Raw genomic sequence first — 55,006 nt, forward strand, 5'->3', positions numbered from 1 at the left:
TCTTGCCGTGCGCTACGTCGCCGATGGTGTCGAGAACGCCGCAGACGGCGGCGCGCAGGCGGCGATCGGCCGCATCCGGCTCACTTCCGACCTCGCGGAGGCTGCAGCCTCGGCCGACCTCATCATCGAAGCCGTGCCGGAGAACCTCGAGCTCAAGCAGGGCATCTACCGGACTCTCGCCGACGCCGCACCGGCCACGACGATCTTCGCGACGAACTCCTCGACTCTGCTCCCCAGCGCGCTCGCAGAGTCGACGGGGCGCCCCGACCGCTTCCTCGCCCTGCACTTCGCGAACGAGATCTGGTCGCACAACACCGCGGAGATCATGGCGACGCCCGCCACCGACCCCGCCGTCTACGAGAAGATCGTCGAGTTCGCGACCCGCATCGGCATGGTCCCGATCCAGATCAAGAAGGAGAAGGCCGGGTACCTGCTGAACTCGCTGCTCGTGCCTTTCCTGCAGGCCGGAGCCGAGCTGGTCGTCGACGGCATCGCGGAACCGGAGGCCATCGATGCGACGTGGCGGATCGGCACGGGCTCCCCGGCCGGCCCGTTCGAGATCTACGACATCGTCGGGCTGACGACGGCATACAACATCTCCCGCATGGGAGGCGAGAAGCAGCAGCGCTTCGCCGAGCTGCTCAAGGAGCAGTACATCGACAAGGGCAAGCTGGGCGTGGCGACGGGCGAGGGCTTCTACACCTACCCCCGAGAAAGCTGAATCCCCTCAGCGCCCGAGGAGCTTGCGGATCGCCGTCTCGGGCGACACCGTGAGATCGAGGGTGCGACCGCGCGCGTAGAGGCGGAACACACGCGGATCGATGTAACTCCCTCTGGCCACCGCGAGGGTGTTGCCGAGCGCTGACGCCGTGGCCTGCACGGCGAGGCGCTCGGCACGCCGCCGCTCGTTCTTCGTCTCGAGTCGACCGATCCTTGCGAGGGCGTCAGCCGCGAGGATCGTGCCGTGCAGCGTGCGGAAGTCCTTGGCGGTGAATGACGCCCCGGCGACCTGCCGAAGGTAGTCGTTGACCTCGCTCGATGTCAGGCGCACGCGGCGGCGGCCCTTGCGGTACGCCAGCAGCGGTGCCTTGGGCGAGCCGACGGCGAACTCAGACAGCGCCTCGGCGAGGGCGGCGTCGGTGATCTCGATCGCGGCGAGCTGCTTGCTCTTCGCCGGAAAGCTCAGGGCCACATCGATGCCGTCGATGCGCACGTCCCGTCGCCGGAGAGTGCTCAGCCCTCGACTGCCGTGCTTCACGAGGTAGCGCTCGGAGCCGATGCGCAGGGCCGCGTCGTCGAGCAGTCGGAAGGAGACAGCGAGTGCCCGCTCTCGGGTCAGTCCCGGTTCGCCGATGGCGCGCGTGACCTTGGCCCTGGCCGCAGGCAGCGCCGCTGCGAGCTTGAGCGCTCGGGCGAACTTGCGCTGGTCCCTCCCCGTGCGCCAGAGCGGGTGGTAGAGATACTGGCGTCGTCCGGCATCGTCGGTGCCGACCGCCTGGATGTGCGCGAGCGGATCCGCGGCGATCCACACGTCCTTCCACGCCGGGGGTATCGCGAGGTCGCGGATGCGCTCCCTGTCGGGCTCGGCGACCGGGGTGTTGCCGGCGTCGACGTATCGGAACCCCGACCCGGATCGTATGCGGCGGATTCCTGGCGTCTCGCCCGGAACGACTCTCGTGAGCGCCATTTCTCGTCCTCTCCGTCACGCCGCGTCCGGCACGGGGTGCTTTTCGATCACGATGGCCGACGAGAAGCGAGGCGTGAAGGGCATGGCGCGACGCCGGGGCGAGGTGCTAGGCGACGCCGACTGCCTCCTCGACGCCAACCCCTCGGACCCCTGCCCAAGAATCGGATTGTCGGGGCGCACCGCGGTCTGTCATCCTCTTCACTATGGCCATGTCATTCGAGGAGTTCCGCACGTCCCTCACCAGTGCAGATCAGCGGGCCGCTTTGGGGGTGCAGCTCACCGACCTCGAAGCGCAGCAGGTGGCCGACGATCCGGCCTCCGCTCAGAGCTGGTACGCGTACTGGCTTTCGACGCAGCCGACGACTCCCCCACCGCCCGCAGGCCCGGCCTACGATGCACCGCCGCCGGCCTACGCCGCGCCGCCGCCCGCCTACGACGCACCGCCGCCCGCCTACGCCGCGGCTCCGGCCGCCTACGACGCACCGCCGCCGGCATACGCCGCGGCTCCGGCCTACGCCGCGGCTCCCGGCTATCCCGCGCAGGACGGCGCCCCTGTCGGTTCTCCCGCCTATCCGGGGTACGAGCCCGCGCCCGACGGCCGACCCGGCAAGAAGAAGCGGGTCGGACTGTGGGTGACTCTGTCGATCCTCGGGGCCCTGCTGCTGATCGCGGCCATCGTCGTGATCTTCGCCTTCGCCACAGCACGCCATTGGACCAAGACCGATGTGCCTGAGCAGCCCGAGACCTTCCGCAGCGAAGAGTACGAGACCGGTCGCGTCGACGTCACGATGGATGACGTGAATCCGTGCACGGTGAACCAGGACTGGACCGACTGCACGAACCTCATGGTCGCGACCTATACGGCCGCGTGCGTCGATGTCGAGCTCACCGAGACCGCGACCCTCCTGTGCACGGAGTACAGCTCGGCGATAGACGAGATGAAGGCGCAGGACGGCGACGGCTATTACGTCGCAACGCTCGGCAGCTATGGGAGCCTGCATCAGACGCCCGAAATCGACACCCGCCAGGTCTCGAACGACGACTACGAGCCCGCTGTCACCCACGAAGCGGTGTGCTACCTCGGCTTCATCGGAGAGTGCGAGTAGACACTCGACCGGAAACGACAAAACCCCCGCCTGAGCGGGGTTTTTTGTCTTGCTGGGGTACCTGGACTCGAACCAAGAACAACGGAACCAGAAACCGCCGTGTTGCCAATTACACCATACCCCAAGGGCGAAACCGGAGTCTCGCACCGAGAGTCAAGCTTACCCGAGCCGCGGCCCTAATGCCAAAACGCCACGGTCCGTCCGGGCGAGTCGCCCGCTGACCGCTGCGGGCGCGTGACCACGGCGACGGGCAGGAGAGCACCGAAGCGGTGCTCCCCCGCCCGACTGTCTCGTCAGTTCGCGAGGAAAGCCGACAGCGACCGCAGCCGCCGCAGCGACTCGTCCTTGCCCAGGAGTTCCATGGACTCGAACAGCGGCGGCGAGATCCGACGGCCGGTGATCGCGACGCGCGGAGGGCCGTAGGCGATGCGGGGCTTGAGCTCGAGCTTCTCGACGAGCGCCTCTGCCAGAGCCTCCTGGATCTTCTCGGGCGTGAAGTCGGTCACCGGCTCGAGCGCGACGACGCAGGCGTCGAGGACCTCAGCGGCGTTCGCGGGAAGACCCTTGAGCGCGTCGGCGTCGTACGAGACATCGTCGGTGAAGAGGAACCCGACCATGCCAGGCACGTCACCGAGCAGCTGCACGCGCTCCTGCACGAGAGGCGCGACGCGGAAAGCGAGCACGAGCTGGTCGTGCGTCGGCTCATCGAAGAGCCCGGCAGCAGCGAGGTACGGGATCGTCCTCTCGGCGAAGTCCTTCTCGTCGAGCTTGCGGATGTGGTCGCCGTTGATCGACTCGGCCTTCTTCTGGTCGAAGCGTGCCGGGTTCGGATTCACGTCGACGATGTCGAATGCCTCGGTGAACTCGTCGAGTGTGAACACGTCACGGTCATGGCCGATCGACCAGCCGAGGAGGGCGAGATAGTTCAGCAGCCCCTCGTGGATGAAGCCGCGATCCCGGTGCAGGAACAGATCGGCCTGCGGGTCGCGCTTGGAGAGCTTCTTGTTCCCGGTCTCGCCGAGCACCAGGGGCATGTGGGCGAAGCGGGGCACGAACGTGGTGACCTCCGCCTCGATCAGAGCAGCGTAGAGCGCGAGCTGGCGAGCCGTGGACGGCATCAGGTCTTCGCCGCGCAGGACGTGCGTGATGCCCATCAGTGCGTCGTCGACCGGGTTCACGAAGGTGTACAGCGGGATGCCGTTCGGACGCACCACCACGAAGTCCGGGAAGGACCCTGCGGGGAAGGTCACCTCGCCCCGGATCAGGTCTACATAGGTGAGGTCCTCGTCCGGCACGCGCAGACGGAGTGCGGGCTGACGCCCTTCGGCACGGAAGGCATCCTTCTGCTCCGCCGTGAGGTCGCGGTCATGGTTGTCGTACCCGAGCTGCTTCGCTCGCCCGGCGGCCTCGTTGCGAGCGTCGATCTCCTCCGCCGTGGAGAAGCTCTCGTACAGAGCTCCGGAGGCGAGGAGCTTCTCGATCACGCCGCGATAGATGTCGTGGCGCTCGGACTGACGGTAGGGGGCGTGCGGGCCACCGACCTCGACACCCTCATCCCAGTCGATCTTGAGCCAGGTCAGGGCATCGACGAGCTGGCGGAAGCTCTCCTCGCTGTCTCGGGCAGCGTCGGTGTCCTCGATTCGGAACACCATCTTCCCGCCGTTGTGCCGGGCGTACGCCCAGTTGAAGAGAGCTGTGCGGACCATGCCGACGTGCGGCAGTCCGGTGGGCGAGGGGCAGAAGCGGACGCGGACGTCGGCGCCACTGGCGGTCGTGGTGAGGGGGTGCGGGGTAGCCATATCCCCTCGATTCTAGTTGCCGGGTGGCGTCTCGACCTCCCCGATCCGCCAGCGATCGCGGGCTGGTGAGAAGGGGTCACCGTGGGTAACAGTCCCTCACCCTGGGTAACAACCCGCATACGACGCCGACGCGCTCCTATCGTTGCCGCATCGACCAACCGGAAGGGTGACAACATGACAATCACGGATGCAGTGACGACAGGCCTGAGCGATCGCTGGCGAGGCGCACCAAGACCTCAGACGAGCCACGAATGGATCGACCGCGCCGAGGAGGTGGCCGACATCCTCGCGGCGGATGCCGTCGAGAGGGACCGCGCGAATGCGACCCCTCGGGCCGAGGTGCAGCTGCTCAAGGACTCGGGCCTGGTCACCCTGCTCGGCCCTCGCGCCCACGGCGGCGGCGGTGAGAGCTGGGACACCGCCTACCGGGTGATCAGGGCGGTGGCCCGCGGCGACGGATCGATCGGACAGGTCCTCGGGTATCACTACCTCTGGGCGTGGGCGGCCCGTCTCGTCGGAACCGAGGAGCAGATCGCCGCGGTCGAGGAGCTGTACACCGCGAACGACTTCGTCTTCGGCGGCGCGGTCAACCCCCGCGACTCCGACCTGGTGATCCGCGAGGACGGCGATGATCTCGTGTTCTCCGGGCACAAGTCCTTCTCGACAGGTGGCCGGATCTCGGACCTGACCGTCCTCGAGGGCGTCCTCGAAGGCACCGAGACGCACATCTTCGCGATCGTCCCCACGGCGCAGGAGGGAATCGTCTTCGGAAACGACTGGGACAACCTGGGGCAGCGACTCACCGAATCGGGCTCGGTAGAGATCCGCGATGTACGCGTCCCCTGGGCAGCGGCAGCCGGCTTCGTCGACCGGGTGTTCCGGCCCCTCACGTACAACACCCTGAACGTGCCGACCATCCAGCTCGTGTTCGCGAACTTCTACCTCGGCATCGCACAGGGCGCCCTCGAGACGGCATCCGCTTACACCCGATCTAAGACCCGCCCGTGGCCGTACGGCGGCGACGACAAGCAGCACGCGACAGACGAGTGGTATCTGCTCGAGGGCTATGGCGAACTGGCGTCGAAGCTGTGGGCCGACGAAGCGCTGCTGAATGCCGTGGGATCAGAGATCAGTGCGGTGCTGCATGCCCCACGCGAAGACCTCACGGCACGTCGACGCGGCGAGATCGCCGTGCGGATCGCGGCGGGGAAGCTGCGCATCGTCGACGACGGCCTGGAGGTCGCCACGAAGATCTACGAGCTCACCGGCGCCCGAGCCTCGGCCAACTCGGTCGGTCTCGACATCTTCTGGCGCAACCTGCGCACGCACAGCCTGCACGACCCGATCGCGTACAAGAAGCGGGAGGTCGGCGACTACGTGCTGCGCAACGAGGTGCCTGAGCCGACCTGGTACACCTGATCGACGCGATGCCGATGTTCCTCGGTGCCGCGCCGACGCAGGCGGTCGCGGCACCGAGGAACCACGGAGCGCTCGGGCCCAGGCAGGTATCAGCCGCGCGACGCGACGGCGACCGCGGCAGAATGCACCAGCGGCAGGCGTCCGGCGATCGACCGCTCGGCGCACACGAGTTCGAAAGCCGCGCGGAATGACCGCTGACCGGTGTCGTCGAGCGCACGATAGAACTGACCGGGTCCCCCGACGCCGCCTTCAGCAGACGCCCACAGCGCAGTCGCATCCGCCGGCCACGTCCAGGTGATCTCCGAGATCTGCGGGCGCGTCCAGCCCGCGTCGTCGAGCATCCGCGCAAAGCCGTCGACGGTGCGCTCGAAGTCCTTCTCCGGCGCAAGCCGCTCGCCCTCCGTCGGGGTGAGCGCCGCACGATCGCACACCTCCCGCCAGAGCCAGGTCGGCGAGTTCGTCCAGATCGTCGCCGCCACGAGGTCGGCAGAGACGCGGAGGAGCTCGCCTGCCGACGCAAGGGGATCGGCGACGTGGTTCAGCACGAAGTTCGCCACGACCGAATCGAACTCCGCATCCGCGAACGGCAACGACGGCAGGGCCCCGTCACGCACCCGGATCGCCGGATGCTCCCGCAGGGCGACCTCCCGCATCGTCGGCTCGGGCTCGCACCCTGTCGCACCCCAACCGGCATCGCTGAACGACGCTGTGAGGAGACCTGTTCCGGAACCCACGTCGAGCAGCGAGCGACCCGCCGGGGCTCCGAGCATCCCGAGCAGTGTGCCTGCTGTCCCGACGCACAGCGAGGCATAGGAGTCGGCGTAGGCGCGACCCGTGCCCGCCCAGTCCTTCATCGCCTCGGACGCCCGAGAGGAGAGAGCGCGACGATGGCGACGACGATGACGGACGCGGCCACGCCCAGTCCGGCGTAGTCGAAGTTCGAGAGCACCAGGCCCGCGAGCACCGCGCCCGCGGCCGCAGAGAGACTCATCAGCGAGTCGCTGCGGCCCTGCCTGCGCGTGCGGATCTCGGGGGCGCTCGACTCGGTCAGCAGCGCGGCCCCCGCGACGGTCGCCGCGCTCCATCCGAGCCCCAGCAGGATCAGGGCGACGATCACGCCCCACTCCTGATCGTTCGCGAACACGGCGAACGCGAGCGCCGCCCCGAGGAGCACCTGCCCCAGCAGGACCACACGCAGCCGTCCCCACCGGTCGGCGAGGATGCCAAAGAGCGGCGACAGCGCATACATGCCGCCGACATGCAGGGCGATCGTGATGCCGACGAGGGCCGAGACGTCGGCCGCAGTCGGCTCCATCCCGTGGGCGCCGTGCGCCATGTGCGCGAGATGCACCGGAGTCATCGCCATGACAGACGCCATCACCACGTGCGAACCGGCGACCGCGAACATCGCGTATCGAGCCACGACGGGTCTGTCTGCGAACGCCGCGCCCGTGGCCCCCGCGGCAGCCGCTGAGGCGAGCTTCTGCGCGGCCAGAAGAGGATCGGGTCTCAGCGCCACGAGATAGAGGATGAGAGCGAGGCACTGGGCGACGAACGAGAACGCGTACGAGCCGGTCTGCGGCGGCATGCCGATCGCCGCGCCGACGATCTCGCCCGGCCCCAGCAGCAGGGGGCCCGCGACTCCGCCGATGGTCGTCGCCCAGACGACGATCGAGAGGTCCCGCCCTCGATGCTCGGCGGCGGCGAGGTCGGTCGCAGCGAATCGCGACTGCAGATTGCCGGCGTTGCCGGCGCCGATCATGAGGATCCCCACCAGCAGCAGCGGGAACACCCGCAGCGACGCCGCCAGGATCACGACCGCGATCCCCACGAGCGCGAACAGATTGCCCAATGTCAGAGCACGGCGACGCCCCACCCTGGCGGCGAGGCGAGCGAGAGGGATCGCGCACAGCGCGGCACCCAGCGTGACGGATGCCGTCGCGAGCCCCGACAACGCGTCGCTGCCCGAGATGTCGGCGGCGAGCAGCGCGCCGAGAGACACTGTCGCCCCGAACGCGATGCCGCCGAGCACCTGGCCCGACGAGAGAACCAGCACGGTTCTCCGTTGCACCGCTGCCTGCTGAGCCGCCGTGAGGGCGACGACGGTCATGATGCGCGCACGGCGTCACGCACGGTGTTGCGCAGAATACCCAGACCGGTGATCTCGACCTCGACGGTGTCGCCGGCGACGAACTCCCCCACACCCGCCGGCGTGCCGGTCAGGATGACGTCACCCGGCAGCAGTGTGAAGGCCGCGGATGCGTGCTCGATGATCGCCTCGACGGAGTGGATCATGTCGGTCAGCGGCGCCTTCTGACGGACTTCGCCATTGACGCGGGTCTCGATCGTCGCGACCGACGGATCGAACTCGGTGCTGATGGTCGGGCCGAGAGGGCAGAAGGTGTCGAAGCCCTTCGCGCGAGCCCACTGGCCGTCCTTGCGCTGCAGGTCGCGCGCGGTGACGTCGTTGGCGATCGTGTAGCCGAGCACGTGGTCGAGAGCATCCGCAGCCTTCACGTTCTTCGCGACCCGACCGATCACGACCGCCAGCTCGCCCTCGTATTCGGTCTGCTCAGAGATCGAAGGGCGCACGATCGCGTCACCGGGGCCGATGACGGCGGTGTTGGGCTTGAGGAACAGCAACGGCTCCTCCGGGGCAACTCCCCCCATCTCGGCGGCATGGTCGTGGTAGTTCTTGCCGACGCACACGATCTTGGATCGAGGGATGACCGGCGCGAGGATCACCGCGTCGGCGATCGGGACCCGGTCTCCGGTGGGCTCGTATCCGGCGAAGAGCGGATCGCCCGCGAGGACGACCAGGTCGGTGTCGTCGACGATCCCGAAGAGGATGGCGTCGTCATGGCTGAATCGGGCGATCTTCATGCCACCAGCCTAGCCAGAGTGCCGGACGACGAGACCCCGCTGTGCAGGTCGCGCAGCGGGGTCTCGGGGAGTTCTTGCGACGATCAGGCGTCGAGGCGCAGGAGCCAGCCGTGCTTGTCTTCACGTCGGCCGTACTGGATGTCGGTGAGCTCTTCGCGCAGAGACAGGGCGAGCTCGCCGAGCGGCTGCGGCTCGTCGAAGCCTTCTCCGACGAGAGCGCCGATCGGCGTCACGACCGCCGCCGTACCGCACGCGAAGACCTCGACGATGTCACCGGACGCCACGCCCTCACGCCACTCGTCGATCGAGATCGGTCGCTTCTCGACCGTGTAGCCGCGGTCCTCGGCGAGCTGGAGCAGGGAGTCGCGGGTGATGCCCTCGAGGATGCTGTCGGACTCGGGAGTGACGACGCGGCCGTCCTTGAAGACGAAGACGATGTTCATTCCGCCGAGCTCTTCGACGTTGCGCTGCTCGTTGAGGAACACGACCTGGTCGCAGCCCTTCGACGATGCCTCGCTCTGCGCGAGCAGGCTCGACGCGTAGTTGCCGCCCGTCTTGGCCTTGCCCGTGCCGCCCTTGCCGGCTCGTGCGTAGTCCTCGGAGAGCCAGATGCGCACGGGCTTCACGCCGCCGCTGAAGTAGGCGCCGGCGGGGCTCGCGATCACGTAGTAGGCGACCTTCTGCGCTGCGCGGACACCGAGGAACGCCTCCTTGGCGAACATGAACGGGCGCAGGTAGAGGCTCTGGTCGGCGCCGGACGGCACCCAGCGGCCGTCGACCGCGATGATCTCACGCAGCGACTGGATGAAGTACTCGGTCGGAAGCTCGGGCAGCGCGAGTCGACGCGCGCTGGCCTGCAGACGGGCGGCGTTGCGATCGGGGCGGAAGGTGTGGATCGAGCCGTCGGCGTGACGGTAGGCCTTGATGCCCTCGAAGATCTCCTGCGCGTAGTGCAGCACGGACGCCGCTGGGTCGAGCGGGATCGGTCCGTACGGCTGCACCCGCGGACGGTGCCATCCGCCCTTGACCGACCAGCAGATGTCGACCATGTGGTCGGTGAAGACCACGCCGAAGCCGGGGTTCTCGTGAACCTCGGCGACACGACCGGGCGTCGCAGCGGCCAGGTTCTTGGTCACAGCGAACTCCAGTGGAGCCACGGTGGTCTCGGCATCGATGGTCGTCATCTCGTCATCCATTCCTCGTGCGGCGCGCATCCTCGCGCCGTCTCAGCCTACGCCTGTCGTTCAGAGCAGAGCAGTGATTGCGGAGCCGATCTCCGCCGTGGTGCGCGCACCCGTGCGGGTGGCGATGTCGGACTCGACGGCGGCACTCACGCGAGCGGCCTCCTCGGCGAGCCCGAGGTGGTCGAGCAGCAGCGCCACCGACAGGATCGCCGCGGTCGGGTCGGCCTTCTGCTGGCCCGCGATGTCAGGAGCGGATCCGTGCACCGGCTCGAACATCGACGGAAACACACCATCGGGGTTGATGTTCCCCGAGGCGGCCAGCCCGATGCCTCCGGTGACCGCGCCGGCGAGGTCGGTGAGGATGTCGCCGAACAGGTTGTCGGTGACGATCACGTCGAAGCGCGAGGGGTCGGTCACTAGGAAGATCGTCGCCGCGTCGACGTGCAGGTAGTCGACCGCCACTTCGGGATGCTCGGCGGCGACCTCGTTCACGATGCGCTGCCAGATGGCGCCGGCGTGCACGAGCACGTTGGTCTTGTGAACGAGCGTGACCTTCTTGCTGCGCCTCTCGGCGAGGTCGAAGGCATACCTGACGACGCGCTCCACGCCGAACGCCGTGTTCACCGAGGTCTCGTTGGCGACCTCGTGAGGCGTGCCCTTGCGGATCGCGCCGCCGTTGCCGACGTACGGCCCCTCGGTGCCCTCACGGACGACGACGAAGTCGATCGTGCCCGGGTTCGCGAGCGGACCCGGAGCACCCGCGAACAGCTTCGACGGACGCAGGTTGACGTAGTGGTCGAGCGTGAACCGCAGCTTCAGCAGCAGGCCGCGCTCGATGTTCGCATCCTTGAGCCGGGGGTCGCCCGGCGTGCCGCCGACGGCACCCAGCAGGATCGCGTCGTGACCCGCGATGGCCTGCAGGTCGTCGTCCGTGAGCGTGTCACCGGTCTCGAGGAATCGGGCTGCGCCGAGAGAGAAGCGGGTCTTGTCGAACGTCACATCGCTGGAGGCGGTGACCACATCGAGGACCTTCTCAGCCTCGGCGACGACCTCTGGGCCGATTCCGTCACCGGGGATGACGGCCAGCTTCACGACACGCGACATGACACTCCTTGCATCGGGATGAACCGGCCAGCACTCGCGCGGATGCCGAGCGGGCCGGTTCTCCCAGCGTACTGGTCAGTGCGTGGGGGCCTTGCGCAGTGTGACGGCCGCGATCACTCCGGCCAGGACCACCAACCCTGCTCCGATCAGCGAGGTCACCATGACGCCAGAGCCGAACGCCGCGGATGCTGCGTCCCACAGCGCATCTCCGAGCTGTGCCGGAAGTTCCTGCGCGGCTGTGTAGGCACCGGCAAGCGTCTCCGTCGCCGCATGTGCGGCCTCGGCGGGAATGCCCTCCGGGACCACGAGCGCTCCGCGGTAGAACGCGGTGATGAGGCCACCGAGCACTGCCGTGCCGAGAACCGCACCGAGTTCGTAAGCCGTCTCGGACACGGCGCTCGCGGCACCGGCCTTCTCGGCAGGCGCGCTCGAGAGGATGAGCTCGTTGGAGATCGTCTCGGCACCGCCGATACCGATCCCGAGCACCACGAAAGCGACGACGAGGGGGGCGACGCCATGGCCGGCCGTCGTGAACGCCACGAGCAGATACCCGGCGACCGAGAAGACGAGTCCCGCCGGCACCAGGATGTGGGGCGGCACGCGCCGAGAGATCGGCACCACCGAGAGTCCGGCCACAATCATCGCGAGCATGCCAGGCACGAGCGCCGCACCCGCTGCCATCGGGGATAGACCGAGGACGAGCTGCAGGTGCTGCGACACGAAGTAGAGGAAGCCCACGAGCGCGACGACGCTGAGGAGATTGACCAGGATCGCCCCCGAGAAGGAGCCCCGGCGGAAGAGCGCCATGTCGAGCATCGGCACATCGGCGGAGAGCTGGCGACGAACGAAGAGGTAGCCCATGGCGACGCCGAGCAGTGCCCAGGCTCCGGCGGTGAGACTCGGGCCGTCGACGGCGAGCGACTTGATCGCGTAGACGACGGGGATCATCGCGGCCATCGAGAGCGCGATGCTGACCAGGTCGATGCGCCCTGGATTCGGGTCGCGGCTCTCGGGCACCAGCATCGGCGCGGCGATGAGCAGCGGGATGAGCACCGGCACGGCGATCAGGAAGACAGAGCCCCAGTCGAAATGCTCGAGCAGGAATCCACCCACGATCGGACCGAGCGCTGAACCGGCGGAGAACGCCGACGCCCACACCGCGATGGCGAGGCGACGTTGGTCGCGGTTCTGGAAGATCGACCGCAGGAGCGACAGCGTCGACGGCATCAGCATGGCTCCGAAGAAGCCGAGCAGCGCTCGTGCGGCGATGAGAAGGCCCGCCGTCGGCGCGAAGGCTGCGAGCACCGACACTGCGGCGAAGCCGGTCGCACCGATCAGCAGCATCCGGCGGCGTCCGAAGCGGTCGCCGAGGGTTCCCATGGTCACCAGGAGTCCGGCGAGCACGAGCGGATACACGTCGATGATCCACAGCTGCTCGGCCCCCGTGGGTGCGAGCGCGATGGAGATCTCGGGGAGCGCGAAGCTCAGCACCGTGTTGTCCACCGACACCAGGAGCACCGGCAGCATGAGGACGACGAGTGCCGCCCAGCCACGGGCTCCGACGCGGGGAGCATCCGTCTCTGTCGTCGGGATCGACGCAGTACGGGTCATGGAACACCTCTCAGGATCACGACGGAATCGTAACTAAACCGTCCAGCTGGTATAGTAACAGAATCGTCATCTATCAGCGTTACGGTGATGAGAGACGAACAGAGGAATCCCGATGCCCCGACCTCCCCTGGCCCGCGAACGAGTGCTCGACGCGTTCGAGTCGATCGTCATCAACGACGGCGAGCGGGCGGCGACGCTCGACGCGACGGCGAAGGCCGCCGGCGTCTCGAAGGGCGGACTGCTCTACCACTTCGGCTCGAAGGAAGATCTCGCGACAGGACTCCTCGATCGTCTCGACGCACTCACCACGGCAGACCTCGAGCGCATGGCCGCGGCAGACGAGGGTCCGGTGGCGTACTACGTGCGCACGTCCGTCATGGAGGACGATGCGCTGGACCGCGCGCTCATCGCCGCGTCACGTCTGGCACAGGGTGGCTCTCTGCCCGCCGGCGAGGCGCTGCGCACCGTGCGGCGCCGTTGGGAGGACATGATCCGTCCGCACGTGCGCGATCGGGCGAGCCTCAACCTCGTGATGCTGCTCAGCGACGGGCTCTATTTCAACAATTCCCTCGATGTGAACGGCGAAGAGCATCTCGTCCCCCACCGCGCCGAGCTCGACGACCTGATCGCCCTCGTGCTCCGGACCACGGCACCCTGAGACCGAGGAAAGACAGAGCGGGAGGGGCGACCGCTCGGCCGCCCCTCCCGCTCTCTTCGTGCGTCTGGATCAGATGTCGGTGATCTCGATCTGACGGAACAGGTCGGCATCGATCTCGGTGCGCAGGGCGTCGAGCAGGTCGTCCGACACCGGCGAGTCCAGCGTGAGCACGCTGAGCGCCTGGTCCCCCGCGCCGAGACGCGAGATCTGCATGCCGGCGATGTTGATGCCTGCCTCGCCGAACTTCTGACCGTAGACCGCGACGATGCCGGGGCGGTCGGTGTAGAGCATCACGACGTGGTGCTTCTCGATCGGCAGCTCGAGCGCGTGGTCGTTGATGGCGACCAGCTTCTCGGACTGCTTCGGACCGGTGAGGGTGCCAGACACCGAGAGCTGCGAGCCGTCGGAGAGTGCGCCGCTCAGGGTGATCACGTTGCGGTATTCGTCGCTCACGTCATCCTTGAGCAGGCGGACCGCGATGCCGCGCTGATCGGCCAGCAGCGGTGCGTTGACGTAAGAGACCGTCTCGCTGACGATGTTCGTGAAGACGCCCTTGAGCGCCGCGAGCTTCAGCACGCTGACGTCGTAATCGTTCAGCTCGCCGTGCACCTCGACGTCGAGGCTCGTGAGCGGCGACGTGGCGAGGGCAGCGAAGATCTGACCGAGCTTCTCGACGAGCGAGATGCCTGGGCGCACATACGGGTCGATGACTCCCCCGGCGACGTTGACCGCGTCTGGAACGAGGTCGCCGCCGAGCGCGAGGCGCACGGAACGCGCGACCGACACGCCAGCCTTCTCCTGCGCCTCCTCGGTGCTGGCACCGAGGTGCGGCGTCACGACGACGTTGGGGAGGTCGAGCAGCGGACGAGCGGTTCCGCCCTCGGCGGGCGGCTCGGAGGTGAAGACATCGAGACCCGCACCGGCGATCTCGCCCGCGACGAGGGCCGTGTGAAGTGCCTCCTCGTCGATGAGGCCACCGCGAGCGACGTTCACGACGAACGCGGTCGGCTTCATGGCCTTGAACTGCTCGGCGCCGATCATGCCGGTCGTCTCGGGAGTCTTGGGCATGTGGATCGTGAGGAAGTCGGCTTCGGCGACGAGATCGTCGAGCGAGAGGAGCTGCACGCCGAGCTGCTGCGCGCGTGCCGAGGTGACGTAGGGGTCGTACGCGACCACGCGCATGTCGAACGCCGCGAGGCGGGCAGCGACGAGAGCGCCGATGCGGCCGAGGCCGACGATGCCCACGGTCTTCTCGAAGAGCTCCGCACCCGTGAACGAGCTGCGCTTCCACTGGCCGGCAGCGAGTGAGGCGTGTGCCGCGGGGATGCGACGGGCGAGGCTGAGGATGTGTCCGACCGTGAGTTCGGCGGCCGAGACGATGTTCGACGTCGGTGCGTTGACGACCATGACGCCGGCCGCGGTGGCCGCCTTGATGTCGACGTTGTCGAGTCCGACGCCGGCGCGGGCGACGACCTTCAGCTTCGGCGCGTGCGTCAGCGCCTCTTCGTCGATGTGCGTCGCCGAGCGGATCAGCACCGCGTCGGCATCCGCCAGCGAGGCGAAGAGCGCCTCGCGATCGGTGCCGTCGACGTTGCGGACGTCGAAGTCGGGGCCGAGGGCCTCGATCGTGGCGGGAGAGAGAACTTCGGCGATGAGCACGACGGGCTTCGGCACAGGGATCCTTCGGGGCAGCGCGACAGGGGGCCGATGCGCCGCACACCATGGGGGCGCGATCACCTCAACTGTACCCGAGCGCTCCTGCTGCTCCGTGCCGTATGACGCCGTGGATCAGACCACGGCCGTCACGAGATCCGACATGTTGAGGATGCTGTAGCCGATCAAGCTCAGCCAGAAGACCGCCACGACACCGAGACCTGCCAGCAGCACCAGCGCGAGTTCTCCGGCACGACGCCGTCGACCGATCGCATACGCGAAGACGAACACGATCGCAGGGAAGACCACTCCGAAGAGGAGGGTCACCCAGCCGATGCCGGTGAGGCCGTCCTGCGCCATCGCGATCAGGTGGGCGACGGCGTTCCAGATGGCGTACGCGTAGAAGAGCCCTGCGAGGCCGAGCACGACCGCGCTGAGCCACCGCGGAGATGCAGTGGTCGCGGACTGCGCTGACTGCTGCTCGGTCATGATCCGATCACCCCCACCGTCACGAAGGGCCACGGCACGAGCAGCACCACTCCGAGCAGGAGCAGCCCGATGCGGATCCAGGCCGCCTTGGCTCGGGTGAGGACCCACACCGCGAGGAACCACAGCGCGGGCGCCACCACCGCGAGCACGAACCACGGCACGTACATGGCATCCGCGACGATCAGATTGGCGAGAGGCTTGAGCCGCAGGCCCCCGACGACCCAGCCGATGCTGTACAGAAGGTAGATGCCCCCGACGATCCCGAGGGTCAGCAGCATCGCCGTGCTCAGATGGGGCGCTTCGTGCTCATCGGGCATCGTGACCGTGCCGTCGCTGTCGACGTGCCCGACGGCATCGCTCCCCCGGCCGACGGCGTTCCATCCGTCCGGCAGGGCTGCATCATCCGAGGCGCCGCCGCGGGGCACGGACGCCCCTCTGGCAGAGCCCTTCGGTGCGGGTGCCTTCGGCGCCGCGCCGTCGTCACCGTCCCAGCTCAGGGCGTCGTCGGAGTCGGAAGTCATGTCCCCAGCGTAGGACACGGCGTCCACTATGCTCGGGGCATTCGGGCCGCAGGGGCCCGCGCCGGGAAGGATCACCGTGGCAGAGCAGAACAAGAAGGTCGAGCCGAGCGCGACCAACGGCACCATCGGCGAGCCGCCGGCAGGATGGAAGCCGACGGCCGCCGCGAAGTCGAAGGCGACCACCTTCCGCTGGATCGCCGCCGTGCTCTGGGCCATCGCGATCGCTGCGGAGGCCGTGGGCATCTTCTGGCTGCTCCGCCAGCGCGAGTACGTGGGTGAGGACGGCACCCTGGTGCGCGATCCGGATACGGGCCTCCTCGAAGAACAAGGCGTCACCGCCCAGTTCCCGCAGTGGGCCTTCATTACGCTCCTCGTGCTGCTCGTCGTCATCGCCGCACTCGCGATCACCGGCTCCATCCTCTGGAAGAAGGCCAATCGGCTGGATCCAGCACGCAAGTCGGAGACGCTGCGGTTCTTCGTGCAGAACCAGCTCGGAGCGATCATCGCGATCGTGGCCTTCCTGCCGCTGATCATCCTCATCTTCCTGAACAAGGACATGGACAAGGGGCAGAAGGCGACGGCAGGCATCGTCGGGATCGTGCTCGCCGTGATCGCGACGGTGGTCGGCGTCGACTTCAACCCGCCGTCCGTGGAGCAGTACACAGCCGATCAGTCGGCAGTGATCCAGCTGCTGGGCAAAGATGAGGTCGTGTGGGTCGACGGCGGCGCGGTCTATCACGTGTGCGATGAGGTCTCGGACATCCAGACCGGCAGCGAGAAGCGCACCGGGACCACCGCGGAGGCCGTCGAAGCCGGCAAGTCGCGTCTGACGCTCAAGTTCGCATCCGAGCTGAACACCTGCGGTCTGGCGGTTCCCGAGAACGCCGACGAGATCGAGGCCGCGCTGCGTGAGATCCAGGGCGGAGCAGTCGACACGCTCCTGCCCGCTCCGGTGTGGGCCGACCCCGCGGACGCGCCGATCGAGGTCGAGGACGCGCCGACTGAGTGATCGGCAAGTGAACGAGAAGGGGCCCGGTGCTGTTCGCACCGGGCCCCTTCTCGTCTGCTGGATGTCAGCGAGCAGCGCTGCCGTCGACGTAGTCCTCGTCCTGCTGCTTCCACGCGAAGAGCGAGCGCAGCTCCTTGCCGGTGGCCTCGATGGGGTGCGTCTCCTCCTTGGCCCGCAGCGCGAGGAACTCCTCGCCGCCGTTGTCCTGGTCGTCGATGAAGCGCTTCGCGAACGCGCCGCTCTGGATGTCGGCGAGGATCGCCTTCATCGACTCCTTGACCTCGGGGGTCACGACGCGGGGGCCCGAGACGTAGTCGCCGTACTCTGCAGTGTCGGAGACCGACCAGCGCTGCTTGGCGATGCCACCCTCCCACATGAGGTCGACGATGAGCTTCAGCTCGTGAAGCACCTCGAAGTACGCGATCTGCGGCTGGTAGCCCGCCTCGGTGAGCGTCTCGAAGCCGGCCTGCACGAGGTGGCTGACGCCACCGCAGAGCACGGCCTGCTCACCGAACAGGTCGGTCTCGGTCTCTTCGGTGAAGGTCGTCTTGATGACGCCGGCACGGGTGCCGCCGATGGCCTTCGCGTAAGACAGCGCGGTCGCCCAGGCGTTGCCCGATGCGTCGCGCTCGACGGCGATGATGTCGGGGATGCCCCGACCGGCGACGAACTCGCGACGGACGGTGTGACCCGGCGCCTTCGGGGCGACGAGGATCACGTCGACGCCCTCAGGAGCGTCGATGTAGCCGAAGCGGATGTTGAAGCCGTGCGCGAAGGCGAGCGTCTTGCCCTCGGTGAGGTTCGGGGCGATCGACTCGCTGTAGATCGTGCGCTGGTGCTGGTCCGGAGCCAGGATCATGATGAGGTCGGCCCACTGAGTGGCTTCGGCGACGGTCTTGACCGCGAATCCGGCCTCCTCCGCCTTCGGCGCCGACTTCGAGCCCTCCTTGAGAGCGATCGCGACCTCGACACCCGAGTCGCGAAGGTTCTGCGCGTGCGCGTGACCCTGCGAGCCGTAGCCGACGATGGCGACCTTCTTGCCCTGGATGATCGACAGATCGGCGTCTGCGTCGTAGAAGATCTCGGTGCTCACTGGTTTTCTCCTTGATTGGTGTTCGTGTACGTGTGTGGAAGTCTGGTCAGCCGCGCAGGACGCGCTCGGTGATGCTCTTGCCGCCGCGGCCGATGGCGAGGAGACCCGACTGCGCGATCTCCTTGATGCCGAACGGCTCGAGGGCGCGGAGCATGGCGTCGACCTTGCCCCTATCGCCGGTGACCTCGATCACCAGCGCGTCTGACGCGTAGTCCACGACCGAGGCGCGGAACAGGTTGGCGACCTCGATGACGTTCGACCTGTTCGCATTGTCGGTGCGCACCTTGACGAGCATGTGCTCGCGCTGCACCGAGGTCGGGAAGTCGAGCTCCACGATCTTGATGACGTTGATCAGCTTGTTGAGCTGCTTGGTCACCTGTTCGAGAGGCAGGTCCTCGAGGTCGACGACCACGGTGATGCGCGAGATGCCAGGCACCTCGGTCACGCCCACCGCGAGCGAGTCGATGTTGAAGCCACGGCGTGCGAACAGACCTGCGACACGGGTCAGCAGACCGGGGGTGTTCTCCACGAGGAGGCTCAGCACGTGAGTCGACATGGTCAGTCCTCCTCGTCGAATGCGGGCGCGTGCTCGCGGGCGTACTGGACGTAGCTGTTGCTCACGCCCTGGGGAACCATCGGCCACACCATCGAGTCGGCGCTGACGACGAAGTCGATGACGACGGGGCGGTCGTTCGTCTCGAGAGCGAGCTTGATCGCCGCATCCACCTCCTCCTCCTTCTCGACGCGGATCGCGAGGCAGCCGTAGGCCTCGGCGAGCTTCACGAAGTCAGGGATGCGCACCGTGCCGTGGCCGGTGTTCAGGTCGGTGTTCGAGTGGCGGCCGTCGTAGAACAGCGTCTGCCACTGGCGCACCATGCCCAGTGAGGAGTTGTTGATGATCGCGACCTTGATCGGGATGTTGTTGATGGTGCAGGTCGCGAGCTCCTGATTGGTCATCTGGAAGCAGCCGTCACCGTCGATCGCCCACACCACGCGGTCGGGCTCGGCGACCTTGGCGCCCATGGCGGCGGGGACGGAGTAGCCCATCGTTCCCGCTCCCCCGGAGTTCAGCCAGGCGTTGGGCCGCTCGTACTTGATGAACTGCGCAGCCCACATCTGGTGCTGTCCCACGCCTGCGGCATAGATGCCCTCGGGGCCGGTCAGCTCACCGATCCGCTGGATCACATACTGCGGCGCGAGCAGCCCGTCGGTCGTCGGCGCGTATCCGAGGGGGAACTCGGTACGCAGCCCGTCGAGGTACGACCACCACTCCTCGATGTCGGGAGTCGTCGTGCTGATGGCCGTGCGGAACGCGGACTCGAGATCGACCAGCACGTCGCGGACGTCACCGACGATCGGCACATCGGCGATGCGGATCTTCGAGATCTCGGCTGGATCGATGTCGACGTGCACGACCTTGGCGTTCGGTGCGAAGAGTGCGGCCTTGCCGGTCACACGGTCGTCGAACCTCGCGCCGAGCGACACGATCAGGTCGGCCTCCTGCAGCGCCAGCACCGCCGGGACGGTGCCGTGCATGCCCGGCATGCCCAGGTGCTGCTGGTGCGAGTCGGGGAACGCGCCGCGAGCCATGAGCGTCGTCACGACCGGTGTGTTCGTCGTCTCGGCCAGAGCGAGCAGCTCTGCCGACGCACGACCGCGGATCACACCGCCGCCGACGTAGAGCACGGGCTTCTTGGCCTCGGCCAGGAGCGCAGCGGCCGCCTGGATCTGCTTGCCGTGGGCCTTCGTCACGGGGCGGTACCCCGGCAGGTCGTACTTGGGCGGCCAGACGAACGGCGCCATCGCCTGCTGGGCGTCCTTGGTGATGTCGACGAGCACCGGGCCAGGTCGGCCGGTGGAAGCGATCTCGTACGCCGCCGCGAGGGCACCGGGGATCTCGGATGCGTCCTTCACGAGGAACGAGTGCTTCGTCACCGGCATCGTGATGCCGACGATGTCGGCCTCCTGGAACGCGTCAGTGCCCATCAGCGTCGAGAACACCTGCCCGGTGATCGCGAGCAGCGGCACGGAGTCCATGTAGGCGTCAGCGATGGCGGTCACGAGGTTGGTCGCACCGGGGCCGGAGGTCGCGATGCAGACGCCGACCTTTCCCGACGACGACGCATACCCCTCGGCGGCGTGGCCTGCTCCCTGCTCGTGACGCACCAGGATGTGCCGAAGGTCGGCCGCATCCATGAGCGGGTCGTAGACGGGCAGAATGGCGCCACCGGGGAGACCGAAGACGTCCCTGACGCCGAGAAGCTCGAGCGTGCGGACGACGGCCTCTGCTCCGGAGATCTCCGGTGCGGCGGATTTGGGTGCGGGCGGCCTCGGCACAGCCGAGACGGTGTCAGCAGTCATGACACTCCTTCTGATGGTCTGTAGGCGACGTCGGAGGCTGGATGCCGGATTCGACGCGGATCAGCCGGTCGTCGCGCCCTCGGCGGCGGACCGCACGAGACGCGAGTACTTGGCCAGAACGCCACGGGTATAGCGCGGGGGTAGCGGCTCCCAGCCAGAACGGCGGGAGGCGAGCTCCGCCTCGTCGACGAGTAGGTCGAGAGAGCGAGCTGCGATATCGACCCGTATCAGATCACCATCGCGCACGAAGGCGATAGGACCTGCGTCCACCGCTTCGGGTGCTATGTGGCCGATGCACAGGCCGGTTGTGCCGCCTGAGAATCGTCCGTCAGTCAAGAGTAGTACATCTTTTCCGAGCCCAGCGCCCTTGATGGCCGCGGTGATCGCGAGCATCTCGCGCATGCCCGGTCCACCCTTGGGGCCCTCGTAACGGATCACGATGACGGTGCCCGCCTCGATCTCGCCGTTCGCCACGGCATCCATCGCCGCACGCTCACGCTCGAACACGCGGGCAGAGCCCTCGAACACCGCGGCGTCGAAGCCGGCCGTCTTCACGACAGCACCCTCGGGAGCCAGCGACCCGTGCAGGATCGTCAGGCCGCCGGTCGCGTGGATCGGGTTGTCGAACGTGTGGATGACCTCGCCGTCGATCGGCTGCGGGTCGAGATCCGCGAGGTTCTCGGCGAGCGTCTTGCCCGTCACGGTGAGTGCGTCTCCGTGCAGCAGCCCCTCGTCGAGCATCGCCTTCATGATCACCGGGATGCCGCCGTGGCGGTCGACGTCGTTCATGACGTACTTGCCGAACGGCTTCATGTCTGCGACGTGCGGGACCTTGTCGCCGATGCGGTTGAAGTCGTGCAGGCTCAGTTCGACCTCGGCCTCTCGCGCGATGGCGAGCAGGTGCAGCACGACGTTCGTCGAGCCGCCGAGAGCCATCGCGAGCGCGATCGCGTTCTCGAACGCCTCCTTGGTGAGGATGTCACGGGTGGTGATGCCCTGACGGAGCAGGTTCACGACGGCCTCGCCCGAGCGGTGCGCGAAGTAGTCGCGGCGGCGATCCGCGGCGGGCGGGGCGGCCGAGCCGGGAAGGCTCAGGCCGAGGGCCTCGGCCACCGACGCCATGGTGTTCGCCGTGTACATGCCGCCGCAGGCGCCTTCACCGGGGGCGATCGCGCATTCGATGCGCTTGAGGTCCTCTTCGCTCATGAGACCCGCACGGCATGCGCCGACGGCCTCGAAGGAGTCGATGATCGTGACGTCCTTCTCGGTGCCGTCGGAGAGCTTGACCCACCCGGGTGCGATCGAGCCGGCGTAGAGGAAGACGCTGGAGAGGTCGAGACGAGCGCTGGCCATGAGCATGCCGGGGATCGACTTGTCGCAGCCGGCGAGCAGCACCGATCCGTCGAGTCGCTCGGCCATCATCACGGTCTCGACCGAGTCGGCGATGACCTCGCGTGACACGAGAGAGAAGTGCATGCCCTCGTGGCCCATCGAGATTCCGTCGGACACCGAGATCGTGCCGAACTGCAGCGGGTAGCCGCCGCCCGAGTGCACGCCCTCTTTCGCGCCCTGCGCGAGACGGTCGAGGCTCAGGTTGCAGGGCGTGATCTCGTTCCAGCTGGACGCGATGCCGATCTGGGGTTTGTCCCAGTCGGCGTCGCCCATTCCGACGGCACGGAGCATGCCGCGGGAGGTCGTCGCCTCGATGCCGTCGGTGACGACGCGGCTGCGGGGCTTGATGTCGATGGGCGCGCTGCTGGAAGGATCATGCGAGGACATGACGGAAGTCTATTCCCGCCGAGAGGTTCGCTCGTCCGCGAGCGTCTTCAGAAGCAGAGCGATCTCTTGTGGGTTCTCCACACGAAGCTCTGCGGCGCTCTCCCCCGGGCCCACGCGCACGCCCAGATCGTCGCCGGTGAGCACGCGCATCGCGTCCTCGTCCGTGACGTCGTCGCCGGCGAAGAGGATCGCGGTCGCATCGAAATGCTGGCGGAGCGCGCCCATCGCGGCGTCCTTCCCCTCGTTCCGAGACGAGAACTCCAGGACTCGATGACCTGCTCGCCGACGCCAATGCGGGAACCGCTCGGCGACGAGGCCATCGATCTCGGCGAACACCGCCTTCTCGACCTCGGGCGTGGCGGTGCGCGTGTGCACGCCCATCCCGAAGGTCTTCGGTTCGAGCTCGGCGCCCTCGTAGCGAGCGATGATCGGTCGCGCAGCCTCCCACAGCTCCTCACGGGAGCCCTCAGCGGTCTCGGCGCCGTCGGTTGCGGCCTCGCCGACACCCGGGTACCAGTACTGGGCTCCGTGCGAACCGGCCAGAGCGATCAGCGAATCATCCGTGTGCTCGGTGATGACCCTCAGGTCGTGCATGCTGCGCCCCGATACGTAGGCGACCACCGTGTCGGGAAGCGCAGCGAGTCGAGCGACCTGCGTAGCGACCTCGGGCAGCGCCCGGGCGGCCATCGGGTCGGGCACGAGCGGAGACGCCGTGCCGTCGAAGTCCAGGGCCACGACCAGCCGGGGCGTGGCGGCGATGGCGCTCAGCGCCGGGTCTGCGTCTCCGGGGGTCCAGCTACGGGTCACAGGGTCTCCAATCGAGGCGGTGTCCTCCCAGTATGACCCGGCGGATCAGCGCCGGCGGACCTCCGCGAGCGCGCGGAGGAACGACGACGACCAGGCGTTCACGTCGTTCTCCAGCACACGGCGCCGCAGCGACCGCATCCGCTTGCCCTGCTCGGCGGGGCTCATGGCGACCGCCGTCATGATCGCGTCCTTCAACCCGGCGATGTCGTGCGGGTTCACCCGCACCGCCTGTCGCAGCTCGTCGGCGGCACCCGTGAACTCGCTCAGCACGAGCACGCCGCGGTTGTCGGCGCGGGTCGCCACGTACTCCTTGGCCACGAGGTTCATGCCGTCGCGCAGGGCGGTCACGAGCATGACGTCGGCAGCGAGGTACAGCGCGACCATCTCCTCACGCGGGTAGCCCTGGTGCAGATACCGGATCGCCGTGTGGCCCATCGTGTCGTGATCGCCGTTGATGCGCCCCACCGCGAGCTCGATCTCGTCTCGAAGGTGCACGTAGGCATCGACGCGCTCACGGCTCGGACTCGCCACCTGCACGAAGGTGACGTCGTCGACACTCAGCTGGCCGTCTTCGAGAAGCTCGCCGTACGCCTTGATGCGGTGCCGGATGCCCTTGGTGTAGTCGAGCCGGTCGACGCCGAGCAGGATCTTCTTGGGGTTGCCGAGGCTCGCTCTGATCTCGGCCGCCCGTGCGCGCACCTCGGGGCGGGCCGCGAGCTCGAGATACGGAGCCGTGTCGATGGAGATCGGGAAGGCCCTGGCGACCGCGGTGCGGGTGCGGCCGTCGTCCGTCGGGATCGCCACTGCCGACCCCTTGACCTCGTAGCGCAGACGACGGCGCACCGCGGTCAGGAAGTACGTGGCGTCCTGCGCGCGCTGGAATCCGATGACATCGGCGCCGAGCAGGCCCTTGAGCACCTGATCGCGCCAGGGCAGCTGCGCGTAGAGCCCGTGCGCCGGGAACGGGATGTGGTGGAAGTAACCGATCGTGACGTCGGGTCTCAGCTCCCGGATCATCTGCGGCACCAGCTGCAGCTGGTAGTCGTGCACCCAGACCGTGCCGTCTGGGGCGACGACGTCGGCAGCGGCCTCTGCGAACCGGCGGTTGACCTTGACGTAGGCCTCCCACCACTCGCGGTGGTACTGCGGCGGCGCGATGACGTCGTGGTACAGCGGCCAGATCGTGTCGTTGGCGAAGCCCTCGTAGTAATCGGCGACCTCTTCGGCACTGAGCGGAACGGGGATCAGGTCGATGCCGTTGATCTCGAATCGGTCCAGCTCGAGGTCGGGCTGTCCCGGCCACCCCACCCAGGCCCCGCGCGCACTGCGCATCATCGGCTCGAGAGCTGCGACCAGACCGCCAGGCGAGGTCCGCCACTCCTCGTCTCCGTCAGGACCCACGACCCGGTCGACGGGAAGTCGGTTGGCGACGACGACGAAATCTGCGACTGACATTGGTGATGCTCCTGACGATGCAGTGGGGGGTGCTCCTCAGGCTACAGAAGCTCAGACCGAGGCTACGCGAGGTCGGGTCGCACTGAGGCGCCAATTGACAAGGCCGGCTGTGAAGGCTACGCCGGCGGCGACGATCGGGAGCACGAGAGCGCTGTCCGTCCCCACGTTCTCCGCGAGCTCTCCCGCCACTGCCGCGCCGAGCGACTGACCGACGACGATGCCCGAACCGAGCATCGTCATCACCGTGGCCGAGCGTCCGAGCGGGCTGCGAGCGGCACCGAAGCTGTACTGGGTCACCAGAGTCGGTCCGATTCCGATGCCCATGATGGCCAGCGCGACCATCATCATCGCGGGCGAGTCGACGAGGAGCAGCAGCAGGCTGCCGGCGAGCAGGATGCCCGAGAACAGCAGCCAGCGCGCCCGCAGCGAGAACCGCACCGGAAGCCAGGCGACGCCGAGCGCGAGGATCGCCGAGCCGACGCCCATGACGCCGTAGAGGAGTCCGGCCTGCTCAGGGGCGCCGCGATCGGCCATGAACGACGTGAGCGCCGTGAGCATCGTGCCGAAGAACATCCCCACCCCGAGGATTCCGATGACGACGATCAGCAGGCGCGGGCTGAAGAGCTCCGACACCGCCGACGGGGCCTTGCCGTCTTCGTCTCGGTGCACGGATACGACGCGCGCACTCGGATGCAGGGCGAATGCGCCGACGAACACCACCGTCAGCACAGCCGCACCGATGAGCGGAGCCCAGGGCGCGATCGCCGACGCGAGGATGCCGACGATGAAAGGCCCGAACACGAACACGGTCTCATCGGCAGCGGACTCATACGCCATGGTGCCCGAGACGGTGCGGGTGCGGAGTGCCTCCGGCATGCGATCGGCGATCATCGTGACGAGCCTGGATCGAGACATGGGGGCGACCTGCGGGGCCGTCGCGCCGATGCCGAAGGCGGAGATCAGCACGAGGGCATCCGCCCCACCGGTGTAGACGACGACGGTGAACAGCACCAGCATCGCCCCGTTGGCGATCGCGAGGATGAGCAGCACCATGCGCTGGCCGAAGCGGTCGGCCGCGGCGCCCAGCAGAGGCCCGAAGCACGCTGTGCCGAGGCCCACCGCGGCGGAGGTGAGTCCGCCGAGAGAGAGCGAGCCGCGCGCCGACACGACGACGGTCAGGACTCCGACCACCATCATCGCGAACGGCAGTCTGGCGATGAACGCGATGATGAAGTACGGCAGGCCCGCGATGCGGAGCAGTCCAGGTGCCTCCGGCGTCGGCGTCGGGGCGTGGTGCTGAGGGGTTGGCGTTGCGTGTGTCATGGGCTCTCGCGCGTCCGCAGACGCGGGGTCGGGTGCCGCCGCTGTCCGCCGGAAAGCCGGCGGCCGGTAGATACACGGATTGCGGCCGCGGGCGAGCCGCGACTCCCCGATTGTACCGCGCGCACCGGAACGGCGTCTGGATGCCCGCTATTCAGCGCACGTGCCCTGACAGAATCCGCGTCCGATTGTCAAGGCTGAGCGCTGCGCGGCCGTCGGAAGGTAGCGTGAGGGCATGAATTACCTCTCGGGAACCGGACTGCTCGGCGCGATCATGACGGGAACCACCCTGCTCCGAGGCTCTCGCGACACGCGGCTCACGTGGCGATCCGCGCTCGCATGGGTGAGCTGGGGCATCAGCCTGGCCCTCGCGATCGGCGCAGTCATCGACACGCGCCGCGCGAAGCAGGGACGACCGGTCTCGCCGGACTCCCCCGTCTACGCGAAGCAGCAGAGGGAGCACGAGAAGGAAGCCAAGAAGGAGTCGAAGGGCATCAAGCCCCTCAAGCGCTGACTCCTCAGCGTGTGAGGATCAGCGCCTCACCCTGACCACCGCCGCCGCACAGTCCGACGGCCGCGGTACCCGCACCGCGGCGCGCGAGTTCGTGAGCGACGTGCACGACTAGCCGTGTGCCCGATGCTCCGATCGGATGGCCGATCGCGATGCCACCTCCGTGGATGTTGACGATGTCGCTGTTCAGACCCAGCTCGACCTGTGATCGTGCGACCACGGCTCCGAAAGCCTCATTGATCTCAACGAGGTCGAGATCAGCCGGTGCGATCCCCTGCTTCTGGCAGGCCCGCTCGATGGCGCGGGCGGGCTGTGCCTGCAGCGAGTTGTCCGGGCCGGCTGTCTGGCCGCTCGCACCGACCGTGACGAGCACCGGCCATCCCTTGGCCTCCGCGATACCGCGGGTGGTCACGATGACCGCCGAGGCCCCGTCGGAGATCTGAGACGAGTTGCCCGCCGTGATCGAGCCGCCTTCGGCGAAGGCCGCCCGAAGACCTGCGAGCGACTCGACGGTCGTGTCGGGTCTGATTCCCTCATCGGCGGTGACGAGCACCGGTTCTCCTCGGCGCTGCGGCACCGCCACCGGCACGATCTCGTCGTCGAACACTGCGGCGGCGTGAGCCGCCGCGGCCCGTTGGTGCGACAGTGCCGCGACCTGGTCCTGCGCCTCTCTGGTCAGGTCGTAGCGGGCGTTGTGCCGCTCTGTCGACGCGCCCATGCTCTCCCTGTCGTAGGCGTCGGTGAGACCGTCGTAGGCCATGTGGTCGATCACCTCGACGCTGCCGTACGTCCATCCGTCGCGCGATCCCATGAGCAGGTGGGGAGCCCTGGTCATGGATTCCATCCCGGCTGCGACGACGACCGCCGCGTCCCCCGTGCGGATCATCCGGGACGCGTCGATGATCGCGGTGAGACCGGACAGGCAGACCTTGTTCACGGAGTGAGCCGGAACGTCCCAGCCGATACCTGCGCCGATCGCCGCCTGTCGAGCGGCATTCTGGCCGGATCCGGCAGCCAGCACCTGGCCCACGATCACGGCGTCCACCTCCGAGGGATCGATGGATCCCTGTTCGAGCGCGCCCTTGATCGCGAACGCACCGAGCTGCGGAGCGGTGAAGCTCGCCAGCTGCCCCTTGAGCCTTCCCTGCGGGGTGCGCGCGGCGGCGACGATGACGACATCCTGGTCGTTCGGGTGGTCGTGGGCGATCATCTCAGCCCCTCCGTTCTCTGGGTTCATCGGTCGAGCAGCTCTGCGGGAATGGTGAGCGGCGGCTCGGTCGCGTCAACGACCTGTTCCACCGTCACGCCCGGTGCGAGCTCGACGAGGGCGAGGCCGTCGGGTGTGACGTCGATGACCGCCAGGTCAGTGATGATCCTGTCGACCACGCCGCGTCCGGTGAGGGGAAGCGAGCAGTCGTGCACGATCTTCGCCGATCCGTCTTTCGCGACATGCTCCATCAGGACGATGACGCGCGCGGCGCCGTGCACGAGATCCATCGCGCCACCGGGGCCCTTCACCATCTTTCCAGGGATCATCCAGTTCGCGAGATCTCCGGTCGCGGACACCTGCATGGCGCCGAGGATCGCCGCGTCGATTTTTCCGCCTCGGATCATGCCGAAGCTCGTCGCCGAATCGAAGTACGCCGCACCGGCGAGAACCGTGACCGTCTCCTTGCCCGCGTTGATCAGATCGGGGTCCACCGCATCCTCGGACGGATACGGCCCGACCCCCAGGATGCCGTTCTCCGACTGCAGCACGACGGTCACCCCCTGCGGCACGTGGTTCGGCACGAGCGTCGGCAGGCCGATGCCGAGATTGACGTACGACCCGTCCCGCAGCTCTGCTGCCGCGCGTGCTGCCATCTCATCGCGTGTGAGTGCCATGTCAGGCTCCTTCCGCGGCGACGGTGCGGCGCTCGATGCGTTTCGGGATGTCGGTGCCGACCTCGACGACGCGGTGCACGAAGACACCGGGCAGATGGACGCGGTCCGGGTCGAGCTCGCCAGGTTCGACGAGCTGCTCGACCTGTGCGATGCAGACTCGTCCGGCCATGGCCGCGAGCGGGTTGAAGTTGCGTGCGGCCTTGTTGAAGATCAGGTTCCCGTGTCTGTCCCCCGCCAGAGCGTGCACCAGTGCGAAATCGGTGGTGATCGCCTCTTCCAGCACGTGGTCACGTGGACCCGCCGGGGTGTCGAAAGCGCGCACGTCCTTGGGCGGGGACCCCACCGCGACGCTGCCATCGGGGTTGTAACGCCGCGGAAGCCCGCCCTCGGCGACCTGCGTGCCGACACCCGTCTGAGTGAAGAATGCCGCGATACCTGCCCCTCCGGCACGGAGCTTCTCTGCCAGCGTCCCCTGCGGCGTCAACTCGAGTTCGAGCTCACCCGAGAGGAACTGCCGCTCGAACTCCTTGTTCTCGCCGACGTACGACGACGTCATCTTGCGGATGCGCCTGGCCGCGAGCAGGATGCCGAGCCCCCAGTCGTCGACTCCGCAGTTGTTGCTCACGATGCTGAGCCCGGTCGTGCCCTGGGCGAGCAGCGCCTCGATCAGCGCGATCGGGTTGCCGGAGAGTCCGAACCCTCCGACGGCGAGGGAAGCCCCGTCTTCGATGTCTGCGACCGCCTCCGCGGCATTCGCCCACTGCTTGTCGATCACGCATGCTCCTTCGAAAGACGTACGTACTCAGCATCCGCTTCTCCGACCCCTGGAGGAAGGCGTCTCTTGCGATGTGGACGCATCAGGGCCTAGCGTCCACATTATGGAATCCACCGCTGTCGTTCCGGGCGCACAGGCGATCGCCCGTGCCGCGAAGCTCCTCCGACTGGTCACCTCCAGTGGGCAGGACGGCGCGTCACTGCAGGACCTCGCACGCTCGGCCGAGCTGTCTCGCTCCACTGCCCACCGGCTCCTGTCCGCGCTGCGTGCGGAAGGTCTCGTCGACCGCGATGAGTCCAGCTCTCGCTGGATGCCGGGCCCAGAGCTCTTCCTCATGGGATCCGTCGCCGCCGCCCGCTATGACGTCACGGCCCTTGCGCGGGACATCGTCCGCTCGCTCGCGGTTAAGACGGAGGAGAGCGCCTTCCTCTCGGTACGCAGGGCCGACGAGACGGTGTGCCTGCTCCGCGAGGAAGGATCCTTCCCGATCCGGTCGTTCGTGCTGAGCGAGGGCGTCCGATTCCCGCTCGGCGTGGCCAGCGCCGGCCTCGCCATCCTGGCCTTCCTGCCTGACCACGATGTGGACGCCTATCTCGAACGGCATCCCGACCTGGAGACCGCGTGGGGACGATCGCACGGTGCTCGCCCCCTGCGCACGCGCCTAGCGGAGACGAAGGAGCGGGGCTACGCGGTGAACCCCGGGCTCATCGTCGAGGGCAGCTGGGGCATCGGCGCAGCGGTCTTCGATCGGTCAGGGCGGCCGGAATGGGCGCTCAGTCTGACCGGCGTCGGGTTCCGTTTCGGCCCCGATCGGATCGGCGACCTCGGCAGGACGCTCCTCGCTCACGCGCACCAGCTCTCTGCGCGGATCGCCGGGGCACGGCGCTGATCCGAATCGAGTACATACCACCAGGTATATACTTGGTGGTATGAATCGTCAGGATGTCATCCCCTCACTCGTGCTCTCCGGGTACGCGCTCGGCCGCATCGCCGCGCAGGACGCCGGCAACGACGCACCTGCCGCACAGTGGCGAGTGCTGAGCCTGCTCGAGCAGGCGGGGCCGAAAAGGGTCGGAGAGCTCGCGGCCGCAGCACGCACGACGCAACCCGGGATGACGCGGCTGATCGGGAACCTGGAGCGCGAAGGACTCGTGCTCCGCTCCCCCGACGCAGAGGACTCCCGCGCGATCGCCGTCGCCATCACGGGCCCGGGCTCTCATGCGCTGCAGTCGTGGCGCGAAGAGTTCCGCGACACTCTCGCTCCGCGCTTCGCCGACCTCGATGCCGACCAATGGGGCATCCTGACGCGCGCCGCCGAGATCCTCGCAGCGCACACCACCACCGACTCGACAGGAGCTACAGAGTGAACACCCCCGCCACCTCAGTGTGGAAGCAGCCGGCCCAGGTCTGGGCCGTCGCATTCGCATGCGTCGTCGCCTTCATGGGCATCGGCCTGGTCGATCCGATCCTGCCGGCCATCGCGGAGTCGCTTCAGGCGAGCCCGTTCCAGACCGAGCTGCTGTTCACGAGCTACCTCGCGGTCACCGGACTAGCCATGCTCGTCACCAGCTGGATATCGAGCCGCATCGGCGCGAAGAAGACGTTGCTGATCGGTCTGGCTCTGATCGTCGTGTTCGCGCTCTTCTGCGCGCTCAGCGGCAGCGTCGACGCGGTCATCGGCTTCCGCGCAGGGTGGGGCCTCGGCAACGCCCTGTTCATCTCCACCGCATTGGCGACCATCGTCGGATCAGCGGCCGGCGGCAGCTCTGCGGCCATCATCCTGTATGAGGCGGCTCTCGGCCTCGGCATCGCGATCGGGCCGCTCCTGGGCGGCCTCTTGGGCGAGCAGAGCTGGCGCGCACCGTTCTTCGGCGTCGTGGTGCTGATGGCGATCGCGTTCCTCGCCGTCCTCGTGCTGCTGCGCGGCCCTGGCGAGAAGCGCACCCCGGTGCCGTTCTCCGCGCCTTTCAGGGCCCTCGGCAACCCCGCCCTCGCGGTGCTCGCCACAGCGGCGTTCTTCTACAACATCGGGTTCTTCATCCTGCTCGCCTTCTCGCCGTTCCCCCTCGGCTTCGGAGCGATGGGCATCGGCTTCACGTTCTTCGGCTGGGGCATCGCCCTCGCGGTCACGAGCGTGTGGGTCGCACCGATGCTCATGCGCCGGATGTCGCGCACACGTGTGATCCTCACAGTGCTGCCTCTTCTCGCCGTCGATCTGATCGCCGCCGGACTCCTGGTCGAGTCGGCAGCGGCGCTCGTCGTCTGCATCGTGATCGGCGGACTGCTGCTCGGTGTGATGAACACCGTGCTCACGGAGGCCGTCATGGAGGCGACGGATCTGCCTCGCTCGGTGGCCTCATCGGCTTACTCCTCGGTGCGATTCCTCGGTGGAGCGATCGCCCCGCCGCTCGCGGCAGCCCTGTGGCACGCGTTCGATGCGACGGTCCCCTACCTCATCGCAGCTATGGCAGTGCTGATCGCCGCCCTGACGATCTTCCTCGGGCGGAAGATCCTCGCGCACATCGACGACGAGCCGGATGACGCCGCCGTCGAAGATGCCGAGGCGATCCTGCTGGGCGACGCCGCGTGAGACTCGAGCCTGCTGCGTTCGCTAGCGTGGGGTCATGAACGACCTTCCCGAGCGCAGCAGGCTCGTGCAGCAGCACCTCAGCGAGGCCGGTGTCACGGCAGAGATCCTTGTCCTGCCGGATTCGGCACGGACGGCGCCCGAGGCTGCCGCCGCGATCGGCTGCGATGTCGCCGCGATCGCGAACAGTCTCGTGTTCGTCGCCGACGGAACTCCGGTTCTCGTGATGACGAGCGGTGGGCACCGGGTCGATCTCGACGTGCTGGCACGCAGCACCGGCTCAGCCGCGATCGCGATGGCACCGGCATCGGTCGTTCGCGATGCCACGGGTCAGGCGATCGGCGGAGTCGCCCCGGTCGGGCATCCGACGCGGCTGCGCACCTACATCGACGAGGATCTTCGCGCGCACGGAGAGATCTGGGCCGCAGCCGGGCACCCGCACACGGTGATGCCGCTGACCTTCGAGACCCTTCAGCACCTCACCGACGGAGAGGTCATAGCGGTCGACTGAGCGAGCGCTATTTCACGGTCACCGTGATCTCGGCCGTCTGCTGATCGTCCGCCGCTTCGGGAACCGTGCCACGGAACAGGTACTCGAACTGGATCACCGTGGTGCCGTCGCCGACCGGTGCGAAACGATACGAGACCTCGCTCGGAGCGCCGGTCTCGCCATCTTCACCGAGGTAACGGGATCGTTCATCGCCAGGACCGAGCACGGCAGGGTCTGGCTCTCTAGTGATCACCCATTCGTCGCCGACTGTGGGATTTATCTCACCGAAGTCGACCACGAGGGCTTCTCCGGGAGCGAGTGTGACGGACGAGGTCGTGTAGTCGACCGTCTTCTCGGCCGCAGAACAGCCCGTCAGTCCCAGGCCAAGAGATGCCGCGACCGCCACGACGGCGCAGGCCTTCACCAGTCTCGACATGGCCATCCCCCTAGCGTTTGCATCACGCTAGCGCACCGCGAGCCTGATCCTCGGCATCTCCGTGGGTGCAGAAAAGCCCCGATGACTGGCGAGAGTCATCGAGGCTGATCCGTGCACCCCCTCGGACTTGAACCGAGAACCCACTGATTAAGAGTCAGTTGCTCTGCCGATTGAGCTAGAGGTGCGTGGCCCGGGAATTCCCCGGCCGAGGAATTACATTACCAGCGGATCGCCGCCGGACGAAATCGAGCCGGGTCCTCCACGTCCGCCGCGCGTGTCGCCTCATGTCAAGCCCTCTCAGACTCCCGTGTCCGGGCGGTTATCCTGGAGTCGTGACCGCCTCCCCCCGCGTCGACGATTTCTCTCGCGACCTCGCACTCGCCCTCCGACTCGCCGATGCCGCCGACGCGCAATCCCTCCCCCGGTTCGACAGTCCCGACCTCGAGGTCTCGACCAAGGCCGACAACTCGCATGTCACAGACGCCGACCTCGCGACCGAGCGGGCGATCCGCTCGCTCCTGGCGACCGAGCGGCCCGACGACGGCATCTTCGGCGAGGAGTTCGGCGCCGAGGGCAGCACCCACCGGCAATGGATCATCGACCCGATCGACGGCACCGCCAACTTCCTCCGCGGGGTGCCGCTCTGGGGCACCATGATCGCCCTTGCGGTCGACGGAGTCCCGCAGGTCGGCGTCGTCAGCATGCCCGCCCTCGGACGCCGCTGGTGGGCCGCTGCAGGCACGGGAGCCTGGACCGCGACGGATGCCGAGCCGCGTCGCATCCGAGCGTCGTCCGTGTCGTCTCTCGACGACGCCAGCGTCAGCTTCCAGAGCATCACCCAGTGGGCTGAGTCAGGGCACATCGATCAACTGCTGAAACTCGCCGACCGCGTGTGGCGCGATCGCGCGTACGGCGACATCTACGCCTACATGCTCCTCGCCGAAGGGCGACTCGACATGGTCGCCGAGTTCGGCGTCAAAGAGTACGACGTCGCCGCGGCCGTTCCGATCGTGCGCGAGGCTGGCGGCCGGATGACCGGTTTCGATGGAGCTGAGACGATCTCGGACCTGTCGACGCTCGCCACCAACGGCGTCCTCCACGAGGCCTTCCTCGATCTCCTGCACGACTGATCCCCGATGAAGGCTCGCGCGATGAACCGCTTCACCTCCGCCGCACTGGGCGTTCTGCTGCTCAGTGTCGCGCTCACCTCCTGTGCAGGGACACCGGAGGGATCCGCCTCGCCCACTCCGGACGCGCCGAAGCCCTCCCCCGCGGCCACAGCTCAGCCCGCGGCCACTCAGACCCCCACGCCTGCAGCGGACCCCGCCTGCGACACGATCGTGTCGGCCGGCACAGTGAAGGTGCTCACCGATCAGGGATGGTCCTTCGAGGAGAAGGAGTTCGTGGTGGGGGGCGTGACGCTGACCGATGGTCTCCTCTGCTTCTGGGCCGACTACAGCGTCGCCTCCGACCATGGGCAGCTCTACGGATGGTCGACGATCAGCGCTGAGGATGCCGCCACGGCGCAGTCTTCCTTGTTGGGCGAGGGTTGGACCCGGGAAGACGGCCCCGACGGCATCTACATCACCGAGAACCCGCAGTTCGCCATGGGCACCGACGAAGACGGCTATGGCATGACCTACCTGTTCGGCGACGGATGGGTCAAGTTCGCTGATACGCGCCAGGGTCTGATCCTGATCGAATGGGCGGGCTGACCGCGCTCCATCCGGCCGTGCCCTGGGCGCTCACGGCACCGGCGCGTCGATCACCTCGTCGACCAGGAGAATTCCGCCGGTCGAGTTCACCGACTGCATGAGATCGTCGATCCACCGCGGGTTCAGCTGGCGCTGCTCGGGTTCGTCGAAGGTGAAGCGCAGCGGGATCGACGGATGTATCCAGATGGTGGAGCGCCCGCCGGGCTCTCCCTCTGGGTGACGCCACGACAGAGTGAAGCTCTCCTGTCGACGGAGCTTGGTCGCGATGACGATCTTCAGATGCGCGAGCGCTCGATCCTCGATGTGGATCGGAACGTCGGACGCACCATAGAACAGCGTTGCCATGCCAACCAGAATACTGATCAAGGCGTCGGTCCACGTGCAGGTGTCGCAGCCCCCGGGAGCAGGTCTTGCGCGGTGTATCGTCGCTCGCATGGACTCCGAGCTCGCTGACATCGCAGTGAAGCTCTATACCGGATCGCCGACGGACTTCGTGACCGCACGCAATGCTCGGGCCGCCGACGCCGATGACCCCGATCTCGCGGCTCGGATCCGTGGTCTGAAGAAGCCGTCGGTCGCCGCTTGGGTGGTCAACGTCTTCGCACACGAGCGCGGCTCGCAACTCGGCGAGGCGCTGCAGCTCGCCGAGGAGCTGCGCGAAGCGCAGGCCGATCTCGATGCTCGGGCTCTCGCACAGCTCGGACGCGACCGGCGTGCCCTCACCAACAGACTCGCCGCAGACGCCGCCGAACTCGCCGAAGCACGCGGACAGCGCATCACGGCTTCGACGAGAGAAGCGGTTCAGCAGACCATCAGCGCCGCCTTCTTCGATCCGACCGCCGCCGCCGCCGTCGCCTCCGCTCGACTGGTGCGGGAGCTGGAACCCGCCGGCACGTTCGCAGACATCGCCGACAGCATCGTCGGCGGCGGTGCACCGGTCGCGCCTACGGTCGCCGCCAAGCCTCTCGATGAGGTCAAGGCGCGCAGAGAGCGGCGGGATGCGGAACGTGCCGTCAGAGAAGCGGAGAAGGCGCACGACCGCGTGGCGCGCGAGGCGGCCACAACGGACCGTGCGCTCCGCGATGCCTCCGTGCGTGTCGACGAGCTCACACGTCGCGAGCAGGAGCTCGAGGCAGAACTGGCAAAGGTGCGGGGCGATGCGAAACGTGCGCGACGCGACGCCGACCAGGCGGAGGCCGACCAGGAGGCGCTAGCGCAGCGTGTGCGAGAGTCGGAAGACGATCTCCGCGCCGCACAGGAAGCCCTCGACCGGCTCGCCGGTGACTGAAAAGGCCCGCCGCCCCAGTGATCACCGGGGAGGCGGGCCTTCTTGCTTGTGACAGCGACGTGGTGGAGCTGGGGGGAATCGAACCCCCGTCCAACGCTGAGTCTCCACGCCTTCTCCGGGCGCAGTCTGTGAAGACGTTCTGCTCGGCTCCGACCTTTGTCACAGACACCTAAGTCGACGAGCCCAGCCTGGGAAGAGTCCCACGTGACGTCCAGACGCCATCACGCAGCAAGATTCCTAAATGACGCCAGGATCCGTATCGGAATCACATACGGCCTGACGGACTATCGGGCTCGCTTATGCAGCGAGGGCGAAGTCGTTGCGCTTGGTTTCGGCAACTATTTTTTTGCAGAGAGCGTTTACGAGATAACTCTGCATCCTCGGCCCGCTTCTCGTGGATTCACAGGCGCTGTCGAAACCGATCAGCCCCGTGGTCCTTCTCTCGAAGGAGCCGCTGTCACACTGTTGATTTTTCACCTCGGGAACCGGAGTCCCCGAGCCTCACAGACTACAACGTTCGCAGCGGCTGCGCCATTCCTGACCTCGTCAGCGCGCTGGCGTAGAGTCGCGACATGACCGAAGTCACCGTCACCGTCCGCGGCGAGCACGAGGCGCGGCTCGCGCCCGAGCGCGCCACCATCCGCGTCAGCATCCGTGCCGAAGGCGCCGAACGAGCATCGGTGGTCGACCGCGTCATGCATCTCGCTGAGCCCGTGCGCGAGAGCATCACGACGCGGCGCGACATGGGCACCGTCGTCGACTGGTCGAGCAAGCGCCTCTCCGTGCGCGCCGAACGTCCGTGGAACAACGAAGGCAAGCGTCTCGCACCCGTGTACTACGCCAGCATCGATCTGACTGCGACCTTCGCCGAGGCATCCGAGCTCTCGCTCTGGGTGTCGGACGTCTCGCCATGGGACGGAGTCGAGGTCGGGTGGGTCAACTGGCATCTCACGACCGAGACGAGCTCGCGGATCGAACGCGAGGTCGCGGCGGCTGCGGTCGGAGTAGCCGTCACGCGTGCGCAGGCGTACGCGACAGCGCTCGGGCTCGGCACCGTCGTGCCTGTGGAGATCGCCGATGTCGGGCTGATCGCCCCGACACCCGTTCAGCCGTTCTCCGGCATGGCGAAGGTGCGCGGGGCGATGATCCAGGAGTCCGACGCAGGCGGCGCATCGATGGAGTACGAGCCTGACGAGATCATCATCTCGGCCACCGTCGAAGCGCGGTTCCTCGCTCGCTGAGCCCGGCCCGTCAGGCGCTCACGGCGAAGGGTGCGAGATCGGCGGCGAGCCGCTCCCCCACACGCGCGTGCACGACAGTGCCCTGCTCGCCGTGATCCACCGACAACAGCATCCCCGTCTCGTGGATCGCTGCGACCAGATCACCGCGGTCATACGGAATCACCGCGTGCACTTCGACCGCGGGCTTCGGAAGCGCCTCTTCGATCGCCGCTCGAAGCTCCTCGATGCCCTCACCAGACCGCGACGAGACGAAATGCGCCTTGGGCTCGAGGCCCTGCAGCACAAGGCGCTCATCGTCGGCGATCAGATCCGCCTTGTTGAAGACGACGAGCTCAGGCATGTCGCGCACGCCGACGTCGCCCATCACGTCACGCACGGTCTGCAGCTGACCGGCGGGATCGGGGTGCGATCCGTCGACCACGTGCAGCACGACATCCGCCTCGCCGACCTCTTCGAGCGTCGAACGGAACGCCTCCACGAGCTGGTGCGGAAGGTTGCGAACGAACCCGACGGTGTCGGTCAGCGTGTAGACGCGCCCGTCCGAGGTCTCCGACCGGCGCACCGTCGCGTCCAGCGTCGCGAACAGGGCGTTCTCCACGAGCACCCCGGCGCTCGTCAGAGCGTTGAGCAGGCTCGACTTGCCGGCGTTGGTGTAGCCGGCGATGGCGACGGATGGGATCGTGTTGCGCTTGCGCTCGGCTCGCTTCGCCTCTCGGGCCGGGCCGTAGTCGCGGATCTGTCGCCGCAGCAGCGCCATCTTGGTGCGGATGCGGCGACGATCGAGTTCGATCTTCGTCTCTCCGGGGCCACGTGAGCCCATACCGGCCCCGCCGGCACCGACCTGGCCACCCGCCTGGCGGCTCATCGAGTCACCCCAGCCGCGCAGACGCGGCAGCAGGTATTCGAGCTGCGCCAGTTCGACCTGCGCCTTGCCCTCCCGGCTCTTGGCATGCTGACTGAAGATGTCGAGGATCACGGTGGTGCGATCGATGACCTTGACCTTGACGACATCCTCGAGAGCGCGCCGCTGGCTGGGCGCGAGTTCGGTGTCGGCGATCACGGTGTCGGCGCCGGTGGCCGCGACGATGCCCTTCAGCTCCTGAGCCTTGCCTCGGCCGATGTAGGTCGCGGCATCCGGGTGCGGGCGTCGCTGCAGAACGCCGTCGAGCACGACCGCGCCTGCGGTCTCTGCGAGGGCTGCCAGCTCGCGAAGCGAGTTCTCGGCATCGTCCTGGGCACCCTGCGGGTACACGCCGACCAGCACCACGTTCTCGAGGCGCAGCTGGCGGTACTCGACCTCCGTGACGTCTTCGAGCTCGGTGGAGAGACCGCCCACGCGCCGCAGCGCATGACGATCCTCGAGGTCCCACTGGTCGCCGTCCGAAGAGGCGTGCGAGGCGGTGGACTGGTCCTGCAGCGCCTGTGCGGCGCCGAAGACGCGTGCCTCCGTTCGCTTCTCCGCATTCGCGAGTACGCGATCGACTGCTTCGTCACCTGTGGAGTGTGTGGTGGTCTCCGTCATCCGTCCCTGATCTCTGGGTTTTGTTGCGAGCCTTAACCTTAGCCCGCGCTGTCCGCTACGCTCACGGTATGGGGTCCGACCATTACTTCACCGCGGCCCCGGCAAGCCCCGAGAACCTGCGATCGATCCGTGTGACGCTCGCAGGCCGAGAGCTGGACGTCACCACTGCTGGCGGCGTCTTCAGCCCGGATCGGCTGGATGCCGGTACTGCCGTCCTTCTCGCAAACATGCCTCCGGTTCCGCCGGGAGGCCATCTTCTCGACCTCGGAAGCGGGTGGGGGCCCATCACGCTGTCGATGGCGCTCGCCGCACCTCATGCGACTGTGTGGGCCGTCGACGTGAATGAGCGAGCCCTCGATCTCGTGCGGCGCAACGCCGCGGCTCATGGTCTGAAGAACATCAACGCGTCCCTGCCCGAGGATGTTCCCGCCGACGTGACATTCCGCTCGATCCGGTCGAATCCGCCGATCAGAGTCGGCAAGAACGAACTCCACGGATTGCTTGAGAAGTGGATCCCCCGGCTCGATGAGCGCAGCGACGCCTGGCTGGTCGTGCAGCGCAACCTCGGCGCGGATTCGCTGCAGCGGTGGATCGGCTCGACGTTCCACCCTGGTTTCAGCGTCCATCGCACCGCGACATCGAAGGGATACCGCATCCTGAAGGTGCGCAAGCACGGCACGCCGCCCACCGAGCCGATCACCCTCGTCTGAGTCTTCGCACCGAGCTGATCACCGACTCACCAGACCTGGCAGTTCGCGCATGTCCGTGAACACGATGGCACCTTCGCGTTCCAGCCAGTCAGCCGGGGTGAGTCCGCCGGCGTAACCGAGAACGCGCATGCCCGCAGCGCGTGCGGCCCGGACTCCGAATCGGCTGTCCTCGACCACCACGCAGCGTTCAGGGCTGACGCCGAGCCGCTCAGCCGCGTGGAGGAAGAGATCGGGAGCAGGCTTGCCGTTCGCGACGTCGTCTGCGCTGAAGATCCGTCCGTCGAATCGCGGAAGCAGTCCGGTCTGGCCGAGCGTTCTCCGGATCTTCGCATGGGCGCCACTCGAGGCGACACACGTCGTTGTCGTGATGTCGTCCAGCGCTGTCTCCACCCCGGCTACGGCGGTCAGCTCACGCGCGAACATGTCGAGGTACCACGGCTGATAGGGCGTCTCCCAGTCGTCGGGAAGCCGTCGTCCGAGATGTGCTTCGATCTCAGCGCGGAAATGCGCCGAGGAGCGTCCGACGAACCGGTGCAGGATCTCGTCATGTGAGAGAGACCACCCGAGATCCGCGAGAACCCTGCGATCCACCTCGATCGACAGCTTCTCGCTGTCGACGAGCACTCCGTCGCAGTCGAAGATGACCAGGTCGACCCGGTCGGTCGCCCGCATCAGATCAGGTCGACCTCGCCGCTGAAGACGAGCTGAGCTGGCCCGGAGAGGGCGACGTGCTCACCGTCCTCTGCGGGGAACATGCGCACGCCGAGCGTGCCGCCCGGCACCTCCACGCGCCAGTTGTCCGGTGCCTTCGCGCCGGCCCAGTGGCGCACAGCCAGAGCGGTGGCCGCGACACCTGTGCCGCAGCTGAGGGTCTCCCCCACGCCGCGCTCGGAGACGCGCATCGAGACGTGTCCGATTCCGTCTCTCACGAGAGGCTCCCCAGGGACGACGAACTCGATGTTCGCGCCTGCGGGAGGTGTGGGATCGAGAACGGGAGCCCGGTGCAGCTCGAGAGACGACAGCTCTGCCTCAGAGGCGAGAGCGACCACGACATGCGGGTTTCCGACGTCGATGCCCAGTCCGGGTCTCGTGACGGCAAGACCGTCTGCGGTGACGAGCGGGTCATCGCCGGAGAGCTTCCACAGGCCGAGATCCACCTGGTAACCCGTCTCGCTGCGTGTCACGTCGCGCACGCCCGCACGCGTCCCGATCGGGAGCGTGGAACCGGGCTCGATCGTGGCGAGGCCCGAGCGCACGAGGTAATGCGCGAAGACGCGGATGCCGTTGCCGCACATCTCGGCGATCGATCCGTCTGCGTTGCGGTAGTCCATGAACCACTCGGCGGCCGGCTCTTCCGCGAGTGCCTCCTGCCCGTCTGCGATCGCCGCAGACCGGACCACGCGAAGGATGCCGTCGGCACCGATGCCCCGGTGCCGATCACAGAGGACGGCGACCTGCTCGGAGCTCAGTTCGAGAGCGCCGTCGGGGTCGGCGATGATGACGAAGTCGTTGCCGGTGCCGTGTCCTTTGGTGAATGCGACCATCCACCCAGTCTAGAGATCGTGGCTATGCGTCGACGATCAGACGTCTGCCCGTGTTCGACACGGAGAATCGCTCGTACCCGAGGTCGTCGTAGAAGCCCAGCGCGCCCTCGTTGCCCTCTCTGACCATGAGCTGCACCTTCGGGCAGCCCATGTCGAGAAGAAGTCGCTCGGCCTCTCGAACGAGAGAGCGCGCGATCCCCTGATGGCGGTGCGACCGTGCGGTCGCCACGTAGTAGAGCCATCCCCTGTGCCCGTCGTAGCCAGCCATCACCGTGCCGATGATCCGCTCTGAGGTCGATCGCGCCTCGTCGTCCTCGACGACCAGGAACAGCTCGGGCTGCACCGTGAGCTTGCGCTCTATGTCGAGCTTCGGGTCGTTCCACGGGCGCACGAGACCAGCCTCGGTCCAGAGCGCGACCACAGACTCCGTGTCTGCCCGATCGAACGCGCGGACCGCCCACTTCTCCCCCGAGCGGCCAGCAGACGACGGCTCAACCACGCCGCACACGGTAACGACCGCACATGAAGTTGCGGTTGCGCGCGACCTCAAGAAGCTCGAGATCCAGTGCCCTCGGCAGCAACGGAGCTCCTGAACCGAGTGTCACCGGCGCGTACTGAACCCACACCTCGTCGAGAAGACCGGCGTCGGCGAACTGCCCGGCCAGGTCACCGCCGCCGACGATCCACAGATCCTTGCCGCCAGCGGCGGCGACCATCTCGGAGTGCACGGCGGTCACATCGCCCTCGGCGATGCGAATGTCAGCGCCGACCGGAAGCTCGAGGGATCGGTGCGCGAAGACCCAGGTGGGCTGCTCGTACCCCCAGCGCCCTTCCTCGTGGCGCATGACCCACTCGTAGGTGGATGCCCCCATCGCCAGCGCGCCGATCGTCTTCTCGAAGGCGCCGTAGGACATGGGGCCGTCTTCGTCGATCTCCTGCTTCAGGAGCCAATCGAGGGAGTGCTGGTCAGTCGCGATGAAACCGTCGATGCTGCTCGCGGTGTAGAAGTGGGTGGCCATGGTTCAACCCTCTCACCAGGCACTGACATCAGCCATCAGGACCGGCGAGTCGGCGTCTCAGAGGATGCGAGTGAAGCCGCGTCGACGGGTGGTTCGTGCCAGGTGAGTCCGGGGTACCGCTTGAACCAGGAGACCTGACGGCGGGCGTAGCGGCGAGTGAGCGCCTGTGTCTCGGCGATGGCCTCGGCCTCGGTGAGGCGGCCATCGATCTGCGCCAGGGCCTGGGTGTAGCCGATGGCGCGCTGCGCTGTCACGCCGTTCTCGAGCCCCTGCGGTCGGAGGCCTCGCACCTCGTCGACCAGGCCCGCCTGCCACATGCGCTCGACGCGGGCGTCCAGCCGCTCGACCAGGACTCCGCGTTCGACATGCAGACCGATGAGACGCGTGTCAGCCTGCCATAGCGCCGGCTGTTCAGGCAGGGCGGCGCCGTGCGTGGCGCTGCCCTGTTCGAGGACTTCGAGCGCGCGGATCACGCGTCTGCCGTTCTTGGGATCGACGCGCGACGCCGTCGCAGGGTCGAGCGTCCGCAGCCGGTCGAGCATGCCCCCCACGCCCTCGCTGTCGAGCTCGCGTTCGAGCCGCTCACGGATCACCGGATCACGCGGCGGGAAGGCGAAGTCGAACACGACGCTGGAGACGTACAGACCCGACCCGCCCACGAGGATGGCGTCTGCGCCGCGCTGCTGGATGTCGGTGATCACGGAGCGCGCCAGCGGCTGATACCAGGCGACGGCTGCTTCCTCCTGCACCTCCCGCACGTCGAACAGGTGGTGCGGAATCCCGCGGCGGTCAGCCGGGGCGAGTTTCGCCGTGCCGATGTCCATTCCGCGGTAGAGCTGCATGGCATCGGCATTCACGATCTCGGCAGCGCTGCCTCGACTGCGCAGCAACTCGGCGAGATCGAGGGCGAGATCGCTCTTGCCCGTTCCCGTCGCGCCGACGATCGCCCAGAGCCGCGGGGCCCTGTCTGGGCCGCTCGACGCCGGATCGGTCATGCCGCGAGCAGCGGTCACCTGCCGACGCGGAGTGTCGGGAGGCCGAGAGAGACGGCACGGGTGCCGTCGCCGGAGATCGGCGCGGGCACGGCGCACGACTCCGCCTGCCCTCGGTCCCAGGCATCCCCACCGCGTGTGCGGCGGATCCGCAGAGGGAAGCCCGTCGGGTCATCCGCCAGGAGGTGGAACGGCGCCGCATGGGTGATCGTCACCGAGACGACATCGCCGGGCCGCGGAACAGCCGATCCGGGAGTGACCTCGAAGTGCACGAGGCGGTTGTCCTCAGCGCGTCCGGTGAGCCTGTGGGTCTCGGCGTCCTTCTTGCCTTCGCCCGTCGAGACGAGGACCTCGACCTCGCGTCCGACCTGCTTCTGGTTCTCCTCGAGGGAGATGCGCTCCTGCAGTGCCATGAGCCGGTTGTAACGCTCCTGCACGACCGCCTTCGGAACCTGGTCTTCCATGGTCGCGGCGGGTGTGCCCTCACGGATCGAGTATTGGAAGGTGAACGCACTCGAGAAGCGGGCCTGTTCGACAACTCGCATCGTGTCTTCGAAGTCCTCCTCCGTCTCACCCGGGAATCCGACGATGATGTCGGTGGTGATCGCGGCGTGCGGAATACGATCACGGACGCGATCGAGGATCCCGAGGAACTTCTCGCTGCGGTACGAACGGCGCATGGCCTTGAGGATGCGGTCGCTGCCCGACTGCAGCGGCATGTGCAGCTGCGGCATCACGTTCGGAGTCTCTGCCATCGCGTCGATCACGTCGTCGGTGAACGCGGCGGGGTGAGGACTCGTGAAGCGGATCCGCTCGAGCCCGTCGATCTCACCCGCGGCGCGGAGCATCTTGCCGAACGCTTGTCGATCGCCGAACTCCACGCCGTAGGAGTTGACGTTCTGTCCGAGCAGGGTGACCTCGATGGCGCCATCCTCGACGAGCAGGCGGATCTCGTTCAGGATGTCACCCGGGCGACGGTCCTTCTCCTTGCCACGAAGACTCGGAACGATGCAGAAGGTGCACGTGTTGTTGCAGCCGACGGAGATCGACACCCAGCCGCTGTGCGCCGAATCGCGTTTGGTCGGAAGCGTCGAGGGGAACACCTCGAGCGACTCCAGGATCTCGAGCTCGGCGTCACCGTTGTGGCGCGCGCGCTCGAGAAGGCCGGGAAGCGAACCCATGTTGTGCGTGCCGAAGACGACGTCGACCCAGGGCGCCTTGTCGAGCACGGCCTGCTTGTCCATCTGCGCCAGGCAGCCGCCGACGGCGATCTGCATCCCGTCTTTGCGTCGCTTCACCGAGGCGAGCTGCCCCAGGGTGCCGTAGAGCTTGCCTGCCGCATTGTCGCGAACCGCGCAGGTGTTGATGATCACCACGTCGGCCTCAGCACCGCCAGTCGCGCGGACATATCCTGCGCTCTCGAGCGAGCCCGAAAGCCGTTCGGAATCGTGGACATTCATCTGGCAGCCGAAAGTGCGGACCTCGTAGGAACGCTGGCGTCCGTCAAGATCGATTGCTGCCGACGACGACGCGATGATCGTCGGCTCACTGCGAGGGATAGTCATGATCCCCCCATTCTACGAGCGGTTGCCCGACGCTGCCGCGGGGGCTCGAGGCCCTCGCCTGCGTCAGTCCGAGTCGACGAATCGGACCCCTGATGACGACGAGCCGAAAGAGGCCTCTGCAAGGGCCGACTTCGCAGCTGTCATCGCGATCGATCCGTTGTATCCGCGGCGAGACAGCTGACCGACCAGGCGCCGCAGCGCTGTATCGCCGTCGAGGCGAGACATCGCTCGTGCTTTCGAGCGGGCGTACTCGAGGGCACGCTCGGCGTCATCGTCGGGAACGTCGTCAAGAGCCGCATCGATCACATCGCGAGGAATGCCGCGCTGCGAGAGCGCCCTCGACAGCGCAACCCGACCCTGTCCCTTACGGTCGATTCCGGACATCACCAGCTGGCCGGCGAGGAGTGCGTCGTCGAGGTAGCCCCGTCGACAGAAATCATCGATCACGTCGTCGATCGAACCCGCATCGAGCCGCTCGGCGTTCTTCTCATAGCCCCTCAGCACCATCCGCGCCTCTGACAGAGAGAGCGATTTGGTCCGCAGTTTGCGGACGAGGAGCTCCTCTGCGTCGGCGCGCAATTGAGAGGGATCGACGCCCACGACATCGGCGGACTCCGCATCCTGCGACTGCAACGCGCGCAACCGCGGTACGGACCGAGCCGCTGCACCCCGAGCAGGATGTCGTTCGCTGGGCCCACGGGAGTCGGTGGATACGACCGGCTTCGAATCGCGGGTCGAATCTCCCTCAGTCGACTTCCACACCCCGGTGCGGGCCGCCGAACGAGTCGTCACGTCATCGGCCTCGGGGGCTTCCCGGTCGACCGACTTCGCACTTGTGTCGTCACGACCGAAGAGAGGGATGATGGGGGCGAGCTGCTCAGGCCCGCCCCCGCCATCACTCATGGTTCACTCCGGTTGCTCCGCAACCGCGAACCATCACGCTCATGCCGGACGGCGCTCGGCAAGCTCGTCGGCAGGCGCCTCGGTGGCTCCTCCGATGCCGAGCTTCTGCTTGATCTGCGTCTCGATCGCAAGCGCGACATCGGGGTTCTTGAGCAGGAACGATCGCGCGTTCTCCTTGCCCTGGCCCAGCTGATCGCCGTCGTAGGTGTACCACGATCCGGACTTCTTCACGATGCCGTGCTCGACACCGAAGTCGATCAGGCTGCCCTCTCGCGAAATGCCGATGCCATACAGGATGTCGAACTCCGCCTGCTTGAAGGGCGGAGCCATCTTGTTCTTCACCACCTTGACCCTGGTGCGGTTTCCGACTGCGTCGGTGCCGTCCTTCAGCGTCTCGATGCGACGGATGTCCATGCGGACCGACGCGTAGAACTTCAGCGCCTTTCCACCCGCGGTGGTCTCAGGCGATCCGAAGAAGACACCGATCTTCTCGCGCAGCTGGTTGATGAAGATCATCGTGGTGTTCGTCTGGTTGAGTCCACCCGTGAGCTTTCGCAGCGCCTGTGACATCAGTCGAGCCTGCAGACCCACGTGCGAGTCGCCCATCTCGCCCTCGATCTCGGCACGAGGCACGAGAGCCGCGACGGAGTCGATGACGATCAGATCGATGGCGCCGGAGCGGACGAGCATGTCCGCGATCTCGAGAGCCTGCTCACCCGTGTCGGGCTGCGAGACGAGAAGCGCGTCGATGTCGACACCGAGCTTCGCGGCGTAGTCGGGGTCGAGCGCGTGCTCGGCATCGATGAATGCGGCGATCCCGCCGGCGCGCTGTGCGTTCGCGATCGCGTGCAGCGTGAGTGTCGTCTTACCCGAGGATTCGGGACCGTAGATCTCGACGATTCGTCCACGCGGGAGGCCTCCGACGCCGAGGGCGACGTCGAGAGCGATGGAGCCGGTCGGGATGACGGCGACAGGTGCGCGTTCGTCACTGCCCAGTCTCATGACCGAGCCCTTTCCGAACTGACGGTCGATCTGGGCGAGGGCTGTCTCGAGGGACTTCTCGCGGTCAGCGGGTGATGGCATGACGGGCTCCTTATGCTCGCGTGGTGCCGCCTGTAGGCTGTCGCGGTCCTCCCGGCTGGGCGGAACTCTCCGACAAGGCGTATGGCTCTTCGGCTTGCTGTTCACCGTACGAGGCACCTCGGACATTGCGTCGTCAGCTCCGCGAAACAGGGAGAACACCGTCTCTGAACCACTTGTGCAGAAGACTACGCCCGTTTCGAACACATATTCGACGACACGCCGTCACGGCGTGTCGTTAGTCGAACGCGCGTCGAACGCCTCAGTCGGTCAACGCTTGCGCGGCTCGAGGCGCCCAGCGCCGTGCCGTCGCTCGTGGGGCACATCGGTCTCGGCGCACAGCGCCAACCAGATGTCGCGCGGCGGAACGCCGGCATCCAGCGCCTGGTCCGCAGTACGGCCGGCGAGCTGGGTCAGAATCAGGTCGCTGATGAGAGACGACCCTCGACCGCCGAATTCCGCGTCGACCGCGCGGAGGAACTCACTGCGACGCATCAGAGGCTGAAGTGGATCCGAAGCTCAGTGGAGCGAGAGCTCTGGCTCGATGGAAGCCACGAGGTCGTCGGGAACGACATCGGGGAAGACCTGGATGCCCTCGAGGACGGAGATGCGATCGCCGACCTCTCGCATGATGATCGAGATGGGAACGTCCAGAGCATCGGCCACCGAGGCGAGGATCTCGCTCGAGGCCTCCTTCTGGCCCCGCTCGACCTCGCTGAGATAGCCGAGTGCCACAGATGCCTTGCTCGCAACCTGCCGGAGCGTACGCCCCTTCTGCAGGCGGAAGTCCCTCAGCACATCGCCGATTTCCTGTCGTACAAGAATCATCGGAACCTCCTCCCAGATCGCCTTCTCGAGGTCTCCCTCGAGAAGACCGCCAGTCTAGTCCTACCGACCTTCACAAAATCTACCTTCGCACGCTGTGCTTTCGGTGTGAGCACATAGGAGATAACGGGACGCACGCGTCGACTATTCCCGGACGACCCGTGCGAGCATCTCGACGGCCGCATCGACCGCCTGAGCCCGCACCCGTGCGCGATCGCCGTCGAACCTGAAGACCTCGCTCACGGAGCGATCAGGGGTCACGACGGCGATGTGCACCGTGCCGACCGGCTGACCGTCGGGGGAATCCGGTCCGGCGATCCCCGTGGTCGAGACGCCCACGTCGGCAGGCACTCCCGAGATCTCCATGGCTCGGCGCGCCCCCGCCGCCATCTGCAGCGCGACGCCGCGGTGCACCGGCCCGTGCGCATCGAGCAGGCCGTCGTCGACGCCCAGCAGCGTGTGTTTCACCGGGGTGGCGTAGGCCACGATCGCTCCCCGCAGCGATGCCGACGCGCCAGGCACGGAGACGAACTCGGCGGCGAGGGCACCGCCCGTCAGCGACTCCGCTATTGCGAAAGTCCAGCCGCGCTCGATCAGCGCGGCGAGCACCTCCGACGCCGACGTCACGACCGCTGCCGCGACCCTCGCACCTGCGCCACGATGTAGTCGATGCCGCTCGCCACCGTGAGGATCAGCGCCAGGATCATCAGGATCGCGGTCCCGACCACCCACAGCTGAGGTCCTATCACCACGTGCAGCGGGAGCAGCGCCCAGGAAAGAGCCACGGCCTGAACCGCGGTCTTGACCTTGCCCATCCACGCGGCCGCCACGACGTGCTCCTTCGCGACCATGAGGCGGTGGATCGTGATGCCCCACTCGCGGATCAGGATCACGATCACGACCCACCAGTTGAGCTCGCCGAGCACGGCCAGGCCGATGAAGCCCGCCCCCGTGAGCAGCTTGTCGGCGATCGGGTCCCACAGCTTGCCGAAGTCCGTGACGATGTCGTAGCGACGCGCCAGATAGCCGTCGACCCAGTCGGTGGAGATGCCCACGACGAAGAGGATCGCTGCAACCCATCGGATGACGATGTCGTCGAGCCCGTACGTTCCGCCCATCAGAAGCAGGACGAAGAAGATCACCGCGAGCGGGATGCGCGCGACGGTGATCGCGTTGGGAAGCTGCCGTGGAATGGTCATCAGTCTCGTCCTGTCAGTCCCCAGGCGTCTTCGTCGCCGTCGTCATCAGCCTCTACCACCGGCAGCCCCTGGAACTGGGCTTCGACCGGGTCATGCGGGGTTCCGGCCGCGGTCGCAGCCGCAGTGGGAGCAGCCGGCTTCGGCGGAGCATCGTCGCCTCGAAGCTTCGCCATGACCTGGGGCAGCTGCTCGGCCGTCGCCAGCACGTCGCGGGCCTTGGAGCCTTCGGACGGGCCGACGATCTCTCGCGACTCGAGGAGGTCCATCAGGCGACCCGCCTTGGCGAAGCCGACGCGCAGCTTGCGCTGCAGCATCGACGTCGAACCGAACTGCGACGACACGATGAGTTCGGCGGCCGCGAGAAGGAGCTCGAGATCATCACCGATGTCCTCATCGACCTCCTTCTTCTTCGCAGGCTCGAGCGCCTCCTGCACATCGGCGCGGTAGTCGGGGCGAGCCTGACGCGTGACGTGCTTGACGACCGCGTCGATCTCCTTCTCGTCGACCCATGCACCCTGCAGACGGAACGGCTTGGAGGATCCCATCGGGGAGAACAGCGCGTCACCCTGGCCGATCAGCTTGTCGGCGCCGGGGCTGTCGAGGATCACGCGGCTGTCGGTGACGCTCGTCACGGCGAACGCGAGGCGCGACGGGACGTTGGCCTTGATCAGACCGGTCACGACGTCGACGCTGGGTCGCTGGGTGGCGAGCACCAGGTGGATTCCGGATGCTCGCGCGAGCTGGGTGATGCGGACGATCGAGTCTTCGACATCTCGCGGGGCGACCATCATCAGGTCGGCGAGCTCATCGACGACCACGAGAAGGTACGGGTACGGCTTGAGAACGCGTTCGCTGCCGACGGGGAGCTCGACCTCGCCCGCGCGGACCGCCCTATTGAAGTCGTCGATGTGGCGGAACCCGAACGACGCGAGGTCGTCGTACCGCATGTCCATCTCCTTCACGACCCACTGGAGCGCCTCGGCGGCCTTCTTGGGATTCGTGATGATGGGGGTGATCAGGTGCGGCACGCCCGCGTAGCTGGTCAGCTCGACGCGCTTCGGGTCGATCAGGACCATTCGCACATCGGTGGGCCGGGCCCGCATGAGCAGGCTCGTGATCATCGAGTTGACGAAGCTGGACTTACCCGACCCCGTGGATCCCGCGACCAGCAGGTGGGGCATCTTCGCGAGGTTGGCGATGACGATGTTCCCGCCGACATCTTTTCCGACGCCGATCGTCATCGGGTGCGTGCTCTTGTGCGCCGCCGGCGACCGCAGCACGTCGCCGAGCGCGACCATCTCCTTGTCGGCGTTGGGTATCTCGATGCCGATCGCGCTCTTGCCGGGGATCGGCGAGAGTATCCGCACATCGTTGGACGCCACCGCGTAGGCGAAGTTGTTGCTCAGCTGGAGGATCTTCTCGACCTTGACACCGTGACCGACCTCCACCTCGTACTGGGTGACCGTCGGACCACGCGAGAAGCCTGTGACCTTCGCATCGACCTTGAACTGCGTCAGCACGCTCGTGATCTGCTCGATCACCTTGTCGGTCGCCTCGGACCGCACGACCGGCGGCGGTCCTTCGACCAGGAGCCCCGGCGACGGAAGCACGTATGGGGTCACCGGCGCCTGCGGGCCCCGCTCCCCCGGCCCAGGTGTTCCGAAGCCGTCGAGTCCCGGCAGCTCGGGCATCTCGCCCGTGTCGGACTCGTCATCGAGAAGCGCAGTGGTCTGCTGCCCGGCCAATGACTCGGTGACCGAGCGCACGTCTGACAACACCTCCGTCGCGGCGTCTGAGGGGTTCTCCACGACGACGGCCTGGTCGTACGCAGGAGTCGGCTCCGAGGTGGTGAGAAGCGCGGTGATGTCGTCGGAGCCGAGGGTCCCCTCGTCGGGGTCCTCCTCGCGGCCGGTCTTGTTACGCCGCCACCACGGCAGTACATCCGGGTCGTCGACCTTGTCAGCCTCGTCGACCTCCGCGGCATCCTTCGCCGACTTCTCCGGGCGCTCGGCGTCGAACATCCACGCGTAGAGATCCCCGAGGCGCTGACCGATGCGGTTCGGCGGGGTCTTGGTCAGGATCAGGATGCTGAGAGCGGCGAGGACCGACAGCACGATGTACGCGCCGACCGGGGTGAGATACGACAGTGGCTCCCCGAGCATCCAGCCGAACAGTCCGCCCGCCTCGCTGAGCGCAGGCATGCCGTCCTTGGGCTGTGGTCGCACGAGCAGACCTGCGGAATCGGCTCGGCCGGCCGCGGTGTGACAGAAGCCCGCGAGGGCGAGGACGAACAGCCCGAACCCGATGCCGATGCGCCCGTTGTCATGCACGGACGACGGATGACGGAACAGCCAGCCGGCGAGCAGCAGGAGCAGGACCGGCATGACGAAGGCCACGCGTCCGACGAGAAGACCCACCGAGTAGGCGCTGATGTTCGAGGCGACCTCGTTGCCGATGAAGAACCATTCGTTGACGGCGCCGGCGATCGCCAACAGCACGAGCAGGAACGGGAAGCCATCGCGCCGATCGTCCTTCTCGAGAGTCTCGGGCCCGAAAGCTCGGAACAGTCCGCCGACACCGTGGGCGAGGCCGTTCCAGGCCCGCACCGCCACCGGGGGCTTGTCGACCTCGTCGATGTACTTCTTGGGGGCTGCCTGAGCCTTCGGAGCAGCCTGCCTCTTCGGGCGAGGCGTGGCGCTCTCGGACGCGCGCGCTGACTTCGTGGTACTCCTGGCCATGCTCTCACGTTACGTCCAGAGGCCGACATAGGCCCGTAATGACGCGGCATTCCGCCGTTTTCCACCGGCGGAGCGGCGATGGATCAGGACCCGCGATGCACCATCGTGACGCGGGCGCTTCCTGCGTCGATGGCCACGAAACCCTCCGATCGATACAGGGTCCGCGCGAAGTTGTCCCGTTCCACGCTGAGGCTGAGTCGGGGGTGTCCCTGCTCGCGGGCGTGGTCCACGAGTCGTCGGAGCAGAGTGCGCCCGACGCCGTGGGCACGCCAGATCGGCTGCACGCCGATGATGAGCTCCGGCACCGCGGTTCCGACGAATCCGAAACCCGCGTCATCCGGTGCGAGCATGCGGTACCACGCCGCGCCGATCGGCCGCCCGTCCGCATCGATGGCGAGGAAGCCCGCATCCGCGGGTCGCATCCATCCGGAGACGTAGCGCCGATGCTCGACGGCCGTGAGGATCTCGTGGCGCGGGCGTGCTCCGCCCGAGCGCCAGTTCGCCGCCTCGACGACCATGTCGCCGAGGAAGCTCCCGTCCGCCTGTGCGGCGGGTCGGATCGAGAAGTCGTCCGGCATGAGGAGAGCGTATGCCGCTCGCGTTACAGCCGAATGTCGGTCGACTGTGAACCCGCGCGCGGCGCTGCTCCGATCACGCCTCGATGACGAGGGGAACGATCATCGGACGACGACGGAGCTTCTGGTTGACCCAGCGCCCGATCGTCCGGCGGATCACCTGCGAGAGCGCGTGGGTGTCACGCACGCCGTTGCCGGATGCTTCCTTCAGCGCGGCGATGATCTTCGGTGTGACGTCATCGAAGACGGAATCGTCTTCGGCGATGCCGCGCGCGTGGATCTCGGGTCCCGAGATGATGCGACCCGTCGCGGCATCCACCACGACGATCACCGAGACGAAGCCTTCTTCGGCCAGAATCCGGCGGTCCTTGAGATCTGCGTCGGTGATCGCGCCGACAGTCGAGCCGTCGACGTAGACGAACCCGAGGTCGAGCTGACCGACCACGCGCGCGTCGCCGTCCTTCAGATCGATCACGGTGCCGTTCGACGCGATGATCGTGCGCTCGGCCGCGACTCCCGTGTCCTGAGCCAGCTTGGCGTTGGCGATCAGGTGACGGTACTCGCCGTGCACGGGAAGCACGTTCTTGGGCTTGAGGATGTTGTAGCAGTAGATCAGCTCGCCTGCCGCGGCGTGCCCCGAGACGTGCACCTTGGCGTTCGCCTTGTGCACGACGTTCGCGCCGAGCTTGGTGAGTCCGTCGATCACGCGGTAGACGGCGTTCTCGTTTCCGGGGATCAGGCTGGAGGCCAGGATCACGGTGTCGCCCTCGCCGGGCTCGATCGCGTGATCGAGGTTCGCCATGCGGCTCAGGACGGCCATGGGCTCGCCCTGCGAGCCGGTCGACATGTAGACGATCTTGTCGTCGGGAAGATCTCGCGCCTTCTTGTAGTCGATCAGCAGGCCGCTCGGCACCTTCAGGTAGCCCAGGTCCTCGGCGATCGTCATGTTGCGCAGCATGCTGCGCCCGAGCAGCGCCACCCGGCGACCGTGCGCCGCCGCGGCGTCGAGGACCTGCTGCACCCGGTGCACGTGGCTGGAGAAGCTCGCGACGATGACTCGCCTCGGAGCCTTGCCGATGACCTGATCGAGCACAGGCCCGATCGAGCGCTCGGTGGGTGTGAACCCCGGCACGTCGGCGTTGGTCGAGTCGACGAGGAAGAGGTCGACTCCCTCCTCACCCAGGCGGGCGAAGGCACGAAGGTCGGTGATGCGTCCGTCGAGCGGCAGCTGGTCCATCTTGAAGTCGCCGGTCGCCAGCACGAGGCCGGCGGGAGTGCGGATCGCGACGGCGAGGGCGTCGGGGATCGAGTGGTTCACAGCGACGAACTCGAGGTCGAAGGGTCCGACCTTCTCGCGCTGCCCCTCTTTCACAGTGAGCGTGTACGCCTTGATGCGGTGTTCCTTCAGCTTCGCCTCGACCAGCGCGAGCGTGAGGCCGGAACCGATCACGGGGATGTCGCTCTTCAGACGCAGCAGATACGGAACCGCACCGATGTGGTCCTCGTGACCGTGGGTGAGGACGACACCGACGATGTCGTCGAGGCGGCCCTTGATCGGCTCGAAGTCGGGCAGGATCAGGTCGACTCCCGGCTGGTGCTCCTCGGGGAAGAGAACTCCGCAGTCGACGATCAGGATCTTCCCGTCGAACTCGAAGATGGTCATGTTGCGACCGATCTCGCCGAGGCCGCCGAGCGGGGTGACCCGGAGCGTCCCTTCTTCGAGTGCTGCGGGGTCTGCGATCGGGATGGACATGCTGTCTCCTCAGTCGGACGCTCGACGCGTCCGTTCGTTCGTTGTGACGCGGCTCACCGCGTTCGGTCTCAGCGTGTTGTGCCGTGCACCTTCGGCAGGGCACCGCCAGCGGCCGCGTTGCGGTCGGGGCGGAAGTTGGAGAAGTCTGCCCCGGGGACGTCCCTCACGAGATCGAGCTCGTCCTCGATGAGGGCGGCCTCCCACTCTTCTGGGCCGACGAGCGGCAGACGCACGCGCGGGCTCGAGATGCGGCCGAGCCCGTGCAGGATGTACTTCGCCGCGACAGTGCCCGGCACGTGCGTCATGACGGCGCGCACCAGCGGCTCGAGGCGTTTGTGCTCAGCAGTCGCTGTCGCGAGATCGCCTCGGTTGACGGCGTCGATGATGGTTCGGTACGGCGCCGCCGCGACGTTCGCGGTCACGCCGATCAGGCCGGTCGCGCCTATCGCGAGATGCGGCAGCACGTTGGCGTCGTCGCCCGAGAAGTACATGAGGTCGGTCTGGTTCAAGACGCGGCTCACCTCGGAGAAGTCGCCCTTGGCGTCCTTCACGGCGAGGATGTTCGGGTGCTTCGCGAGCCGGAGGATGGTCTCGTACTTGATCGGCACACCCGTGCGTCCAGGGATGTCGTACAGGATCACCGGGAGGTCCGTGGCGTCAGCGACGAGACGGAAGTGGGTCAGGATGCCGGCCTGTGTCGGCTTGTTGTAGTACGGCGTGACGATCATGATGCCGTCTGCGCCGGCCTTCTCGCTGGCCTTGTACAGCTCTATCGCGTGCGCGGTCTCGTTCGATCCGCCGCCCGTGATGATCTTCGCGCGGCCGGCGGAGACCGACTTCCCGACCTCGACGAGCTTGAGCTTCTCGGGGTCCGTCAGGGTCGAGGTCTCGCCGGTCGTTCCCGTCACGACGATTCCGTCAGCACCGGCGGTGATGACGTCATCGATGTGCTTCTCGACGGCGGGCCAATCGACTTCACCGTCGGCCGTCATCGGAGTGACGAGCGCGACGAGAACCTGTCCGAAAGGGTTGCCCGAGTGCGTCATGCCCCCAGCGTATCGGTTCGCGTGCCGCTCACCCAGACGGCGTCAGGCTGATGACATCTCCGCGGGCGATCGCTATCTTCTCCCGGAGCACCAGACCAGACAGCTCTCCCACCGTCGCCTCGTTCACGCGCTTCCGGAACATCTCGATGCCGCTGATCCGCGTCTGCGCCTGCAGAGCTCCGTCGCGCAGCACCACTATGTCGTCATCCACCCGCAGCACGCCCGACGTGACCCTGCCTGTCGCGACCGTTCCGCGCCCGGTGATGGTGAAGACGTCCTCGACCAGGAACTCGGCCGAACTCGAGGGCACCGACAGCGAAGCCGACGCCGGAACGCGAGTGCCGTCACCCGTCGCAGTCTCCCCCGCGACGCCGGAAGTCATCGCAGCGAGTCGCGCGGCTTCCGTTTCGTTGTATCGGCGCAGCATCTCGTTGGCATCCTCAGGGTCGCGCTTCCTGTCGAACAGCCATCCCATGCAGTCGATACTAGGGATCCGCATAGGCTCGACTCCATGGCATGGGTCACACGCGAGTCATCGACGGTGTACGAGAACCGGTGGATCGAGGTGAGGGAGGACCAGGTGACGGGCCCCGGGGGCGACGGGATCTACGGCGTGGTGACCATGCGGCATCCGGCGGTCTTCGTGGTCGCGCTCGATGACGAGGACCGC

57 protein-coding genes, 2 tRNA genes and 1 other RNA gene (2 of these 60 running past the window's edge) are annotated in these 55,006 nt (G+C 67.2%); 16 read left to right on the forward strand and 44 right to left on the reverse strand.

The window, feature by feature from the left end:
- A protein-coding gene (locus RQG82_RS02040) for a 3-hydroxyacyl-CoA dehydrogenase (RefSeq protein ID WP_311257463.1) crosses the window boundary here: on the forward strand, positions 1-721 show its 3' portion. 137 nt of this gene lie to the left of the window's left edge; only the last 721 of its 858 coding nucleotides appear in the window; the start codon falls outside the window, past its left edge; it ends in the stop codon at positions 719-721.
- 6 nt (positions 722-727) lie between these two features.
- Here RQG82_RS02040 and RQG82_RS02045 read toward each other — a convergent pair whose 3' ends face one another.
- Positions 728-1,687, reverse strand: a complete 960-nt coding sequence (locus tag RQG82_RS02045) for a DNA topoisomerase IB (RefSeq protein ID WP_311257464.1) — start codon at positions 1,685-1,687, stop codon at positions 728-730.
- Positions 1,688-1,890: 203 nt separating this feature from the next.
- Between RQG82_RS02045 and RQG82_RS02050 the strand changes: the two genes are divergently transcribed.
- The gene (locus RQG82_RS02050; protein ID WP_311257465.1) at positions 1,891-2,793 is read left to right on the forward strand and encodes a hypothetical protein; all 903 of its coding nucleotides are present in this window, start codon (positions 1,891-1,893) and stop codon (positions 2,791-2,793) included.
- 52 nt (positions 2,794-2,845) lie between these two features.
- Here RQG82_RS02050 and RQG82_RS02055 read toward each other — a convergent pair.
- Together RQG82_RS02055 and gltX are read right to left on the reverse strand one after the other, a co-directional pair.
- Positions 2,846-2,917 (reverse strand) — tRNA-Gln (locus tag RQG82_RS02055).
- 169 nt (positions 2,918-3,086) lie between these two features.
- The gene (gene gltX, locus RQG82_RS02060; RefSeq protein WP_311257466.1) at positions 3,087-4,592 is read right to left on the reverse strand and encodes a glutamate--tRNA ligase; all 1,506 of its coding nucleotides are present in this window, start codon (positions 4,590-4,592) and stop codon (positions 3,087-3,089) included.
- A gap of 174 nt (positions 4,593-4,766) precedes the next feature.
- On the opposite strand from gltX, the gene RQG82_RS02065 reads away from it, so the two are divergent.
- On the forward strand, positions 4,767-6,011 hold the full coding sequence (locus RQG82_RS02065; protein ID WP_311257467.1) for an acyl-CoA dehydrogenase family protein: 1,245 nt from the start codon (positions 4,767-4,769) through the stop codon (positions 6,009-6,011).
- Between the two features lie 89 nt (positions 6,012-6,100).
- Here the strand turns inward: RQG82_RS02065 and RQG82_RS02070 are convergent, their stop codons facing one another.
- From RQG82_RS02070 to RQG82_RS02095, 6 genes are all read right to left on the reverse strand, one after another.
- Complete coding sequence (locus RQG82_RS02070; RefSeq protein ID WP_311257468.1) at positions 6,101-6,865, reverse strand: class I SAM-dependent methyltransferase; 765 nt, start codon at positions 6,863-6,865, stop codon at positions 6,101-6,103.
- Positions 6,862-8,121, reverse strand: coding sequence for an MFS transporter (locus RQG82_RS02075; RefSeq protein ID WP_311257470.1), 1,260 nt, complete (start codon positions 8,119-8,121; stop codon positions 6,862-6,864). The genes RQG82_RS02070 and RQG82_RS02075 overlap by 4 nt, the downstream gene beginning before the upstream one ends.
- Positions 8,118-8,894, reverse strand: coding sequence for a fumarylacetoacetate hydrolase family protein (locus tag RQG82_RS02080; protein WP_311257471.1), 777 nt, complete (start codon positions 8,892-8,894; stop codon positions 8,118-8,120). Before RQG82_RS02080 ends, RQG82_RS02075 begins: the two co-directional genes overlap by 4 nt.
- Positions 8,895-8,977: 83 nt before the next feature.
- Positions 8,978-10,078 carry a branched-chain amino acid aminotransferase gene (locus tag RQG82_RS02085; protein WP_311257472.1) on the reverse strand — a complete coding sequence of 367 codons (1,101 nt, stop codon included), beginning with the start codon at positions 10,076-10,078 and terminating at the stop codon, positions 8,978-8,980.
- A 60-nt stretch (positions 10,079-10,138) separates the two neighbouring features.
- Positions 10,139-11,182 (reverse strand): 3-isopropylmalate dehydrogenase, encoded by a 1,044-nt coding sequence (locus RQG82_RS02090; protein ID WP_311257473.1) that lies wholly within the window; start codon positions 11,180-11,182, stop codon positions 10,139-10,141.
- A gap of 75 nt (positions 11,183-11,257) precedes the next feature.
- A complete protein-coding gene (locus tag RQG82_RS02095; protein WP_311257474.1) occupies positions 11,258-12,793 on the reverse strand; it encodes an MFS transporter in 1,536 nt (511 codons plus the stop codon).
- Between the two features lie 112 nt (positions 12,794-12,905).
- Between RQG82_RS02095 and RQG82_RS02100 the strand changes: the two genes are divergently transcribed.
- Positions 12,906-13,451, forward strand: a complete 546-nt coding sequence (locus RQG82_RS02100; protein WP_311257475.1) for a TetR/AcrR family transcriptional regulator — start codon at positions 12,906-12,908, stop codon at positions 13,449-13,451.
- 69 nt (positions 13,452-13,520) lie between these two features.
- Here the strand turns inward: RQG82_RS02100 and serA are convergent, their stop codons facing one another.
- From serA to RQG82_RS02115, 3 genes are all read right to left on the reverse strand, one after another.
- Positions 13,521-15,125 (reverse strand): phosphoglycerate dehydrogenase, encoded by a 1,605-nt coding sequence (gene serA / locus RQG82_RS02105; RefSeq protein ID WP_311257476.1) that lies wholly within the window; start codon positions 15,123-15,125, stop codon positions 13,521-13,523.
- A 114-nt stretch (positions 15,126-15,239) separates the two neighbouring features.
- Positions 15,240-15,593, reverse strand: a complete 354-nt coding sequence (locus RQG82_RS02110; RefSeq protein ID WP_311257477.1) for a hypothetical protein — start codon at positions 15,591-15,593, stop codon at positions 15,240-15,242.
- Positions 15,590-16,114: a hypothetical protein gene (locus RQG82_RS02115; protein WP_311257478.1), complete on the reverse strand. Its 525-nt coding sequence runs from the start codon at positions 16,112-16,114 to the stop codon at positions 15,590-15,592. The genes RQG82_RS02110 and RQG82_RS02115 overlap by 4 nt, the downstream gene beginning before the upstream one ends.
- Before the next feature lie 76 nt (positions 16,115-16,190).
- Here RQG82_RS02115 and RQG82_RS02120 point away from each other — a divergent pair, with 76 nt between their 5' ends.
- Positions 16,191-17,123 (forward strand): hypothetical protein, encoded by a 933-nt coding sequence (locus RQG82_RS02120; RefSeq protein ID WP_311257479.1) that lies wholly within the window; start codon positions 16,191-16,193, stop codon positions 17,121-17,123.
- Positions 17,124-17,187: 64 nt separating this feature from the next.
- On the opposite strand, the gene ilvC is transcribed toward RQG82_RS02120, so the two are convergent.
- The 7 genes from ilvC to RQG82_RS02155 are packed head-to-tail and all read right to left on the reverse strand — an operon-like array spanning position 17,188 to position 25,941.
- Positions 17,188-18,216 carry a ketol-acid reductoisomerase gene (gene ilvC, locus RQG82_RS02125; protein ID WP_042541742.1) on the reverse strand — a complete coding sequence of 343 codons (1,029 nt, stop codon included), beginning with the start codon at positions 18,214-18,216 and terminating at the stop codon, positions 17,188-17,190.
- A 46-nt stretch (positions 18,217-18,262) separates the two neighbouring features.
- Entirely contained in the window at positions 18,263-18,772 is a 510-nt protein-coding gene (gene ilvN, locus RQG82_RS02130; protein ID WP_042541743.1) for an acetolactate synthase small subunit, read from the reverse strand.
- A gap of 2 nt (positions 18,773-18,774) precedes the next feature.
- Positions 18,775-20,577 carry an acetolactate synthase large subunit gene (locus RQG82_RS02135; RefSeq protein ID WP_311257480.1) on the reverse strand — a complete coding sequence of 601 codons (1,803 nt, stop codon included), beginning with the start codon at positions 20,575-20,577 and terminating at the stop codon, positions 18,775-18,777.
- Positions 20,578-20,637: 60 nt separating this feature from the next.
- A complete protein-coding gene (gene ilvD / locus RQG82_RS02140; RefSeq protein ID WP_311257481.1) occupies positions 20,638-22,356 on the reverse strand; it encodes a dihydroxy-acid dehydratase in 1,719 nt (572 codons plus the stop codon).
- 9 nt (positions 22,357-22,365) lie between these two features.
- Positions 22,366-23,163 carry a trehalose-phosphatase gene (gene otsB, locus RQG82_RS02145; RefSeq protein ID WP_311257482.1) on the reverse strand — a complete coding sequence of 266 codons (798 nt, stop codon included), beginning with the start codon at positions 23,161-23,163 and terminating at the stop codon, positions 22,366-22,368.
- A 45-nt stretch (positions 23,164-23,208) separates the two neighbouring features.
- On the reverse strand, positions 23,209-24,618 hold the full coding sequence (locus RQG82_RS02150; protein ID WP_311257483.1) for a trehalose-6-phosphate synthase: 1,410 nt from the start codon (positions 24,616-24,618) through the stop codon (positions 23,209-23,211).
- 51 nt (positions 24,619-24,669) lie between these two features.
- A complete protein-coding gene (locus tag RQG82_RS02155; RefSeq protein ID WP_311257484.1) occupies positions 24,670-25,941 on the reverse strand; it encodes an MFS transporter in 1,272 nt (423 codons plus the stop codon).
- Between the two features lie 232 nt (positions 25,942-26,173).
- Between RQG82_RS02155 and RQG82_RS02160 the strand changes: the two genes are divergently transcribed.
- Positions 26,174-26,452, forward strand: a complete 279-nt coding sequence (locus RQG82_RS02160) for a hypothetical protein (RefSeq protein WP_140036887.1) — start codon at positions 26,174-26,176, stop codon at positions 26,450-26,452.
- 4 nt (positions 26,453-26,456) lie between these two features.
- On the opposite strand, the gene RQG82_RS02165 is transcribed toward RQG82_RS02160, so the two are convergent.
- The 3 genes from RQG82_RS02165 to RQG82_RS02175 are packed head-to-tail and all read right to left on the reverse strand — an operon-like array spanning position 26,457 to position 29,108.
- Complete coding sequence (locus RQG82_RS02165) at positions 26,457-27,659, reverse strand: acetyl-CoA C-acetyltransferase (protein ID WP_311257485.1); 1,203 nt, start codon at positions 27,657-27,659, stop codon at positions 26,457-26,459.
- A gap of 23 nt (positions 27,660-27,682) precedes the next feature.
- Entirely contained in the window at positions 27,683-28,333 is a 651-nt protein-coding gene (locus RQG82_RS02170) for a CoA transferase subunit B (protein ID WP_311257486.1), read from the reverse strand.
- A 1-nt stretch (position 28,334) separates the two neighbouring features.
- Positions 28,335-29,108 (reverse strand): CoA transferase subunit A, encoded by a 774-nt coding sequence (locus tag RQG82_RS02175; RefSeq protein WP_311257487.1) that lies wholly within the window; start codon positions 29,106-29,108, stop codon positions 28,335-28,337.
- Positions 29,109-29,211: 103 nt separating this feature from the next.
- Between RQG82_RS02175 and RQG82_RS02180 the strand changes: the two genes are divergently transcribed.
- The 4 genes from RQG82_RS02180 to RQG82_RS02195 are packed head-to-tail and all read left to right on the forward strand — an operon-like array spanning position 29,212 to position 32,206.
- A complete protein-coding gene (locus RQG82_RS02180; protein ID WP_311257488.1) occupies positions 29,212-29,997 on the forward strand; it encodes an IclR family transcriptional regulator in 786 nt (261 codons plus the stop codon).
- A gap of 40 nt (positions 29,998-30,037) precedes the next feature.
- On the forward strand, positions 30,038-30,475 hold the full coding sequence (locus tag RQG82_RS02185; protein WP_311257489.1) for a MarR family transcriptional regulator: 438 nt from the start codon (positions 30,038-30,040) through the stop codon (positions 30,473-30,475).
- The gene (locus RQG82_RS02190; RefSeq protein WP_311257490.1) at positions 30,472-31,698 is read left to right on the forward strand and encodes an MFS transporter; all 1,227 of its coding nucleotides are present in this window, start codon (positions 30,472-30,474) and stop codon (positions 31,696-31,698) included. The genes RQG82_RS02185 and RQG82_RS02190 overlap by 4 nt, the downstream gene beginning before the upstream one ends.
- Positions 31,699-31,732: 34 nt before the next feature.
- Entirely contained in the window at positions 31,733-32,206 is a 474-nt protein-coding gene (locus tag RQG82_RS02195; RefSeq protein ID WP_311257491.1) for a YbaK/EbsC family protein, read from the forward strand.
- A gap of 7 nt (positions 32,207-32,213) precedes the next feature.
- On the opposite strand, the gene RQG82_RS02200 is transcribed toward RQG82_RS02195, so the two are convergent.
- Together RQG82_RS02200 and RQG82_RS02205 are read right to left on the reverse strand one after the other, a co-directional pair.
- On the reverse strand, positions 32,214-32,627 hold the full coding sequence (locus RQG82_RS02200; RefSeq protein ID WP_311257492.1) for a protease inhibitor I42 family protein: 414 nt from the start codon (positions 32,625-32,627) through the stop codon (positions 32,214-32,216).
- A 106-nt stretch (positions 32,628-32,733) separates the two neighbouring features.
- Positions 32,734-32,806 (reverse strand) — tRNA-Lys (locus tag RQG82_RS02205).
- 147 nt (positions 32,807-32,953) lie between these two features.
- Here RQG82_RS02205 and hisN point away from each other — a divergent pair.
- Positions 32,954-33,751 carry a histidinol-phosphatase gene (hisN, locus tag RQG82_RS02210; protein ID WP_311257493.1) on the forward strand — a complete coding sequence of 266 codons (798 nt, stop codon included), beginning with the start codon at positions 32,954-32,956 and terminating at the stop codon, positions 33,749-33,751.
- Between the two features lie 21 nt (positions 33,752-33,772).
- Positions 33,773-34,336 carry a hypothetical protein gene (locus tag RQG82_RS02215; RefSeq protein ID WP_311257494.1) on the forward strand — a complete coding sequence of 188 codons (564 nt, stop codon included), beginning with the start codon at positions 33,773-33,775 and terminating at the stop codon, positions 34,334-34,336.
- Between the two features lie 30 nt (positions 34,337-34,366).
- Here RQG82_RS02215 and RQG82_RS02220 read toward each other — a convergent pair whose 3' ends face one another.
- The gene (locus RQG82_RS02220) at positions 34,367-34,681 is read right to left on the reverse strand and encodes a hypothetical protein (RefSeq protein WP_311257495.1); all 315 of its coding nucleotides are present in this window, start codon (positions 34,679-34,681) and stop codon (positions 34,367-34,369) included.
- A gap of 88 nt (positions 34,682-34,769) precedes the next feature.
- Here RQG82_RS02220 and RQG82_RS02225 point away from each other — a divergent pair, with 88 nt between their 5' ends.
- Positions 34,770-35,624, forward strand: a complete 855-nt coding sequence (locus tag RQG82_RS02225; RefSeq protein ID WP_311257496.1) for a transposase — start codon at positions 34,770-34,772, stop codon at positions 35,622-35,624.
- A gap of 60 nt (positions 35,625-35,684) precedes the next feature.
- On the opposite strand, the gene ssrA is transcribed toward RQG82_RS02225, so the two are convergent.
- Positions 35,685-36,054: a transfer-messenger RNA gene (ssrA, locus tag RQG82_RS02230) on the reverse strand.
- 142 nt (positions 36,055-36,196) lie between these two features.
- Between ssrA and RQG82_RS02235 the strand changes: the two genes are divergently transcribed.
- Positions 36,197-36,865 carry an SIMPL domain-containing protein gene (locus tag RQG82_RS02235; protein ID WP_311257497.1) on the forward strand — a complete coding sequence of 223 codons (669 nt, stop codon included), beginning with the start codon at positions 36,197-36,199 and terminating at the stop codon, positions 36,863-36,865.
- A 10-nt stretch (positions 36,866-36,875) separates the two neighbouring features.
- Here RQG82_RS02235 and hflX read toward each other — a convergent pair whose 3' ends face one another.
- Positions 36,876-38,387 (reverse strand): GTPase HflX, encoded by a 1,512-nt coding sequence (hflX, locus tag RQG82_RS02240; protein ID WP_311257498.1) that lies wholly within the window; start codon positions 38,385-38,387, stop codon positions 36,876-36,878.
- Positions 38,388-38,455: 68 nt separating this feature from the next.
- Here hflX and RQG82_RS02245 point away from each other — a divergent pair, with 68 nt between their 5' ends.
- The gene (locus RQG82_RS02245) at positions 38,456-39,097 is read left to right on the forward strand and encodes a class I SAM-dependent methyltransferase (protein ID WP_042541762.1); all 642 of its coding nucleotides are present in this window, start codon (positions 38,456-38,458) and stop codon (positions 39,095-39,097) included.
- An 18-nt stretch (positions 39,098-39,115) separates the two neighbouring features.
- Here the strand turns inward: RQG82_RS02245 and RQG82_RS02250 are convergent, their stop codons facing one another.
- From RQG82_RS02250 to RQG82_RS02330, 17 genes are all read right to left on the reverse strand, one after another.
- On the reverse strand, positions 39,116-39,769 hold the full coding sequence (locus tag RQG82_RS02250; protein WP_311257499.1) for an HAD family hydrolase: 654 nt from the start codon (positions 39,767-39,769) through the stop codon (positions 39,116-39,118).
- Positions 39,769-40,641 (reverse strand): diaminopimelate epimerase, encoded by an 873-nt coding sequence (gene dapF / locus RQG82_RS02255; RefSeq protein WP_311257500.1) that lies wholly within the window; start codon positions 40,639-40,641, stop codon positions 39,769-39,771. Before dapF ends, RQG82_RS02250 begins: the two co-directional genes overlap by 1 nt.
- A gap of 22 nt (positions 40,642-40,663) precedes the next feature.
- Complete coding sequence (locus RQG82_RS02260) at positions 40,664-41,140, reverse strand: GNAT family acetyltransferase (protein WP_311257501.1); 477 nt, start codon at positions 41,138-41,140, stop codon at positions 40,664-40,666.
- On the reverse strand, positions 41,133-41,660 hold the full coding sequence (locus tag RQG82_RS02265; RefSeq protein ID WP_311257502.1) for a dihydrofolate reductase family protein: 528 nt from the start codon (positions 41,658-41,660) through the stop codon (positions 41,133-41,135). The genes RQG82_RS02260 and RQG82_RS02265 overlap by 8 nt, the downstream gene beginning before the upstream one ends.
- A gap of 35 nt (positions 41,661-41,695) precedes the next feature.
- Entirely contained in the window at positions 41,696-42,655 is a 960-nt protein-coding gene (gene miaA / locus RQG82_RS02270; protein ID WP_311257503.1) for a tRNA (adenosine(37)-N6)-dimethylallyltransferase MiaA, read from the reverse strand.
- Between the two features lie 14 nt (positions 42,656-42,669).
- Positions 42,670-44,217, reverse strand: coding sequence for a tRNA (N6-isopentenyl adenosine(37)-C2)-methylthiotransferase MiaB (gene miaB, locus RQG82_RS02275; RefSeq protein ID WP_311257504.1), 1,548 nt, complete (start codon positions 44,215-44,217; stop codon positions 42,670-42,672).
- A 63-nt stretch (positions 44,218-44,280) separates the two neighbouring features.
- Positions 44,281-45,120: a regulatory protein RecX gene (locus RQG82_RS02280; protein ID WP_311257505.1), complete on the reverse strand. Its 840-nt coding sequence runs from the start codon at positions 45,118-45,120 to the stop codon at positions 44,281-44,283.
- Positions 45,121-45,159: 39 nt separating this feature from the next.
- Complete coding sequence (gene recA, locus RQG82_RS02285; protein WP_311257506.1) at positions 45,160-46,203, reverse strand: recombinase RecA; 1,044 nt, start codon at positions 46,201-46,203, stop codon at positions 45,160-45,162.
- Between the two features lie 267 nt (positions 46,204-46,470).
- Positions 46,471-46,695, reverse strand: coding sequence for a DUF3046 domain-containing protein (locus RQG82_RS02290; RefSeq protein ID WP_311257507.1), 225 nt, complete (start codon positions 46,693-46,695; stop codon positions 46,471-46,473).
- A 24-nt stretch (positions 46,696-46,719) separates the two neighbouring features.
- Positions 46,720-47,028: a helix-turn-helix domain-containing protein gene (locus tag RQG82_RS02295; protein WP_056509484.1), complete on the reverse strand. Its 309-nt coding sequence runs from the start codon at positions 47,026-47,028 to the stop codon at positions 46,720-46,722.
- Positions 47,029-47,169: 141 nt separating this feature from the next.
- The gene (locus RQG82_RS02300) at positions 47,170-47,652 is read right to left on the reverse strand and encodes a CinA family protein (RefSeq protein WP_311257508.1); all 483 of its coding nucleotides are present in this window, start codon (positions 47,650-47,652) and stop codon (positions 47,170-47,172) included.
- The gene (pgsA, locus tag RQG82_RS02305) at positions 47,649-48,224 is read right to left on the reverse strand and encodes a CDP-diacylglycerol--glycerol-3-phosphate 3-phosphatidyltransferase (protein WP_311257509.1); all 576 of its coding nucleotides are present in this window, start codon (positions 48,222-48,224) and stop codon (positions 47,649-47,651) included. Before pgsA ends, RQG82_RS02300 begins: the two co-directional genes overlap by 4 nt.
- The gene (locus tag RQG82_RS02310) at positions 48,224-50,962 is read right to left on the reverse strand and encodes a DNA translocase FtsK (protein ID WP_311257510.1); all 2,739 of its coding nucleotides are present in this window, start codon (positions 50,960-50,962) and stop codon (positions 48,224-48,226) included. Before RQG82_RS02310 ends, pgsA begins: the two co-directional genes overlap by 1 nt.
- An 83-nt stretch (positions 50,963-51,045) precedes the next feature.
- On the reverse strand, positions 51,046-51,540 hold the full coding sequence (locus tag RQG82_RS02315) for a GNAT family N-acetyltransferase (protein WP_311257511.1): 495 nt from the start codon (positions 51,538-51,540) through the stop codon (positions 51,046-51,048).
- Positions 51,541-51,613: 73 nt separating this feature from the next.
- Positions 51,614-53,290 (reverse strand): ribonuclease J, encoded by a 1,677-nt coding sequence (locus RQG82_RS02320; protein WP_311257512.1) that lies wholly within the window; start codon positions 53,288-53,290, stop codon positions 51,614-51,616.
- 68 nt (positions 53,291-53,358) lie between these two features.
- Entirely contained in the window at positions 53,359-54,336 is a 978-nt protein-coding gene (gene dapA / locus RQG82_RS02325; protein ID WP_290159992.1) for a 4-hydroxy-tetrahydrodipicolinate synthase, read from the reverse strand.
- 28 nt (positions 54,337-54,364) lie between these two features.
- Entirely contained in the window at positions 54,365-54,811 is a 447-nt protein-coding gene (locus tag RQG82_RS02330; RefSeq protein ID WP_311257513.1) for an EF-Tu/IF-2/RF-3 family GTPase, read from the reverse strand.
- A 36-nt stretch (positions 54,812-54,847) separates the two neighbouring features.
- Between RQG82_RS02330 and RQG82_RS02335 the strand changes: the two genes are divergently transcribed.
- Positions 54,848-55,006, forward strand: partial view of an NUDIX hydrolase gene (locus tag RQG82_RS02335; protein ID WP_311257514.1) — the beginning only. The gene runs 381 nt beyond the window's last position; only the first 159 of its 540 coding nucleotides appear in the window; the start codon lies at positions 54,848-54,850; its stop codon lies off the right edge, out of view.

Origin of the sequence: Microbacterium sp. WCS2018Hpa-9 (genome assembly GCF_031843745.1) — a bacterium.
Taxonomy (GTDB): domain Bacteria; phylum Actinomycetota; class Actinomycetes; order Actinomycetales; family Microbacteriaceae; genus Microbacterium.

Bases quoted from the DNA above. Each gene is read 5' to 3' on its own strand.
- RQG82_RS02110 (WP_311257477.1), bottom strand. From the start codon at position 15,593: ATGACCGAGCAGCAGTCAGCGCAGTCCGCGACCACTGCATCTCCGCGG.
- dapF (WP_311257500.1), bottom strand. From the start codon at position 40,641: ATGGTCGCATTCACCAAAGGACACGGCACCGGCAACGACTTCGTCATC.
- RQG82_RS02045 (WP_311257464.1), bottom strand. From the start codon at position 1,687: ATGGCGCTCACGAGAGTCGTTCCGGGCGAGACGCCAGGAATCCGCCGC.
- RQG82_RS02095 (WP_311257474.1), bottom strand. From the start codon at position 12,793: ATGACCCGTACTGCGTCGATCCCGACGACAGAGACGGATGCTCCCCGC.
- RQG82_RS02250 (WP_311257499.1), bottom strand. From the start codon at position 39,769: ATGCGGGCGACCGACCGGGTCGACCTGGTCATCTTCGACTGCGACGGA.
- gltX (WP_311257466.1), bottom strand. From the start codon at position 4,592: ATGGCTACCCCGCACCCCCTCACCACGACCGCCAGTGGCGCCGACGTC.
- RQG82_RS02215 (WP_311257494.1), top strand. From the start codon at position 33,773: ATGAACCGCTTCACCTCCGCCGCACTGGGCGTTCTGCTGCTCAGTGTC.
- RQG82_RS02115 (WP_311257478.1), bottom strand. From the start codon at position 16,114: ATGACTTCCGACTCCGACGACGCCCTGAGCTGGGACGGTGACGACGGC.
- RQG82_RS02200 (WP_311257492.1), bottom strand. From the start codon at position 32,627: ATGGCCATGTCGAGACTGGTGAAGGCCTGCGCCGTCGTGGCGGTCGCG.
- RQG82_RS02075 (WP_311257470.1), bottom strand. From the start codon at position 8,121: ATGACCGTCGTCGCCCTCACGGCGGCTCAGCAGGCAGCGGTGCAACGG.
- RQG82_RS02050 (WP_311257465.1), top strand. From the start codon at position 1,891: ATGGCCATGTCATTCGAGGAGTTCCGCACGTCCCTCACCAGTGCAGAT.
- RQG82_RS02090 (WP_311257473.1), bottom strand. From the start codon at position 11,182: ATGTCGCGTGTCGTGAAGCTGGCCGTCATCCCCGGTGACGGAATCGGC.
- RQG82_RS02135 (WP_311257480.1), bottom strand. From the start codon at position 20,577: ATGACTGCTGACACCGTCTCGGCTGTGCCGAGGCCGCCCGCACCCAAA.
- RQG82_RS02315 (WP_311257511.1), bottom strand. From the start codon at position 51,540: ATGCCGGACGACTTCTCGATCCGACCCGCCGCACAGGCGGACGGGAGC.
- RQG82_RS02265 (WP_311257502.1), bottom strand. From the start codon at position 41,660: ATGGCCACCCACTTCTACACCGCGAGCAGCATCGACGGTTTCATCGCG.
- hflX (WP_311257498.1), bottom strand. From the start codon at position 38,387: ATGACGGAGACCACCACACACTCCACAGGTGACGAAGCAGTCGATCGC.
- ilvD (WP_311257481.1), bottom strand. From the start codon at position 22,356: ATGTCCTCGCATGATCCTTCCAGCAGCGCGCCCATCGACATCAAGCCC.
- RQG82_RS02070 (WP_311257468.1), bottom strand. From the start codon at position 6,865: ATGAAGGACTGGGCGGGCACGGGTCGCGCCTACGCCGACTCCTATGCC.
- RQG82_RS02150 (WP_311257483.1), bottom strand. From the start codon at position 24,618: ATGTCAGTCGCAGATTTCGTCGTCGTCGCCAACCGACTTCCCGTCGAC.
- RQG82_RS02330 (WP_311257513.1), bottom strand. From the start codon at position 54,811: ATGGGATGGCTGTTCGACAGGAAGCGCGACCCTGAGGATGCCAACGAG.
- RQG82_RS02085 (WP_311257472.1), bottom strand. From the start codon at position 10,078: ATGACGACCATCGATGCCGAGACCACCGTGGCTCCACTGGAGTTCGCT.
- RQG82_RS02310 (WP_311257510.1), bottom strand. From the start codon at position 50,962: ATGGCCAGGAGTACCACGAAGTCAGCGCGCGCGTCCGAGAGCGCCACG.
- RQG82_RS02155 (WP_311257484.1), bottom strand. From the start codon at position 25,941: ATGACACACGCAACGCCAACCCCTCAGCACCACGCCCCGACGCCGACG.
- RQG82_RS02225 (WP_311257496.1), top strand. From the start codon at position 34,770: ATGGACTCCGAGCTCGCTGACATCGCAGTGAAGCTCTATACCGGATCG.
- recA (WP_311257506.1), bottom strand. From the start codon at position 46,203: ATGCCATCACCCGCTGACCGCGAGAAGTCCCTCGAGACAGCCCTCGCC.
- RQG82_RS02180 (WP_311257488.1), top strand. From the start codon at position 29,212: ATGGAATCCACCGCTGTCGTTCCGGGCGCACAGGCGATCGCCCGTGCC.
- RQG82_RS02195 (WP_311257491.1), top strand. From the start codon at position 31,733: ATGAACGACCTTCCCGAGCGCAGCAGGCTCGTGCAGCAGCACCTCAGC.
- RQG82_RS02295 (WP_056509484.1), bottom strand. From the start codon at position 47,028: ATGATTCTTGTACGACAGGAAATCGGCGATGTGCTGAGGGACTTCCGC.
- RQG82_RS02220 (WP_311257495.1), bottom strand. From the start codon at position 34,681: ATGGCAACGCTGTTCTATGGTGCGTCCGACGTTCCGATCCACATCGAG.
- dapA (WP_290159992.1), bottom strand. From the start codon at position 54,336: ATGACGCACTCGGGCAACCCTTTCGGACAGGTTCTCGTCGCGCTCGTC.
- RQG82_RS02280 (WP_311257505.1), bottom strand. From the start codon at position 45,120: ATGAGTGATGGCGGGGGCGGGCCTGAGCAGCTCGCCCCCATCATCCCT.
- RQG82_RS02165 (WP_311257485.1), bottom strand. From the start codon at position 27,659: ATGATCGCCCACGACCACCCGAACGACCAGGATGTCGTCATCGTCGCC.
- miaB (WP_311257504.1), bottom strand. From the start codon at position 44,217: ATGACTATCCCTCGCAGTGAGCCGACGATCATCGCGTCGTCGTCGGCA.
- miaA (WP_311257503.1), bottom strand. From the start codon at position 42,655: ATGACCGATCCGGCGTCGAGCGGCCCAGACAGGGCCCCGCGGCTCTGG.
- RQG82_RS02185 (WP_311257489.1), top strand. From the start codon at position 30,038: ATGAATCGTCAGGATGTCATCCCCTCACTCGTGCTCTCCGGGTACGCG.
- RQG82_RS02170 (WP_311257486.1), bottom strand. From the start codon at position 28,333: ATGGCACTCACACGCGATGAGATGGCAGCACGCGCGGCAGCAGAGCTG.
- RQG82_RS02100 (WP_311257475.1), top strand. From the start codon at position 12,906: ATGCCCCGACCTCCCCTGGCCCGCGAACGAGTGCTCGACGCGTTCGAG.
- RQG82_RS02235 (WP_311257497.1), top strand. From the start codon at position 36,197: ATGACCGAAGTCACCGTCACCGTCCGCGGCGAGCACGAGGCGCGGCTC.
- RQG82_RS02290 (WP_311257507.1), bottom strand. From the start codon at position 46,695: ATGCGTCGCAGTGAGTTCCTCCGCGCGGTCGACGCGGAATTCGGCGGT.
- pgsA (WP_311257509.1), bottom strand. From the start codon at position 48,224: ATGACCATTCCACGGCAGCTTCCCAACGCGATCACCGTCGCGCGCATC.
- RQG82_RS02320 (WP_311257512.1), bottom strand. From the start codon at position 53,290: ATGTCCATCCCGATCGCAGACCCCGCAGCACTCGAAGAAGGGACGCTC.
- RQG82_RS02160 (WP_140036887.1), top strand. From the start codon at position 26,174: ATGAATTACCTCTCGGGAACCGGACTGCTCGGCGCGATCATGACGGGA.
- ilvN (WP_042541743.1), bottom strand. From the start codon at position 18,772: ATGTCGACTCACGTGCTGAGCCTCCTCGTGGAGAACACCCCCGGTCTG.
- RQG82_RS02245 (WP_042541762.1), top strand. From the start codon at position 38,456: ATGGGGTCCGACCATTACTTCACCGCGGCCCCGGCAAGCCCCGAGAAC.
- RQG82_RS02065 (WP_311257467.1), top strand. From the start codon at position 4,767: ATGACAATCACGGATGCAGTGACGACAGGCCTGAGCGATCGCTGGCGA.
- RQG82_RS02080 (WP_311257471.1), bottom strand. From the start codon at position 8,894: ATGAAGATCGCCCGATTCAGCCATGACGACGCCATCCTCTTCGGGATC.